This is a genomic window from Paenibacillus sp. 01T443 (assembly GCF_056398325.1).
The window spans coordinates 461371-519041 of record NZ_JBFTPE010000008.1; the positions used below are offsets into that span (position 1 = coordinate 461371).

The following is a 57671-nucleotide window of genomic DNA, read 5'->3' on the forward strand; positions in this document are numbered from 1 at the left end:
GAAGTAATATCTCTGTATAATAGATGTATCACTTTAATCTATTCTTAGGAGATATACAAATGGACTTCCGATTAGATCTCATTGAAAACAAAATCGAATTTTTCGAGGCTTATGATTTGAAAACATTGGAACTGAAAATCGATCAGCAAATTGAGAATAACAAAGGCTTGCTGTTAGAGGTATTCCATGTCAGCCATCATGCCGTATTCAATCCCAAAGTCGAAAAAATGCTTTATAGCGCGGTCATCCACTTTAAAGCAAAAAAATAATTCGCTTTGCGCAACAAAATCCTCCTGACGAACAACAGTCGGGAGGGTTTTTATTGTTAACTTATGAGTTAAGGCTCTGCTTTTCGCAAACCTCGTTTGATGCTCGTTGCTTGGCAAATAGAAGCAGTTAGATAAAGCTCTTTAAAGAAGGCGGCCGCCGTACCAGACTCGCCTGCTCATAGGAATAAGCTAGCTTAATGAGCATCGGCTCTTCGTAGGCTCTGGCAGCGAACGTAACGCCAAACGGCACTCCTTTGGCCGTGTAGCCTGCCGGAACAACAATAGAGGGATAACCAGCGCGCGAAGTAATTCTTGCGCCGAAATCCGCCGGAAACAACAACGCATCCAATTGATGCTCCTTCATTGTCGCATCCAGCCCCTCTTCCTTGCAGAACCTTAGATCTGCCGCACGGTCCCGAAGATATGGAACCTCGGTCTGCGTTCCTGAGGTTGTCGTTTCAGCGCGCAGCAATGTTACTTGCCCGTATTTCAACGTCTCGACCGGATGCTCGTTATTAAAAGCGATAATGTCCTTGAGCGTCCGTATTTTGAAGCCGGGCGGCAGTTTGGATAAGTACGCATTCAACGATGATTTAAATTCATTCAACACAACGGAGGAATACACAATTCGACGGGCGGTTCTCACGTCTGCCGGGTCAACGATCACAGCTCCCTGTTTTCTCATCAGCGCTACTGCGTCGTTAAATATACCAAGCTGCTCTTCCGTTAATTCCTCGAAGAAATAATCTCTCGGAATCCCGATTCGTGCGCCTTCAAGCCCTTTGGGATCAAGAAAAACATTGTAATCCTCCTGCTTTCGCCAATAGCCCGCTCCCATAGCAGCATCGCCTTCATCATGCGCGGTGATCGCATTCAATACAAGCACGGCATCCGTTACCGTTCTGGCCATTGGTCCTGCTGTATCCTGCGTGTTCGAAAGCGGCAAAATGCCCGAACGGCTTACAAGTCCCACGGTCGGCTTAATGCCCACCGTGGAGCTTAAATTCCCTGGGTTGAGTATTGATCCAGAGGTCTCTGTTCCGATGGAAGCCATACAGAAATTACAGGCTACAGCCACTCCCGAGCCTGCACTCGATCCGCCTGTCGGCGTCGATATGTTGTAGGGGTTAAGAACTTGTCCGCCGCGCGAACTATAGCCGGAAGGCATGCCTTCCGTCATAAAATTAGCAAACTCCGTCATATTCGCTTTACCCAAAATGACAGCGCCTGCTTCCCTAAGCCTCTTCACGATAAAAGCATCTTCTCCCGCGAAGGAACCCGCAAGCGCTAGGGATCCCGCACTCGTATGCATATTATCGCCTGTATTTATATTATCCTTTAGCAAAATCGGAATACCGTGCAGCGGGCCTCTCGGACCCTTCGCAGCGCGCTCACTGTCCAGCGCAGAGGCAATAAACAAAGCATCGGGATTAAGCTCAATCACGGAATTGATCGTTAGTCCTTCTTTGTCATGAGCTGCGATCCGGTCAAAATAACGCAGTACCAGTTCGCGTGACGTAATCTCGCCTGATGCCATTGCTGCTTGAATGGACGAAATGGTTGCCTCTACGATTTCCATGTCCCGATTGCCCCTTATATAATCCGAATAAAAGCAGTATGAGCCTAGTATATACTATTTTTTGGCAAAGAACATCTCTGCTTCTTTCCCCCGGGCAAGTTATTATTATTTTTATGGATTGAAAAACATTTCATCTCATACTTCCTTATATTTAAAACAAAAGGAGAGAAGGCTATTCTCAGCCTTCTCTCCCTATTCATCTGCAGTCATGCTGCCATCCCTTCGTCACCTGCCAGCTTCAGCTGCTTGCGGTAGACCATTTTGGAGATGGAAATACTGATTTCATAAAGTAAAAACAGCGGGACAATGACGATAATATCAGACAGAATATCAGGAGGAGTTATCGTGATCGCAACGAGCGCCAGAATGAAATAAGCAAGCTTTCTTGCCTTAGCGAGCCTATTTGGATTCAAAATGCCCAGCTTGGTCAGAAACATGACGATTGCCGGCATCTCGAACAGAAGACCAAAGGGCACGGTCATATGAATCATGAAAGTAAAATATTTCTGGGCCGTGTACATCGTTACAAACTCATTTGCTGCCATTTCATTCATGAAATGGAGTACCATCGGAAATAAGATGAAATAACCGAAACAAATGCCGACGATAAATAATATACTAATGCTTGGAATGAACACAAGAGCGGCGCGCTGTGCTTCCTTTGGCACCGCAGGCGTGACAAACTTCCAGATTTGATAAGCAGCTATAGGCAATGTAATCGCAATGGCGACTACACCGGCAATCATCATATATACCCATATGACATCCGAAGGCCCTAGCAGAACCAGCTTTTGATCCACATTTCTTACCAGCCACTGATAAATATCCTTCACATAGATAAAGGCCGCCGCCATGGCGACTAAGAACGCGACAAGCGTTCGAATCAGCCTTGAACGCATTTCTTCCAAATGTCCGATTAAGCTTTGATCATTCGGATTGCTCATCTTATTTCGCAGTCGACGCTGCTGCCTCCGGCGTCTCCTCAGGCTTGAGCTTCTCGTCGTCATCGCCGTTTACAAGCCCGCGGGTTGCCCCTTTAAATTCGCTTAACGTTCTGCCAAAAGCGCGTCCGAGCTCCGGCAGCTTCGAAGGACCAAATATGATAAGTGCGATAATAAGGATTAATACTAATCCTCCGATTCCAATATTGCCAAATGGCATATCCTCAGCCCCTTTTAAGTTAAAATGCAGCCGCAGACAACAAGTCCGCGGCTATTTGCAAAGCACCTTCATCCATTAGCCAAGCTTAAATCCGCTGATCGCAACAACCGCGCATCTTGCTTTGGTATCGCCTGCACGGTGCGGCCATGTACTTGTAGGCTTGCTTAAATCTGTTGTATTCTCGCCTGGATGCTGCACCGAAAGGAATAAGGTTTGCTCATCAGGCGTAAAGAACGGACCCGTAAGCTCGCTTTCGACTGGCGCCGAAGCAAATTGCAGTGCCATTGCCTGATCCGGTCCGCTCGTCGGAATGACGAATAATCCATTGTTCATAAACGATTTATGAACACCTTTATTTTGGCTGCTGCTCGAAATATCCGTCACGACCCAAAGATGGCCATTGGAATCAAACGCCAGGTTATCAGGCGAGCTGAATCCGGATTGGCGGCCGCCTGCGGCAAAAATCTCAAAGTCGAATTCCAAAGCGGCCAAATCATTGTTCGCTTCGAATATTCGAGTAATATGACCGTGAATATTTCCATGATTATCATTGTTTGTGTGGCAGATAAAGATCGTATTGTCAAACGGCGAAATTTCAATATCCTCCGGTCGATCGGTTGGCGTGCCTCCCACAAGCAGTGCAGCCTCCTGGCAGAAGGTAACGACATCGCCTTGCGTCTTGAATTTTTTCAGCGCGTCAGGCTTGTCCTTGGCAGCTTTGATAACCTCATCCAAAGTGACCGGCATCCACTTCCCGCTCTTCAAATTGGCAACATAGAGCGTGCCATCCTCCAGCAGAGCAGAATTCGCACGGCCTTTTAGCTTATCGAACTTCCCTTTGCTTACAAATTTGTAGACGCATGCGTCTTTTTTGTCATCGCCCATGTACACCACGACACGGCCGTCAGGCGCAAGCCCCATTGCTGTATTCTCATGGTTGAAGCGGCCTAGCGCAGTATGCTTCTTCAGGTACGACTTATCGAAGGGATCTACTTCAATTACCCAGCCGTAATGCGTTTCTGGAAGCTTGGACGCTGCTGCAGTTTCCGCGAAATTTTCTTCACAGGAAAGCACGGTATTCCAGAGGGTTACACCGCCCGAGCAATTCGCAAACGTACCGACAGCAGAGGTTGCGCCGCCTACGGCAGTGCTGCCTTTTGCAGGACCTGTAAGCTGAAACTTCGTATATCCATTGATTCGGCGGGCATGCGTCGAGGTTTTATCCATCTTCCATGTCCCTTTCTCATCACGGTACACTTCGATGACGGACATGCCTTGGTAATAAAGATTTTTATGCAATTGATCCGCTGTCATCTTGCCGTCCTTCACGGGACCAATCGAGAAAATCGTGCTGTATTCATGGTTGTTAACGAGAAGCCCTCTAACATTCGATCCCTTAATTGGAAAGAAAGCATTATAATCGCAGCCAGATCCGAATTTTTCTCCCGCTTCGTTTATTACATCATCAAAGGCAGCGATCACATCATATTTAAAGTTTTTTGGCAAAAGGAGCTGATCTTCCTTAGAAGGAGAAATCGGCTCAAAATAGCCGCTAACCCGGTTCGTGTTAAATCCAAACAAATGATCAGCTGTTGCAGACATAGCAGAGGCTTTGCCGTTTAAAACCCCTAAACCTGCCGATGCTGTTGCAAGTGCAGCTGCACCTGTACCCAAATACGAAAGAAAGGTTTTGCGATCCATCGATTTGTTCAACTTTTCCACTCCTCTTGTATGTGATCTACTCTTAGACAAGCATAATAAGGAACTGTTAAGCCAATGTCACCTTAACCTGGAAATATTGTAAATGGCGGAATGATTATCATTCCATGCCTGATGATCGGGGGCATGGCGGCAGTGAAGGAGATTATATCGGCTTTGGCTGGCCTGATCGCAAGGATTACCTACTTTGGATTCGAAAAATTATAGAAGCGGTTGGCGAATCTGCGCAAATCGTATTGCATGGCATTTCGATGGGCGGAGCTACCGTCATGATGATTAGCGGAGAGAAGCTTCCGGAACAGGTTAAAGTTATTGTCGAGGACTGCGGCTATACCTCCGTGTATGATCAGCTCCTTTATCAACTAAAGCGGATTTACAAGCTTCCGGCCTTTCCTATTTTGCCGGCGACGAGCTTATTGACTCGCATGAAAGCAGGCTACCATTTTAACGAAGCCTCGGCACTCAAGCAGCTCGACAAGAACAAGCTGCCGACGCTATTTATACACGGCTCGGAAGATACCTTTGTACCTACCGAAATGGTGTGGCGACTTTATGAGGCATGCAAGACAGAGAAAGAAATTTATATCGCTGAGGGTGCCGGCCACGGTATGGCTTATTCGACGGACAAAGCAGCTTACGAGCAGAAGGTCTCTGATTTTGTCGGACGTTACCTCGCATACAGCTAGAGCATTGCATGACAAATCCCTGCATTAGCCATACTGATAGGATGAACAGGCATAGCTGAGCAGGAGGATTTTCATGACAAAACGACATTGGCAGATTCCCGCAACAAAAGGTTTTAGCTTCCGAATGGAAACCGGGCAGGTCCTTCGGGTGACCGACATCGAGGGCGAGCAGGTTGCTGACCTTGTCGCTTATCGTTGCGATGATTTTAGCGAGAGGCTAGATCCCGGTGTAACCATGGATGCCTTGCACGCAATGAAAGTAAAGCCCGGAGACAAACTGTACTCCAATAAATACAGACCGATTCTCACGGTCTTATCCGATACCGTAGGACAGCATGATTTTATTAATCCAGCATGCCGTTCAGAAATGTACGAGCTGCTTTATGATAAGAAGGAACATGCTAGCTGCTACCATAATCTAAATCATGCGCTTGACGCTTTCGGCATTCCCTCGCCTGATCAGCATTACCCCTTCAACCTATTCATGAATACGGTCATAAAACCTTCAGGGCAAATCAGCGTTGAACGACCGCTTTCTAAGCCTGGAGACTATATTGAGCTCCGTGCGGAAATGGATTTAATCATCGCCATTTCTGCTTGTCCTTGCGCCGAGAGCGCATGCAACGGCTACAATTGCACAGCAATTGAGGCCGAAATCCTTTAGTTAGCTTCTTCTACCATGAAAGAACCTTGAATAGAATGACTTGTACATGTCCATTTCTAATCAAGGAGCGATGCTTATGAGTGCTTTTTTCGCTTATATGTTTTTAGGTTTATCTTTATCCGCGCCAATCGGACCGATCAATGCCGCTCAGTTGGATAAGGGCGCAAGATTCGGCTTTACTCATGCATGGTTGGTCGGGTTTGGAGCAATGTGCGCCGATTTGTTGTACATGCTGTGCATCTACTTTGGGCTGGCGCATTTTTTGAGCACCCCGTTTATGAAAACTTTTCTGTGGCTGTTTGGCTGCTTTGTCCTTCTTTATACCGGGATCGAAACCTTGAAGAATATGAAAAAAATGCCTGAAGCAGGCGTAATCGAAACAGCCACCCGATCAAGCTCCTTTCGTTCCGGATTTCTGATGGCGCTCACGAACCCACTCAACATTTTATTTTGGCTCGGTATTTATGGCTCCATTTTGGCAGAAAGTGTTCAGAACCACGGTGTCTCTCAAGTGCTGTGGCATAGCTTTGGTATTTTTGCCGGCATTTTGCTTTGGGATTTTGTCATGGCCATACTCGCAAGCTCCTTCCATAAGTTCGGAAATCGAATGACCTTGCAAATCATTTCCGCAGGAGCCGGACTCTCTCTGATCGGCTTCGGACTCTACTTCGGCTATCAAGCTTTTTTGCAGCTCACCCGTTAAATCAGGCATTCACCCATAAAACCTTCTCCGCATAGTATGCTTCGTCATACTTTCTGAAGGAGGTTATATTTTTTTATGGCTGAATTAACAAGTAAGGCATGGCTTGATGAGAACTTCATTCATATACCGGAATGGCAGCAGGATGCTTATCGCCAATTTGCAAGCATGATTGCAGATCCTGCCAACAGTTATCCCTGTATACCCGGCCGTTATGGCTTTCTAACGAATAATTTACGATTTGGTTTTGCTTCCGATCCTCGAGACGAGCAAGCCATTACCGAGGTGTCGCAGCTGCTGCGGCAGTATGGCGAAAGTGCTCGTGAAACGGGGAAATACGCTTCGCTCGTTATCTTTTTTAAGACGACGGAAGAGCTGCGCAGCAGCTATACGATAGAAGATTACGAGGAGCTGTTTTGGTCAGTATTAAGCCGTGTCAGCGCAAAGGATGAGACACCTTGGCCGGATGCCATATCAACAGACCCTTCCCATCACTCTTGGGAATTCTGCTATGATGGCCATCCTTATTTCGCCTTTTGCAGCACACCTGCCCACACCGTTCGCAAGAGCCGTTTATCGCCTTATTTTCTCATCGCCTTTCAGCCGCGTTTCGTTTTCGAGGAAATCAATGATTCCACCCCGTTTGGACGAAACATGAAAAAACTTATCCGTCAAAAACTAGTGGAATACGACGGCGTACCCGCCCACCACTCTCTTAAATGGTACGGCCAGGAAGATAATCATGAGTGGAAGCAATATTTTTTGCGGGATGATGAGAGCTCTCCGTCCAAATGTCCTTATACTTATATGAAAAACAAATTTAAAGGCATGAGCCTGCGCTTTCATAAATAACGGCAAAGAGGAAGCTAGGCTTGCGCTTTTTTTGCCCAGATCCGATTCATAACCATAGTAATAAGAAGCACGATAACGACGATCAGCAAGCTGCTCCAAAAACCGGCTCTCCCCGTCCGCTCCGCAAGGACACCGGAAACCGCGGCAGCAATCAATCCGATGGCAATCCATGTTTTCAACTGCCCGCCGGCTTTGGGCTTCATCAGCTTTAGATAGGTAACCAGCACAAACAGCCAAGTATATAGAAGCACCAAACCTCCGGCAGTCGTAATATGCTCGAATATTTTTTTCGGCATCAGTAATGCGAGGACAATGGAGACGCACAGCCCCGCCGTATTGACGCCTAACGCATACAGCGGGAGCTCTCGTTTCCCAATTTTCTTTGCCAGCCATTTTGGGGCATCCCCATCCTCGGATAAGGTCATCAGCATGGCGGAGACTCCGTATAAAGAGGCAACGAGAATCGAAAATCCGGCAATGATTAGAACGCCGTTCAATATATGGACCAGCACCGGCAGATTCATCGCAACCAAAGGAATAATGAGCGGACTTTCATCTGGCAGCCACTGCTCCTTTGTCATATAAAGAAGCGCGATGCCGATGGAGCAAATATACAACACCGTTACGATGGACAGCATAATCCATCCCGCTTTAGGAGCTTCCTTCGGATGACGCAAATTCATTGCCATAAACCCCATGACTTCAATGCCGCTGAAAGCATAAAACGCATAGAGCAATCCTTTCCAGGCACCTACCCATCCCGCGTCGCCCCATTCAGACAAGCTTTCTTTCATAGAATGAACATTGCCTATCCCTCTAACCATTGCGTATCCCGCAACGATAATAAACATAACGATTGCTGCCATTTTGACGAGAGCAAAAATATTTTCTGCCTTGTTAATCCCTTTGGAGCCCAAAATAACAACGAACAAAGCAAGAACCGAGTAGCCTGCGGCAAAAATCCAAAGCGGTATGCCCGGGAACCAATATTGTGAAAATAATCCTATCGCCGTTAATGAGCTTCCTAATATAAGCATCTCAGAGGACCAATAAACCCAGCCTAAACTAAAACCAGCCCACCTGCCGAACGCTAATTTGGCATAGGTTCTAAATGAGCCCTTCTCGGGATGCTCAGCTGTCATCTGCGCCAAAGCCTCATATACAAATAGAGTAGCGATCGCCGCCAGCAAAAAAATTAAGAGCACGAAGAAACCGCTTTTTTTTATCGCGATTCCCGAGCCTAGAAAAAATCCCGTTCCTATCGTGCAGCCTACGCCAAACAAAGCAAATTGCCACCAGGACAGTTTATCCTGAGATGTCCGCATCCCTGTCGCCTCCATTTCTTTTGTACTGTTCGCTTCACAGCTGGTTTTTATTCTCAGTTGAAGCTGCTCTGGATTCCGCCGATTCGAATACGAAGGATCGATTAAATACATAACCCGATGCCGGCATCGATATGATTAATCAATTACAATCTTTTGTATGAAAAGGAGATTGATCGAATGGAACCTTTTTCCCCTGAGCTGCTGAAAGGAAAGGTTATCCTCATTACAGGCGGTGCGACCGGTCTAGGCCGCGCCATGGGAGAGAAATTCATTGCGCTCGGCGCTCGCCTCGCGATAGCAAGCCGCCGGGAAGAAGTACTGAAACAAGCAGCTAAAGCAATGAGCCTGGAAGCAAGCCAAGTTTTCCACAAATGTTGTGATGTGCGTGATCCCGATCAGGTAAAAGACATGATTGATGCCGTTGAAAGCCATTTTGGCCATATCGATATTCTTATCAATAATGCGGCCGGTAATTTTATAAGCCCAACGGAAAGGCTCTCGACAAATGCCGTTGACACCGTCTTAAACATTGTTTTGCACGGTACCTTCTATACGACACTGGAGGTTGGGAAGAGATGGATTGCTGAGGGCAGAAGCGGTACGATGCTGAACATCGTCACAACCTATGCATCAACCGGATCAGGCTATGTAGTTCCTTCCGCTGCTGCAAAAGCGGGCGTATTAGCCTTAACCCGGTCGCTTGCCGTCGAATGGGCAAATTACGGCATTCGCCAGGTCGCCATTGCACCTGGTCCTTTTCCAACAGAGGGCGCTTGGTCACGTCTCTCCCCTACGCCAGAACTGGAAGAAAAAATGATTGGCCGCATTCCGCTGAAGCGGGTCGGCAACAAGGAAGAGCTGGCAAATCTGGCTGCTTTCCTTATATCCGACTATGCGGCCTATATGAACGGGGAAGTCGTAACGATTGACGGCGGAGAATGGCTGCAAGGCGCAGGCCAGTTCAATGGCTTGTCAGAAGTAACCGATGAGCAATGGGATGCTTTGGCTGCGCTGACGCGAAGAGGCAAATAAAATGCTCAATTGAAAAAACAGCTCATTTCTCCAGAGAGATATGAGCTGTTTTAGTAACATGCGTTACTTATTTTTACTCGCCTTTCGCTTGTTGGAGCGGGCCAGCAAGCGGCCCTTTTCCGCCTGAAGCGTTACCAGCAGAAGCATTGCCGCCGGATTTGTTTCCTCCTGAACGTTTGCCTCCAGATGCGTTGCCGCCGGATTTGTTTCCACCTAAACGTTTGCCTCCAGATGTGTTACCGCCGGATTGGTTTCCTCCTGAACGTTTGCCTCCAGATGCGTTACCGCCGGATTTGTTTCCGCCTGAACGTTTGCCTCCAGATGCGTTGCCGCCGGATTGGTTTGCTCCTTTACGTTTGCCTCCAGATGCGTTGCCGCCGGATTGGTTTGCTCCTTTACGTTTGCCTCCAGATGCGTTGCCGCCGGATTGGTTCACCAAAAGCCCCGTATTGTCCATTAGACACATACGGAGCTTTTTCGGCCATATGGAGAAATCAGAGCTTTAATTTAATCGCTTAGGTTTCGGGCTTGTCCTATACTGTTTGCCGTTATCTCATTCCCAATTACAAAAAACTGCTAGAAATGAACTAAAAATTAACTAAACTTTATAACTATCATTTTTCATTTTAAATTTAGAATAATGTTGAGCCTAATTTCATCTATTATAACCAAACATGCAAGAAAAACAGCTTGAACAATAGCTTTTTTAATGATGAAATCGTACTTTTTTAACTTTTTCTATAAAATCATCTTAACACATCCCTTTTTACACACTACTAAACTTTCAGTATTTTTATCATTTATTATACTAAACTTTAAATAAACTTATTGACCACTTTAAAAATAAGTGATAAATTTAGTCAAAAGAAGCACTTATTTTAAGTATACTGTGAAGTCGAATAATTAAAGTTTAGTTAAATATTTATTCTTGTTAATGTCCGTTAAGTATAAAACAAAGGGAGTGCACAAGCAGAATGAAGAAACTTAAATTGGGATATGCCCCAACTAGAAGGTTTACGTTCAGTGCGGAGGATGCTTTTAAGTACAAGGTATTAATTAGGGAGAAAATCAACAGCTTCGGTCTTGATATGGATATCGTCGATCTGGAGGGAATTAACCAAGAGGGTCTGCTTTACGACGATAATATTAACGCAGACCTTATTATCGATCGTTTTAAGCAGGAAAACGTAGATGCGGTTTTTTTCCCCCATTGCAATTTCGGTACGGAGGATACGGTCGCAAGAGTGGGCAAAGCGCTTGGCAAGCCCGTGCTTCTATGGGGGCCGAGGGACGAAGCGCCGCTTGAAGACGGCATGAGGCTTCGGGATACGCAGTGCGGCTTATTCGCGACAGGCAAAGTACTTCGCCGCTTTAACGTGCCCTTCACTTATGTCACGAACAGCCGAGTTGATGATCCGGTGTTCGAAAGAGGCTTCACGAACTTCGCGGCGGCAGCCAATGTCGTAAAGCATTTCCGCAGCCTGCGGATTTTGCAGATCGGACCGCGCCCCCCATCGTTTTGGACGATGATGTGCAATGAAGGCGAGCTTCTCGAACGCTTTGGAATCGAGATCCACCCGATCACATTAGTCGACATTCAAAGAGAAACAAAACGGATCGAGAGTGGAAACAGCTCGGAGCTGACTGCCGCGATTGATTATATAAAAGAAAAGCTGGACTGGTCCGAAGTTACGGAAGCAGACGTTAAGCGAATTGCCGCTCTTAAAGTAGCAATGAAGTCGTATGCGGTCAAAACGGGCAGTTCTGCCATCGCGATCCAGTGCTGGTCCTCCCTTCAGGATGCCATGGGCATCATGCCGTGTTTGGCGAATGCAATCTTAACCGACGAGCAAATTCCGGTGACCTGCGAAACGGATATTCACGGAGCTATCACTTCGGTTATGGTGCAGGCGGCAACGATGAACCAGCATCCTACCTTCTTTGCAGATCTGACCGTGCGGCATCCAGAAAACGCAAACGGCGAGCTTCTTTTCCATTGCGGAAATTTCCCGGTATCGTTGTCGGTTGAGAATAAGCCGAAGCTGCGCAAGCATTTCCTGTTTGACGATCATGCTCCCGGTACGCATGAGGGCGAAATCAAGGGCGGTGAAATGACATTGGCCCGGTTCGATGGCGATCATGGCGACTATCAGCTATTCCTAGGCAAAGCCCGCGGCATACAAGGACCGTATACACGCGGCTCCTATGTATGGGTCGAAGTAAATGATTGGCCGCTTTGGGAAGAAAAACTCGTAAAAGGCCCTTATGTGCATCATTCCGTAGGTATTCATGCGAATGCCATTCCAGCTTTATATGAGGCATGCAGCTACATTCCGGGACTTACGCCAGATCCGGTCGACCCTACCGAACAGCAAATTCAAGCTTGGCTTCGCGGAAGCGGCTTATAAACGAGGAGGAGTATTAGCATGGAGACAATCGCATTAAAGGCAAAGGCAGCAAACATCCGGATGGACCTACTTCGAATGATTCACAACGCTAAAACCGGACATACAGGCGGCTCTTTAAGCAATACGGACATTTTGACGGCCTTATATTATCGAATTATGAAGCTTGATCCTCAAAATCCGAAATGGGATATGCGAGACCGTTTCATAGCAAGCAAAGGGCATTCAGTTGAATCTTTGTGGTGCATCCTTGCTGATCTTGGTTTTTTTCCAAAGGAAGAGCTGCAGACCTTCAGCCAGTTTGGGTCACGGCTAATCGGCCATCCGAACAATAAGGTGAACGGCATTGAGATGAATACGGGGGCACTTGGCCACGGGCTTGCGATTTCCGTTGGCATGGCACTTGCCTCCAAGCGCGATAAAAGCGGCTACCGCGTTTTCTGTCTCATGGGCGACGGCGAACAAGCAGAAGGCTCCGTATGGGAAGCTGCCATGGCAGGCGCACATTTTAAGCTCGATAATTTAATTGGTATCATCGACCGCAACCGTTTGCAAATCAGCGGATCTACCGAGGATGTGATGGGGCTTGATCCGCTTGAAGACAAATGGGAAGCTTTTGGCTGGCATGTGGTATCAATCAACGGAAATGACATGGATGAGCTTGTTCATGCGCTAGAGGCTGCCCCCGCTGCAGGAAACAAGCCCACTCTTATCATGGCGAACACCGTGAAAGGTAAAGGCGTTTCCTTCGCAGAAAATTCGGCGAAGTGGCATCATCATGTCCCTAGCGACGAGCAGCTGGAGCTTGCAATTAACGAGCTGACGGCTTTACTTGAAACCTATCAGTTAGAAAGGAAGGTATAGGCGCCATGGCAAATAAAATTCCGAATCGGCAAATCATTTGCGACACACTTCTGAGATTGGCAGAGAATGACCCTGATATTATGGTGCTTGCGAGTGATTCCCGAGGCTCGGCTGCGATGGCGCCGTTCGCCGATACGTATCCAGAGCAATTCGTAGAGGTTGGCATCGCTGAGCAAAATATCGTTGGCATCGCGGCCGGTCTAGCGCACAGCGGCAAAAAACCTTATGTAACATCCCCTGCTTGCTTCCTAAGCATGCGGAGCATCGAGCAAATCAAAGTCGATGTCGCATACTCCGCCACGAACGTTAAACTGGTCGGCATTAGCGGCGGCGTCAGCTACGGCGCGCTCGGCATGTCTCATCATTCGGTGCAGGATCTTGCCGTCATGAGGGCGATCCCGGGCCTGGCTGTTGTTCTGCCCGCGGACCGGCATGAAACGAAAAAAATGACGGAAGCGCTCGTTTCCTACAAAGGCGGCGCCTATATGCGAATTGGCCGTAATCCGGTCGAAGACGTATATGAATCCGATGATTATGACTTCGTAATTGGTCAAGCAAGAACGATGCGCGAGGGAACGGATATTACGATCATTGCCGCTGGCGAGACGGTCAGAATCGCGCTGGACGCTTATGCCGAATTGCAGGAAGCTGGCGTTTCCGCGAGAATCCTTAACATGCATACCATTAAGCCGCTTGACGAAGCCGCGATTATTAGCGCCGCGCGCGAAACGGGACGCATCATTACGGTTGAAGAGCACAGCATTCACGGCGGGCTTGGCGCAGCGGTGGCTGAAGTCGTCGTACAGCATCATCCCGTTCCCGTCCGTATCCTAGGCATTCCTGATGAGCCGGCCATCGCCGGAAAAACCGCCGAGGTGTTCGAACATTACGGTATCAGCGCGAATAATATCAAGCAGATTGCTTTGGAGCTGCTGGGCAGATAAGGATGGCGGCCATGGGAAAATATATTTTAGCAATTGATCAAAGCACCTCCGGCACGAAAGCAATTCTTGTAGATGGCGACGGAGTAATCCTTGGCAAAAGCTCTGTGGAGCATAAACAATACTATCCGGAGCCTGGCTGGGTCGAGCATGACCCGATCGCAATCTATGAGAACGTGAAGGAATCCGTAGTCGACGTTCTTAAACAAACAGGTACGGACGTGAGCGAGCTCGCCGTGCTTACCATCACCAATCAACGAGAAACGGCCATCCTTTGGGACCGGATTACGGGTCAGCCCGTTTATAATGCCATAGTATGGCAATGCCAGCGGACATCAGAAGCATGTGCGGCCTACCGTTCCGATGGGCATGGGCCTGCCGTAATTGCCAAAACGGGACTGATGCTGGATCCTTATTTTTCTGCCTCCAAGTGGCGGTGGATTCTGGATCACGCAGAGGGCGCAAGCGTGAAGCTTGCGGAAGGAAGGCTTCTAGCCGGCAACATGGACAGCTGGTTGATCTGGAAGCTGACGGGAGGCAAGGTTCACGCAACGGATTACACGAACGCCAGCCGGACCTCGTTGTTTAACATCCATACGCTGGAGTGGGACGAGGAAATGTGCCGGATATTCGGGGTCCCCTCCTCCCTGCTGCCGGAAGTAAAATATTCTGACGAGAAATTCGGATTTACGGAGAAAGACAGCTGGCTCGGTGCAGCCATCCCAATCTCCGGAGTAATTGGAGATTCCCAGGCAGCGTTGTTCGGTAACCTATGTTTGGAAGAAGGCATGGCGAAGGCGACCTACGGTACGGGAACCTCCGTGCTGATGAATATTGGCTCGCAGCCTGCATCCTTCGGCAGCGGATTGGTTCAGACCATTGCTTGGGGCAGGGAGAATAGCGTGACTTACGCGCTCGAAGCGGTCATCCGTACGTCTGGCGACAGCTTGAAATGGCTTCGGGAAAACTTAGAGTTATTTGATTCCTTTGAAGAAATGGACCGTTTACTGGAGCAAGTGCCGAGCAACGAAGGTGTTTATCTTGTTCCCGCCTTTGTCGGACTCGGAGCTCCGTACTGGCAGCCGAACGCAAGGGCAGCGATATCTGGCATGAACCGGGGAACAGGAAAAGCGCATATCATTCGGGCTGCACTCGAGAGCATCGCCTACCAGGTTTTCGACGCAGTAGAGCTGCTTCAATCGGCTTCAGGCATTACGCTCGAGGAGCTTCGCGCCGATGGAGGCGCAGCGGAAAATACGTTGCTGATGCAATTTCAAACAGATATTTTAAGAAAAAAAATCGTTAGGACCGGAGTTGCCGAGCTTTCCGCTATGGGTTCTGTATTTTTAGGCGGGTTAGCTGTCGGGATTTGGCGCTCTACCGAGGATCTAAAAAAGAGAGTTCAGAGCTCACGAACGTACGTCCCACAAATGAAAGAGTCCGAAAGGGCCGCTTGTCTGGATGGTTGGCGAAAAGCAGTATCCGCTCTGCTCTTTAAAGATGAATGTTTATCATTATCAAAAGAATGAGCTTACCGCGTTGGTACTGGCTTCCCAGTCAATAAGCTGTATGCGCTTTTGGTGCTGGACAGCATGGCAAGGAATCGAAGCAAAAAATAGGGGCTGTCTCAAAAGCAGTAAGCTCGCTAAAGAGATAGCTCGCTCTGAACAAAAATGTTGGAAACCATGATAAAATGGCGGTACAGGGGGCTACTCCTGTACCGCCATTTTTCTATTCTGGTCTATGGCTGCTTGCTTAAGCTGATTATGGGCAAGCGAAAGCCACCCGACCTCCAGGCTTACCCTTGTTGATGATAAGCATACGTTTTTTCAGAGAGAGCTTCGCTAATTTCCCAACCTTCAAAACATTTCCTCCTCTCAATACCCTCTGTATATCCAACAAGTAATTAACAATTATCATCTATTATAACTTTACAAAAACCCGATCTATTGCGATCGGGTTTATAACATTTTATATGGAAGGGATGGGATTTGGCCCCTTACTTTAACTCGCTTCCATTTTGATTGTAATTGCTATAGACAACCGGATTGAGAGGACTTGCTGCTAAACCTCCGACTTGGCAGCCAGGCAGCCAGTTTTGCAAATCGCTTTTGCGAGAATTGCTGTCCGGCTCCGCAACCTTAGTTCCGTCAGCATAATAGATAATGGTGATTACTTCACGCATCTCGTCCGTGGGATTCCCTGGAGCCGAGTGAAGAGTCCAGCCTGCGTGGAAGGTGGCGTCGCCTGCAGCCATTGCCCCGTAATTCACTTGTTTCAAGCCTTTTCCTTCGATATAGGTCTTCAGCGTCCGATGCGATTCATCCGAAATGAGCTCCCTGCTTAAGAACCCATTCCGATGGGATTCAGAAGCAAAAGTCATAGACCCTACCTCCTCTGAGATAGGAACGAGCGGCATCCATAACGTAATTGTTTTGTCCGTATCGAACGGCCAATAGATTTGATCCTGATGCCAAGGCGTGTGTCCTCCACCCGGTTCTTTATATAAGGCTTGATCATGGTAGATCCGAACGCCGTCCACTCCCATGAGATCTGCGGCAATTTTGGCAAAGCGTTCAGCTAAAATGAATCGTGCTAGCTTTTCGTCCCTTTTCCATACGTTACCAATCTGAATAAATGCTTTGCCGTAAGTATCCCTTTCCTCCATTGGTTTATCGTGGTAGTTCAGCTTCCTCACCAATTCACCCATAATAGGTCTATAAGCCGCGATTTCATCTTCCGTTGCTACGTTCCGCAGCAGGATATGTCCGTTCTTTCCATAATCGGCTATTTGACTATTCGTCAGTTCAAAATTTTGATCGATTCGAGGCAGTTGTTCATCGTTAACGGTTTCCATGTGTAACATCTCCTGTCTACAATTTCACGTTCCTTGCTCGTTCTATTGTAGAGTCATACCGTCATTAAATTCTTTGTGGGAACTGACCGATTTATTGTCAAAAATGACTGTTTACTTTAGAATGGCTGTAGAGCAGTACAGAGGTTGGACGTCTTTCAAATGAAAGGGACATCATGCTAACATTAACCGAATTGCTGGATAGCTCACCTGTTCTTCCGTATATAAGGGAATGCGATTTCGCCGTGCGGTTGCCTTGGTTTACGCATGAAAGAAGACTGCTTGACTACTTGCTGATCTATATTCAGGAAGGTACGCTTAGAGTGACAGAAGAAGGCGTCGCAGCGGATTACCAAGCAGGTGATTTCTGCCTGCTGCAACCTGGTACGCTGCATACGCTCGAAGGGCTGACGCACACGATCACACCATTTGCCCATTTGGATATTTTCTATCATTCGCAGCGCAAGGAAAGCTTTCCAACCAAGGCAGGGCAAACGGATTTAACGGCTTATCTCCATTTGCTTCAGCCTCGCATAAACGACTTGGCAGGATTGCATATTCCTAGCCGATTCAAGCCTCACGACCCGTTTCGCTTCAAGGATACCATGCTTAGAATGGTTGAATGCTGGAACCGGCACGACCCCTTAAACCGTTTAGAAGCGCAAGGCTACGCAACCGAACTCATCATCATGCTGCTTCAGGATCATGCTGAACGAAGCTTGAATACAGCACCGTCTGACACTTCATTAAAGTGGATGACTTCATACCTTCATATGCATTTAGCCGAATCTATTACCATTGAAGAGATGGCGAGCCGAGCCAATCTTTCCCCATCAAGGTTCAGAACGGTATTCAAGCAGCAATTCGGTCAACCGCCGCATCAATATTTACTGCAGCTTAGGCTTCGCCATGCTTGCGAGCTGCTGCAGCAAACGAAATATCCGCTTCACACCATCGCCGAATATTGCGGATTTGCCGACCTGCATCATTTCTCAAAAATTTTTCGCAAGCATATCGGTGATGCCCCCGGCGCTTATCGCAAAGCACGTCAGCAGGCCAAAATGTTCCTCTAAGGCATTCACCGAAATTTATAAGCTGAAAATGGATCAGTAAATACAACAGGCGATCGGAAAGTTTTCCGGTCGCCTGCTTAATTATCACTTACACCGATCGGGATATTTTGCAAACCCATGTGCTAAAAGCTCTCCTTAAAGCGACTGTTGAATTATGGTTTTTCACTGTTATCCAACATAATTACTGCAAAATCCATCAATCAAAACTCGCATCAGACAAGGTTCGTTTCACAACGTTTGCAAAAAAACTTCATAAATCCCAAGTGAAAAAATCTTACGCCAGTGCAGCCCATACTAAAAACCAATATAAACGATGATCGTTTTGTTGAGTCCAAAGAAATATTGGCCGACATCAATTCAATCCCTAATCTGGCCGAAATGGATTGGATGATTCTGAGCACTTGGTGCGTGAACTGTTTGAATTGATGATTCAAGTTCGGGGAGCGCAATCTCAAGAAATCATTAGCAAAAAAAACCGCGATTAACGCGGCTTTTCATGAGATAATGTTCTTCATCCGACATCTCCGGACAAGAACAATATACTTACCTTCACTTCCTTCCCAATTCGGATTGTAACAAAGTCGAGCAATTATTACATTTGATCTTCTGTGTTAGGTATTTTAGCCAGATAATTAGTTAATGCTTTGATCTTCCACTCCTCTAAGACAGTATCATTCATTAAATCGGTAGCAGCTGTAAAATCCTCAAGTTGGAATGTTTTCAACTCATCGAGTGTATAAGTGAAATCATCCCTCTCCTGAGAAGCATGGCATGATATGCAACTTGCTACATCCCTTTTGGCATTTAATGATTGGTCTGCATTGTAAGCCTGGAATCGCCAATCTCCATTTTGCTCTTCGGTTGGTTGATCGCCCCAGTCTAAGCGTTTTTCCATGACAAAAATATCCGATAAAATTTTATCTCTGTAGATTTCAAGAGTTAATACAGTTCCTTGTGGAATTGGCTCTCCGCTTTGAACTGCTTTAATGGTTTCCGGACTTGCGTATAGCTTTTCATGTGCATTCCCACGATCAACAGTCGTATAAATGATTTGATCGGTATAATTATCTGGTAAATCAACAATTGCAGTACCATTTTCAACAGTTTGTTCTGGTTCTACTGGTTGTGTTGGTTGTTCTGTTTGCTCAGATTGTTCGCTAGTCATGTTATCAACTTGATTGTTACTTCCTTCCCCGCATCCAGACAAGATAACTGTAGTTAAGAAAGTCAATAATACAAATACTTTTTTCATTGGTAATTCCTCYTTGAATAATATATCCGTCACTATATACGTTGTTTTTGCTTTTGTATAAACTTCACAGCATAATGTGTTCCACAGATATAGATTCCCATAATCGAAAGGTAATCCATAATAAAGGTAATGGCGGATTCATCGAAACCCAAGAATCCGAATGGATCATATACAACGAGTTTTGTACCTAGGTTTCTTTCGAACGAAGTCTGAACTCCAAAAACCACAATAAATACTGCCAATATGCGTAATAAGAAAGTTCGGACTGTGCTTGAACCCGTTATTCCGGTCATTCTTCGCATGGCATTAATTATCGTCCCCCATGACATTCCAATATGAACAGCCATGATAATAAAACCCCAATAAGAAGTCATGACATGGATTTGCATGAAGATCATGTCATTTTTAATCGGAATCCAAGAAAGAACTTCACGGGAAATTGGTATTGAACTGATTAACACTGCAGCCATTGAAACAAGGAATAACAAATTAACCATAATGCTGAGTATACGTCGAAGATCGAACTTCCCCTTTAAAAGGGTCTTATACCACTTACGGTTTAAAATGTTATGGACAATAAATAAAACCAACAGGATGACACCAACAACTTCGTGGACTAGAATCCCAGTCATTTGGTAGGCCATAGCCACTAACATAAGAACAGTCATTGTCACGTCAATGAACAGTCTGATTATCATCTTAGGATTCAATCCAGTTTCCTCTTTCCCAATTCATCATTCATTTTTCATCCACTTGCTTTTCCTATGCTGTATTTGGCTCCTCGATTTTTCAGTAAAACTGAGTTCACATCCAAAACGTTAGGATGTCAAAGGAATACGCATGAGAGAAAGTGTTCTTTTAATTATGTCCGATGTCATGGTTGAATCGTTATCTCAATCGTCTCGAATGTTTGCCTAATCCTCTCGCAGTTACTTACGAATAAAGAATAAATGCGATATACTTTGAAAAAAATAAACTATCGTTTGAGGGGGAGCATATGACTGAAGTTACTGAGAGTAAACGTAGCGAGCTCGCAAGCCTGATTGAGCGTCACATCATTAATGACGGAGTCATCCAAACGACAATTCCATCGTTGTTTTTTATTCGATTCTCCTATTCAACGGAGAAGGGTTACAGAGTTTACAATCCTTCATATTGCTTTATAGCACAAGGATTGAAAGAAGTTTGGCTAGCCAAAGAGCGCTTTGAGTATGGTCCAGCGGATTTTCTTGTTTCATCAATGAATCTGCCTGTAATTGGACAAATAATAAAAGCATATAATGCTGTACCTTATCTAAGTTTAAAACTTGAATTCACACAGAATCAGATTTTAGAAGTTTTAAATGAATCAGAATTTCAATTGACAGCGTCGGGGGACGTAAGAAGAGCTCTGTTCGTAGGAGAGATTGAGCTCTCATTGTTAGATGCAACTCTCCGTTTAGTTCGATTATTAGACAACCCCAAGGACATACCCTATTTGGCTCCGATCTATCTAAAAGAGGTGCTGTATAGACTTCTCCAAAGTCAGTATGGTTCCACTCTTGYCCAAATCGCTTTGGAAGGAAGCAGCTCGTTTCGTATTCAGGAAAGCATTGAAGAAATTATTAATAATTTTGAAAAGCCTCTACGAGTTGAAGAGCTTGCAGATGCAGCTAAAATGGGTATATCAACATTCCATCGTGTGTTCAAGGATGTTACTGCAATGAGTCCGATTCAATTTCAGAAACAAATTCGATTGCAAGAAGCTCGACGATTATTATTATCAGAATCAGCGGATGCCGCTGATGCAGCATTTCGCGTCGGTTATGAGAGTGCTTCACAATTTAGTCGTGAATATGCCCGTATGTTTGGTTCTCCTCCAAAAACAGACATCAAACAATTAAGGGACAAATATGAGGATAAAACGCAGTCAACTGAACCAGTTCGTACATAATGTTACGATGAACCATGGTATGAACTTTGGGATCACCTTCACAAATGAAGAAAGGCAGCGGACTTAGGTCGGCTGCCTTTCCTATTTCATCTGTCCTAACTTTTATTAATTGAGCTCCAGGGACCTCATCATAAATTCCAAGAACGGTGGCAGCGATTACTCTTTTCACTCCTGAGTTTTCGTTGATTGCTCAACAATAGGTCCGATTATAGTCCATTTTCGTATGTTACTTTAGGGATAGCGAGAGGATTAGGCAAACATCTGAGAGGAATGGGATTACGTTTGCTTTGAGAATTTACATCCTAACCCTTATCAGTAATTTAGTCGTTACTTGTCACAAAGATGTACGCGAATCACGATATCCTGATCATGATTGCCGAATCCGGAACCATAAAGCGTTAATCCCCCTATGTTAACGGCATCCTCGTCAACAGTGAAACGAAGCGTCCAGAACGGTTCTCGTAGCTTGATCTCCGATACGGTCACGTCTGACATACGCTCTCCATCTATAAACGTTCCTATGGCGTCAATACGGATTGTCTTTAAAAGTCCGTATTGGTTCACATTTCGATGCCACCACTCCGGCGTATATCTTCCACGCGCAGCTCTTCCGAAGTCAGCCGGGCTTGTCCAGGTACCAAGGGAAACGCCGTTAAACGCGAACCGGATATCCGATGGCCAATGATCCCTCAAGCCTGGTGCTTCAGAAGCTATTTCCATAGAAATTTCGATGGCGTCAGCGGTTTGATCGGAACGCAAATAGTTAGGTGTCTTGTACTCCACGTAACCTTTCCCGAACCAAAGGATGGCGGCATGAACCCGCTCGGGATCGAGAAAGTAGCGCGGGTCGTCCCAAATTCCAATTTCTTTCTCGCACGTTCCAAGTCCGCAGGTAGGATGGATTTCAAAAGCGGTATAATGCCCAACCGATATCTTCTGCTCTCTGATCCTTGCGGTCCGGCTGGCGGTTGGCAACTCGATCTCGATGTTTTTTTCTTTGAGGAAACACAATTTATGTGTCCCTCCATTTAGGCGAATTCTACGGCTTCCGATCAATTCAGCCTGCTCGAGTTTTCGTATGTGCATGGTGACAATGGAGGGACTAAGTTCTAACGCAGCCGCAATGTCCTTGACATTCATTTCCCTATCGGCAATCAAGTCCATAATTCTCCATCTGACCTCGCTTGCAAGCGCTTCGTATAAAAGCATGAATTGGAATTCCCCGTTCGCTTTGATCATAATCACATTCYCCTGTCCACGAATGTTAAAATCACATATATATTAATTTAATGAATTTAACCTATTCATACAACCCTACTCCATTGCAAGTTTTTGTACGATAGTGTTAAATTTCCTTATTAGCTCATCATTTTGAATTCTTATATTTATGAATTTTAGAATTAGAGGTGGATCAATGAAATACAATAATCCGATCATCAAAGGATTCTATCCGGATCCAAGCATCTGCAAGGCGAATGGCACCTATTATTTGGTTTGCAGTTCCTTTCAGTATTTCCCGGGCGTCCCGATTTTTGAAAGCAAAGATTTGATTAATTGGACTCAAATCGGCCATTGCCTAACCCGTAAAAGCCAGATTCAGTTGGATACCGTGAATAGCTCCGGCGGCGTGTTTGCTCCTACTATTCGGTACTACAACAGGCGGTTCTATATGACCACGACCAACGACACCACTCGTCAGAATTTCTATTTGTGGACCGACGATATTTACGGGGAATGGTCTGATCCAGTCTATGTAGATCAAGGGGGAATCGATCCGGATTTGTATTTTGAGGACGGGAAGACTTTCTTTATGAGCAACGGAACAGACGATAACGGTTTTCGCGGAATCGTTCAGTGTGAAATTGACATAGAGACAGGTCGCAAACTGACACCGAGCCGTTCGATATGGCAAGGAACAGGCGGACGTTATTTGGAAAGCCCTCATCTGTATAAAATAAATGGACGTTATTACTTGTTGGCAGCTGAAGGGGGAACCGAATATGGCCATATGGTTACTTATGCCCGGGGCGATTCCCCTTCTGGCCCGTTCGAAGCCTATACGCAGAATCCTGTACTGACAAATCGAAATTTGGGCGGGTACGAGCTGCAGGGGGTTGGTCATGGCGACCTAATTCAGGATCACGAAGGAAATTGGTGGCTCTTTCATTTGGGATTTCGTCAGATTGGACAATGGCTTACCTATCATCACCTTGGTCGTGAAGTATTCCTTACGCCGATTACCTTTAGCGAGGATGGTTGGTTTACGGCAGGACATAATGGCACTACGTTAACGAGTTTCGAGACCGATCGCATCTCCGACATGGTAACTCAGCAGGAGAAGAAAACTTATACATTCGAGAACACGGATTGGAACCTAGACTGGTGTTATCTTCGTCATCCTGCTGAGGAAAATTATAGGTTAGAACAAGGCAAGGCAACGCTGAAAGGGACCGAGGTGACACTCGATGTTCCGGCTTCACCGACCTTTATCGGCATTCGCCAAATTGACTTTGACGCTACGATCGCTTGCGATGTAAACCTTACGAGCGGAGAGGCTGGCATCACGCTCTATATGGATGAACATCACCATTATGATTTGGCTATCCGCAAAGAGGAGAACGGGTATAAAGTTATCGAGCGCCTTGCTATTGGAGATATCCGATCTATCGAAAATATAGTAGATCTGGAAAGCGCTAACCATGCCACGCTGGTTATTAGAGCTAGCCATGAACGATACAGCTTCCATACTTATGTAGATGGCAAGGATATCCTCTTGGGCTCGGCACAAACGAAATACCTCTCTTCGGAAGTTGCCGGGGGCTTTACAGGCGTAATCATTGGTTTATATGCCTATGGTGATGACTCTTTGGCTGAGTTTTCTAATTTTAAGTGCGAGTATGTTTGAAAGCTAAAGCATCAGATTTCGTGAAATAAGTATTAGATTCGCCCCAACAATAATGTGAGCGGTAGCCTTGGACAAGGAAATAGTCCTAGACTGCCGCTGTTTTATTGCTAACGTTCCCCGTAACGTGGTTCGGTAAAGCATACCAAGAATTAGCAGGCTCGGCTGCCTGCCCTTATAACATGTTATCTTTATTGAAGTTCTTTGAATACGCCTTATGCCTGACCCGTTTATTTTTATCATCACATTGCATAATGGGCTTATTCTTACGGATTCTGGAACAAACAGTCTAAAGAAATCTGGAACTACTCTAGGGAATTATGGAATTTCACACACAATACAAAATGTTTATTAAAATTAGTTGGCCTAACATTTACTATATCCGCAATTCGCACACTGCTTGCAGCCCTCAATATTGATCAGCGATGCAGAACCGCAGGAAGGGCATAAATCTCTGGAAGAGCCTTCGACTGCCTGATAGTTCTTACTCTCAGTCTTCAAGGGAATAACATGCTCAGCAGCAGCAGATTGCTCCTCCCCGCTCTCCATATGGATCTCCAGCGATTTGGCTACGGCATCGGCAATGGACTCTACCCGATTAGCGCCAAACCCGATCGCTCCTGAGCCGCCTATCCCTTTCAAGTGTTTAATTAGCAGTTTAACTTTGTTTCCGTGATCGCCATAACGCAGAAACAAAGAACAAACGCGACCCAATGCTTCAGCCATCGCAAATACATCAGAGCCAGCTTTCCCTACGTTCAAAAAGATTTCGCCAGGCGTGCCATTCAGATCGTTAATCGTAATATAAGCCATGCCAAATGGCGTGTTCACCTTATAGGTTGCACCTCTCAGCACCTGCGGTCTTCGTTTATATTGCTTATCGAGTACCCGCTCCGATTGAATCGCCGGGACTGCCGTTTCTACCAAATCAGCGTCAAAATAATTCTCGCTTTCCACATCCGGCGACGATAAAGCTGCAGATTGTTGTTCACTCGCCGTTACTCCCGCTTTATTCTCAGGTCCCTCATCCTTCGTCGTTGAAAGCACCTGCACATCTCGGCTGCCATCCCGGTAAATGGTCACGCCTTTGCATCCCAGCTCAAATGCCAGCTCATACAGCCGCCCTGTTTCTTCTATTGTAAAGTCCGCAGGACAATTCGCCGTTTTTGAGATTGAGCTGTCTACCCAGCGCTGAATCGTCGCCTGCACTCGGATATGATCCTCGGCGGACAAGCTCATCGATGTTACAAAATATTCGGGCAGCTCCTCGCCTGGATGCGATTCCTTCCATTCCGCCGCAATAGGAACATCCTGCTTGTCGTAGCCAAGACGGCTCTGACGGTAATATTCGAATGCAAAATAAGGCTCAATGCCAGTCGAGGTTCCGACCATGGTCCCCGTGCTTCCGGTAGGCGCCTGCGTAATAACGGTCACATTGCGCATTCCCTTATCGGCAACAGCCTCTCCGATCTCCGGGAATTGTTCAATCATATGCTTCATAAAACCGCTTTTTACATATTTGTCTGCATCAAAGGCTTGGAATGATCCTTTCTCTGCGGCAATTTCTGTGGATGCCAAATACGATTCTCTAGCCATAAAAGCGTACAGCTTATCCAAAAAGTCCAAGGATTCCGCACTGCCATAACGAATGCGCAGCTTAATCATAAGCTCTGCCAGCCCCATCGTACCGAGACCAATGCGTCGCTCCAGCTTTTGGTTGCGTTCATTTTCTTCAAAATGATAAGGGGTCTTGTCGATAACATTATCCAGAAACCGTACCGACCACCTTGTCACTTTGCCTAGCTCCTCCCAAGCGACGTCATGCCTCTCCTCATCGTAAAACTTAGATAGGTTCACCGCCGATAAGTTGCATACTCCCCACCCCGGCAAGCCTTGTTCCCCGCATGGATTTGTACTAATAATCGGATTAAAATACCAGCTGTTCGACATTTGATTATAATATTCCATGAAAACAACGCCAGGCTCGGCAGATTTCCAAGCCGATTCGATTATGGCTTGCCAAATCTCGCGGGCGCGCACCGTTTTGTAAGAAATAATTTTTCGGCCAAGACGTTTCCATTCCTCTAGATCGCCATTCCACAGCTCGTCATATCCTGCTTCCTTCGTATCCGGGAAAACAAGCTCCCAATCCAGATCTTCCTTCACCGCCTGCATGAAAGCGTTGCTTACGCAAACCGATAAATTAGCATTCGTGACTTGGCCCATCGTTTGCTTGACCGTGATGAATTCCAATATATCCGGATGCCAATCATTCAACATAAGCATCAAGGCGCCTCTGCGGCTGCCGCCCTGTTCGATTAACCCCGTTGTATAGCTAAATAATCCTCCCCATGAAACCGCGCCGCTAGATGAACCATTAACCCCGGCCACAATTGCTCGGCGCGGTCGCAGCGAAGATAGATTCATCCCTACCCCACCGCCGCGTGCCATGATTTCAGTCATTTCCGATAGGGTAGTCATAATCCCTCCGCGGCTGTCCTTCGGTGATGGGATGACGTAACAATTAAATAAAGTCAGCTCCTCGCTTGCGCCTGCGCCCGCAGCAATTCGTCCGCCGGGAACGAGCTTCCAATCATCCAAAATATATCTAAATCGCTCCTGCCATTCCTTCTTCTTCTCCGGTTCACTCTCAACCGAGGCCATGGCGCCGGCTAGTCGATCCCACATTTCCTCTGGCGTCTTCTCGATCGTCAGCGTTAGCTTCTCGATGCTAGACTTCACTTGCTCTCCGCTTCTAAGCCTTACCGTCACCACGCTGCCTTCGCGCACGATCACTTCTCCGACTTCCTTCACCGGGAACTTCGGATCGTCTTTCGTCAGGACGAGCACGATATCCCCTACCTTTGTATTGCTTGTATCGGCATTTTTCCAAGCGTAGCGGTCCAAAAATATTTTTTCGCTTAGCCCCTCAAGTCGTTTTACGTTAGACGTCTCCATCGTAGATGATTCCTCCTTCGAACTACCGCGCTGCAAGCATATGTATAGCTATGATATGCATATAGCACAATATATTGTGTGATAAAACGATTATACTATACTACATATTGATTTTCATGCTTGTATATGGCTGAAAATAACAATCCCAGCCGCTTACATGCCCTTTCTCATTCTTTTTCTTGTCCATACTCTTTTTTAAGCATCATCTTATTATTATTGGATGAAAGGGTAATACTGATTACAACTTATCCCTTTTACTGCGGAAGGAGCTGGACCAGATGACATTCCATACAACGCCGCAGGCTGCCTCGGCCGAAGCGGGACACACTATCGCAACCCGTAAGCTTCATCCACTTGTCGATCTGCAATGTGACCGCTCATGGTTTGATGAGCTGCAAAACCGTTTGACGCGGGGCGGTCCATGGGATGATTGGACGTTATATCAGCTCGCGATGGAGGCTGAGCAGGCGAAACGAATCGAAAGCTTCGAGCAGCTGCTGTGCCTGCGATCGCTGCCATCCTTCGAGCCGATGCCGCATCAAATCAGCACGGCGCGCAAGGTTGTTCACGAAATGGGCGGACGCGCGATTCTTGCTGATGAGGTTGGTCTCGGCAAAACGATAGAAGCGGGGCTCGTTCTCAAAGAATATATCGTACGCGGATTAGCAAAACGCGTGTTAATTCTCGTACCAGCCTCACTTGTCCTGCAATGGGTGCGAGAGCTTAATCAAAAGTTTGGTATTTCTGCCGTAGCCCAGAAAAAAGCGCATACCTGGGGCTATGATGTTGTGGTTGCATCCATCGATACCGCAAAGAGGGAACCGCACCGCGAGCTTGTTCTCGGAACGGACTACGACCTCATCATTATTGACGAGGCACATAAACTGAAAAACAAGAAAACGACGAACTATCAGTTTGCTAATCTTTTACGCAAAAAATATTGCCTGCTGCTGACTGCCACGCCGATTCAAAACGATATGGATGAGCTGTTCAATCTCATCACGCTGCTCAAGCCGGGTCAGCTTGGCGGTTTAAGCGACTTTGCCGCTAATTTTGTCGTCGATAAACGTGTGCCAAAAAATGAAGATCAGCTGCAGGAAGCGCTCTCCGGCGTGATGATCCGCAACCGCCGAGGTGACGGCGGCATTCATTTCACGAAACGTTTTGTCAAAAACATCCCGCTCACCTTATCCGAGGATGAGAAGGCTCTCTATGATGCGGTAACCGGATTTGTAAAGGAGAGATACGAAGAAAGCGGCGGCGATTTGTCCAGCATGCTCTCTCTCGTTACGCTGCAGCGCGAGGTGTGCAGCAGCCGGGACGCCGTTTTTTTAACACTCGTTAATCTATTCAAGAAAACAGCCGAGGACTCCCCTATGCGTCCAAAAATTTGGGAGCTTGTGGAGAAAATCCGCAGTATTAAAGCAAATACGAAAGCAGAAAAAGCGATGGAGCTTGTCAAAGAAATGAATGACAAGGTTATTATCTTTACCGAGTACCGGGCTACCCAAGAATATTTACTGCAGTTTTTCCGCGCGCAGAACATGATCGCCGTTCCTTACCGAGGCGGCATGAACCGGGGTAAAAAGGATTGGATGATGGATTTGTTCCGCGGCCGCGCACAAATCCTGATCGCTACGGAAGCTGGCGGCGAAGGCATCAATCTTCAATTTTGCCACCATATGATTAACTTTGATCTACCATGGAATCCCATGAGAGTTGAGCAGCGTATTGGCCGCGTGCATCGCCTAGGCCAAACAGAAGACGTGAAAATATACAATCTGTGCACCATCGGCACCATCGAAGAGCATATCGTAAATTTATTGCATGAAAAGATCAATCTGTTCGAGCTAGTGATTGGTGAGCTTGACCATATTCTAGAGCGCTTCGAGAAGGGCGATGGCTCATTGGAGCAGCGCCTTGCCAAAATGCTGCTTGAATCCGGCAATGAGACCGATTTGAAACAGAAAATCAATCATTTGGGCTCCTCGCTCAGCCGAATCCGGGAAGAGGTACTGATTGGCGAAAACCCGCTGCCCGGCCCCGATCTGCTTGTTAATTTGGATACGCTTGGACAAACCGTGGAGGTGCAGCCTTGAACGAGAAGCAGGTGCACAAATTTGTAAATCGATATTTAGAGGCGACAGAGTGTTCCATTTTAGAGAAATCACCCAGCCACTTTACGGTCAAGCTCTCTCCTCTCGCAGATCGCGAGCTGACAAACCGTCCGTATTATTGGAGCTTCGTGGACAGGGTCAACGCTGAACCAGAGACGATGACCTTCCTGTTCGTTACAGACAAAAACAAATATGACGCAGCCGAGGAAGCCAAAAAAGAAGAAACAGCAGCCATCCAGCTGAATGCCGCAGAAAACGCTCAAAATGAGGCTGCGAATGCCGCTCTTGGACGCTCGCTCGGCTTCATTCATGGCAATCTCGCCGCTCCTGCCCGGGTGCCGCGCGAGGACTTGTTTTTTGGCGCACGTAAGCTTGATATGCTCTTTGACGCTGCGAAAGCGAAGGGCAGCTTCGTTTATTTGTTTCAAGAGCCCGATAAGCGGAGCAGCAATCCTTTTTCATCCACGCCGTATACCGCGTGGCTCGGCGTCAATATGCGCGTTGAATTTGCATGCGACCGCAAACGCGAGGAAATCCATTGCTTCGGCGTATCGCTTGCGACTGGACAGATCGTGGAGCAGTTTTATGACCGGTTGCTCACCCATAAGCTTACACCCCGTCTGCCTGCGAATATTCATATTACCAAAAACGGTCTCTCCTTCAACAAAGCGCTTGGCATTGTGGAGCAAGCGCTTGAACGAAAGCTTCGCGCGTATGACTACAGCTGGGCAGAGAGCGCCTCTGCAAGACTTGAAGAGGAACTTGAGCGAATAAGCGGTTATTATGAACCGCTTGTTAAGAATGCGCTTGAAGAAAATAAGCCGGCGATCGAGGAGCAATTCGCGCAGCGGCAATCGGAAATAAAATGGCAGTACGAGCCTCGGGTGACTGCATCCGCCATTAACTGCGGCATCTTTCATCTTGAAGGCATCGACTGACATGGATTAGACGATATCCGCAGCGATACGTCAAAAAAAGGCGGTCGAAAGACCGCCATCACGTGACAGGTTATAACAGCCTTCTTAGGGCATGTCCGATACAATAGCAACGAGGTGATAAAATATGCGAAAAAAATTTATTAAGCTGACAGCGGCATGCGTATTAACCGCTCTTGTCCTTTATTCCGGCGGTTTACAATCGCAGCCTGCGGTAGCGCTTTCAAATCCGACAACCATCTATGAGCCTGTACAGCAGCAAGCCGAGCAATGGGTAGCGGAACTGGCGTCCCAACCTTCATTTCAAGCTTGGAAGCAAGCATCGCTTGTCGTTTCCCCGATTGGGCCAGGTACGCACAGCTGGTTAGTGCTTGTTAAGCAAAATAAACTTACGGTCGGTTACCTCATTGTCCACGCAGTAGAGTCGGGCGGTTACCAGCTCGGTGAGTATGGGACAAGCAGCAGACCTCCATTTGATGAAGGCACGCTTTCTAAATCCGTTCTGCAGCTTGAGCTGCTGCAACCCGCCTCCACAATTGAAGCTTTATATGTTAACCCCCTGCTCGCAGCCTGGAAGGTGGCATCTGAGCAGGATACCTATTATACCGATGGTGCCAGCGGCGAAAGCCTTCCTATTCAGGAAAACGACTGGCTGGCTGCCGAATCAATAATGCCGACTAATCTAGAGCATATGCAAATCGGTGCAAAAGCAACGCTTTTAAAACATGTATCATTGCCCTCATTCAATGCTTATGACAAGCTTCCGTGGTTAACAAATCTACCGATAGCACTCAGTGCATCTGCATATTCATCCTTATTCACAAAAATCAACAAAAAAGAACAGCTCCGTTATACTGCTGAGCTGTTCGAAGGTCAAATGCTGTATGTTTGGTCCGTTGTTGGTTATAACAAATGGAACAGCGGCCAGATTTATGTCGCTCTTGAAGCAGGCGAGGATGGATCAGACCGGCGTTATATTCCGGTCCCGCTGCTAATTGAACTTGGCCACTTTTACCGTTGACGCTCTGCGCGTCCCCGCCACCAAAGCATAATACTCATAGGTCCCCAACCGAACCAACGCGTCAGCCAAGGCTCTCTTCGCGCTTTGGCTGATGTTCTTGATTGCCTCCGCTCTTCCCTCGGTGTCTCTATATATGCCACAAATTTCTCCGTCATAAATTTCACGTACTCATCGCCTTTTGCCATTTGCTGCTCCCCCTTTAGCTCCGTATGAAATGATAAGATCAGTTTGCCCTGCAGCAATCGAATGTAAACATGCATGAGTTATCCATCAAAAAGACAATCTAACCGTATGTCAAAGTGATCTGGAGGAATGACTCGCATGTTTCGTAAAATGGCAATGAGCTTACTCGCGATATGGCTTGCTGCGCTCAGCAGCTCGATCAGCGCTTTTGCGTGGCCGCTAATTCCGGTAGGCACTAAGCAGGATTGGGCACTGCCGTCTACCGCCATCATAATTGATGCAGGTCATGGAGGCATTGACGGTGGAGCCTCCGCAGCTGATATTTTGGAGAAAGACATTAATTTAGCAGTAGCTCGAAAGCTTTATTTTATTTTACGAAGCCAAAATATACCCGCAGTACTTAATCGCACAGGTGATCACGCGTTGAGCGATGATAATCGTTGGCATGTCACTCGCTCGAGACATCGCAAGGATTTGTCTCAGCGGCGGCAGCTTACCGAAGAAATTGACAACGAGCTGCTCATAAGCTTGCATGTGAATTGGTCGAAAAAGAGTTCGGAGAAAGGACCACTTGTGCTGCATCAGAACAGCGGAGAAAGCTCGTTGCTTGCATTTTGCATACAGGATGCGCTTAACCGACAGCAAAATACGGCCTTCCTCCCGCGGGAAGGAAAGCCGTTTTATTTGCTCAAACGCGTCCATAATCCAGCTGTCATCGTCGAAATGGGCTTTATTAGCAGCGAACATGATCGCAGCATGCTGACTGACCCCAAGCGACAATTAGAGGTCGCTGAAGCGATTGCGTCAGGAATTAGGCAGTATAAGTGGATCGTTCACTGAGCCACCGCTAATTAGCGCTGTAAGCTTAACAAATTGTACGTTTGGCTGCATAACGGGTATGGACTGCTGGAGAACCGATGCCGTGAATTTCCCTGGCGGTCCCACATGACCTATCGTTATGCAGCTAACATGCGACTCTAGATGCTTGCGAAGTACGCTAATTTGTTTTGAAATATGCTGGACCGTATACACATCATCGAGAAACACATCATTGGAAACAATCGGAACACCGAGTTCCGCTGCGATTTTTGGCACTACGGTTTTATAGGTTGTCCGGCTATCTAGAAAAAAGAGACCCCGTTCCTTACACACGCCAAGTACAATGCGCATCATCCTCTCGTCCGCCGTCACCTTTGAGCCCATATGATTATTCATGCCGATCGCGTACGGCACATCATCAATCGCATTCTCAACACGTCTCCGCACATCTTCATCGCTAAGATCCGTCGTTAAAGCGCCTGGTCCCAGCCACTTTCTAAGACCCTTGTTCGGTTCCATCGGCATATGAACAATTACGTCATGACCATGTTTATGCGCTTCCTCCGCGTCCTGCTTCGTTGTGGGCATAAATGGCATGATTGCAGCCGTAATTTTGATCGGAAGCTTCATCATCTCAGCCGTTCCATTCATTCCGTTTCCGAAATCATCTATGACTACCGCGACCGTACGCACTTCTTCCTCTCCAGCAGTTTGTGCGTGTGTTATTGCGCGACTCGCGGAAATCTCAAAGCTGTTCGGGCTTCCGGCAGCCATTATAACGCCAAAAAGAACAATCGCCGCAGTTGTCCTCACGGGGAACCGCTTCTTCAATTGATGTATCGCCAGCTTTGTTTTTCCAACCACACTGTCCTGCTGCATTCTCATTGCTGCACACGCCTCTCATCTTTTAATATCATTGTTTGTGAATAGGCTGGAAAATATGCTAAAACTTGCAGAGAATACAAAAAAGAGGCCTTTGCTTGGCCTCTCCATCTATTTCTTCTTATTCGTCCGTCTTACTCATGACATCTTGTGTAATTTGCTCCAGCGTAATACTCGCCAGCTTGTTCTCCATCGCCTTCTGCGCTTCATTAAAGGCCGTTTCAAGTGAAGACTGAATGTGGCGGCCTACCGTGCATGCCGGATTCGGCTTCTCGTGAATGGCGAACAGCTCATCTTGCCCGTTATTATGGACAGCGTTGTAGATATCGTAAAGCGTAATCTCATTTGCCGGCCTTGTAATGACAGCACCTGCAATGCCTGCGCTTGTCGCGACAAGACCCGCTTTATTCAGTAAGCCCATAATTCTTCGGATTACGACAGGGTTGGTATTCACGCTGCCAGCGATAATGTCTGATGTCAGTCTTGCTGCCTTACTCGTCTCGAGTAACGTCATAATATGAACCGCTACTGCAAACCTATTGCTAGTCAACGCTATCACCGCCTGTCTTTAATTAACTTATCCTAAACGATCATCATGTAAGCATTATAGTTACATGCCGCTTGCATTGTCAATCAACTGTGCTGTCTACTGCTGCTAAATCTGGTGCAAAGGTTACTTTCCCGCCCGATAGAGACGATATTCTTGCCAAGGAATGTACAAGATAGCCAAGCTCGATCAGCTTATTTCGCCCTGGCTGGAAGGCCTTCTCGATTACGATGCCGATACCTGCAACGGAAGCTCCCGCTTGTTCTACGATTCGAGCTAACCCAAGCGCCGCATCGCCATTTGCAAGAAAATCATCGATAATCAGCACGCGGTCCTTTGCTTCCAAAAACTTGCGTGATACCGTAACCTCACTCTCCTCCTGCTTCGTGAAAGAGAATATTTTTTCCGTATACAGATCATCTTTAAGGGTGAGCGACTTACGCTTACGCGCGAAGATCAGAGGCACATTCATTTGCAGCGCAGCCATGACTGCCGGAGCAATACCTGACGATTCCAGCGTAATCACCTTCGTAATCTCTTTCCCTGCAAAAAGTTCGGCAAAGGTTTGGCCGATGCTGAACATCAGCTGCGGGTCTACCTGATGATTTAGGAAGGAATCTACCTTCAGTACATTATCGTTTAAAACTATCCCTTCCTCCAAAATCTTTTGCTCTAATTGTTTCACAGCGGCTTCCTCCATTTTTATAAGATAATGTTGACAATTCCATCATATTCATGATAAGATGTCTACTGTTGAAACAAGTTATGCGGTCGTGGCGGAATTGGCAGACGCGCTAGATTCAGGTTCTAGTGGTGTAACAGCCGTGGAGGTTCGAGTCCTCTCGACCGCATCCTTATTAGCATTTATGACTATTCTAGACGATATTTAATCTAGTGGTCAATATTAGAAATCAACTTATAAATTCAAACCACTTATTGTCATGATATTAAATTCATGATAGGAAGTGGTTTTTTTGATGCTTATTGCAGCTTTTTCCTCCTATACCATTCGCATTGTAATCTCCAGGATCATCACTTATTCCATCCGCTGGTACGTATTCTCCGTCAGAATTATAATCTTCAATATTCGTTGACGGCGCTCTCGGATCTGACTTTAATTCTTCCTCCGAGTAAGGCAATTCTTCGTTTGAGCTGCTTGAGCCTGATGGAGTTTCGATAAACAGCGAGGAATCCTCAGATGACTTTTCTGTATCTGTTTCCTCTACGATTGGTGAATTTGTTGGCGCTTCATTCGCGCTATTGGTAACGCCAGAGTTGCAGCCAGATAATAAGACTGTGATTGCAATAATTCCAAAAATAACATGCAGCTTCTTCATTCTTTATCCCCTATCCTATAATTACCACAATTATATCTTCTGTGGGTATATAGGTCTAGGAAAAAACTCCCATTGCATTCACTCATCTCAATCTATCATTACAATGTTGTTATATAATAAACACTGATTATCAGGTAATTCAATATTTTTGTGAAAATGACCAAAAAACCACTTCTTATATGCTAATTTGAATTTTATTTCAGTGAAATACATGTGCATTTGATCCGCCTCAACGTGATTCAAACCATAACATAGCGAAAGTGTTTGTAACGCGTCATATGAGCATGTATGTGTCAGTACATAGTCTACTTTCCAGTCATTTTTATCAAGGCACTGCAATCCTACTTCATACTCTTCTACGGACGGCATTTCCCTGGTCCACCAAGATTTATCGAGTTTACGATAATCCTTATCATGTGAAGCAGCTCCGCCGAAAGTAAAAAATTTCTTACCGTCCATTTCAAATACCTGTCCTCGCATCAAATGAAAAATGCTGGGTGTGATTTTATGGACGTTACCACCGTTCCATGATTCAATCGGAAATGACTCCAATAAATTGAAATTCTCATGATTCCCATCTATAAATAATGTCGTCCAAGGTTTACCACTTAACCACTTGAGCCAATATTTATCTTCATTATCATCTGCCCAAATCAACCCAAAATCACCAACTATGATTACATAATCAGTCTTTGTCAGTATTTTACCTAAAGGAAAATTTTTTGTGTTAAAACGTTGTCCCACGCTGACAGAACCGTGAATGTCTCCAGTTATATAGATAGCAATAAAGAAACCACTCCTTCAATTCTTTTTCAACTAATTCGGCTGATAGGATAGGCGTTAGCTTCGATTCTTTTTAACATATCCATAGTACCATATACTGGAATTTCAGCATAAGAATTAATGCAACTTATTGCCTCTTTTTATCGTCTGTCTCAACAGGATAAAGGAGGAGCTCATTGTGAAATATGTTTGGATAGCATGTACGCTGCTGCTAGCGTTAACGGGATGTTTAAATGCAGGCACGGAACATGAAACGGAGCAGCCCTTCAGCAATAAAAGCAATACAGAAGGCAAAGAATCTGCAGTAAAGCTGGAATTGGAGGATTTTAAAGGTGTATTGCAATCGGAAGGACTTGAATTAATGCCTTATGAGGAAAAAAACGATTGGATTTTGAACAATGTTAAACCGAATCGGTTTACCGTTGGCAGACCCAACGAAAATACTGACCCTGCAAAATTAGAGAAGGTTTCTGTCTACATATTTAATTCAGAGAAAGCAAGAATGAACGGATTGGAGGATTTCAATAAACAAAAAGAACAATATGACATGATGATACCCCATATTTATTCATCAACAAATATACTTGTTTTCTATTGGGCCGAGGCACAAATGGATAAGCCTGCAAAATACGAGGAGCAATTCCAAAACGCTATCCAGCAGCTGGACAAAATCGAAGTTGAATTCATCGTCAACGGAACTTAAAAGTTCAACAAAAAAGGAAAGAGCCTCTGTCACCTATCGGCCAGAGGCTCTTTCCTTTTAACTCCGACTAATCGATCATCGTGGAATGTGATGCATCTCTCTTATAAAATAGCATATACGGCTCGAACGGAAGCTTTGACCGTTAAAGCCCCCGGCTCGATCGGCGTAACCGCACTGTCAGCGAATGCTGCTGCTTTAAACATCGGGATGGGCCCTCCAGATAGCGGCAGCTGCTGCACTTCGAGCGGCACATTAGCTAAAACAACACCGAGTGTATTAGCAATCGTCAGCGCCCTTTGCGCAGCGTCACGCACAGCAAGCGATAAGGCTTGATGCTCGTAAATATCAGGCCTAGCAGTCGTAAGCCTGATGCTGGATACATGGTTGGCGCCGCTGCTAACGGCCGTATCCACAACAGTCCCCGTTTGATCAACTTGATCTACCGTCACCTGAAGCAGGTTGGTTACTTGATAACCTCGGAATATTTGTTTTCCATCCACAAAATCGTACATGGTGTCAACGCGATACTCCTGAGTCTGCAGCTTGTCGCGCGGTATGCCCAGTCTCAGCAATGATCCAATGACTGCTGCGATAATATTGGCATTTTCAGCTTGAATTGAACGCAAATCCGCGCCCTCCGTCACAGCCCCGAGTACGACGATCGCTCGATCGGCGGGTGCTGCTGCCGTCCCTTCCCCAATTACCTCAATGGTAGCGTTCCTTGACGAGTGACTATTCCCAACTTGTTTCATAGGGTATCCGTTCATGGCACGACTCCTTATTAGTTTTATTAGCCCCTAGGCACATACCGAGCGCATCTCCTGTAGGCACGAATAAAGTAATACATTCTTACAAGAAGAGGTGAGATATTGACTACGATCACGATTGGAGCTGTCGGGGATTTACTCATGAAAAATAAGATTATCGACTCCGCAAGAATATCCAAAAAAAATCAATATTCTTTCGGTTCGATATTTGCAGGAGTTGCACCCCATCTAAAAAATAACGATTTATTGATCGGTAATTTGGAGACGACCTTCTCCGGGACGCCTTGGTTCGGCGGCAATCCGAGTCGACTCGGGCGATACGAACGACGCAGCAAGCGCACCGGCTATCCGATGTTCAATTGCCCAGACGAGCTTGCTTCGACACTTAAGCATACCGGCTTCGATGTCATGACGACAGCCAATAATCATTGTGCCGACGGGGGCGAATACGGCATCAAGCGCACGTTGAACGTCCTTGACCGTCACGGCCTTAAGCATACAGGCACCGCACGCTCGCAAAAGGAGGCTAGACGCTTATTAATTATGCGCGTCAAAGGCATCGATATCGGTATTCTATCCTATACGTACGGAACGAATAGAATGCCTGTTGCCAAATCCTATCTGGTTAACCGGATTCAGTCCAAAAAAATAGCATCCGATATTAACCGTATCAAAAAGAAATGCGATTTTGTCATCGTCTGTCTCCATTTTGGACGGGAGTTCAAACTCAAACAGAACAAAGCGCAAATGCGATTGGTTGACCATTGCTTCAAACACGGGGCTAACGCCATTCTAGGCGCTCACCCTCATGTCTTACAGCCCGTCGTTAAAAGAAAGGTGAAGGACAAGTATGGCGTAACCAAAACGAGAGTTGCGGCTTATTCGCTAGGCAATTTCCTATCTTCAAAGATTTTCAATAATAAGCATACCACTCGCGCCATGATACTGAAGCTGACGATAACGAAAAACAGCAAAGGAGCAACCGACATCACGCGTGTCGGCCGCATCCGTACAATTACCAAGCATTCAAAACCCGGAGGAAAACCAACCTATAGGCTCGTTCCCGTCTCTAGCTACCGCTAGCGGTCAGCTGCTTCCGCATGCCAAGCTGCGTTAGCTCGGTTACTGAACTTAAACATTTAACTTCAACGATACAGCAAAGAGCCTCCGTCACCGATTGACCAGAGGCTCTCTTGCTACTTGCTGCACCAAAATCTAACTATCGAGGCTCCTTATGTAGCATCTTCAAAAGGATTTGTACGCTCCTCCGATACCGGTCCGTAGCTGTATGAGCGGCTGAGCTTTACTACACGGCGGCTAGGACGACGAATAACAACAGAGGAATCATCCCAAGCAACGACAATGCCGTGAACATCGTTTGCTTCCATAGCGTCTCTTACTACCCTTATGGTTTCGCCGCTTACACGAAATTTGTCCAATTGCTCTTCGCTTACCATATTCATTTCCTCCTGTTTCTAAGTTAAAGCTCCGATTGTATGGAAAAACCTCAATGGATGCTCGCGCATAACATTGAGGCTGGTTTGAAAATATAAATAAGAATTAATGAACCTAGCAAACGTTCAGCTAACCTGCATGCTCTTTTGCATCATTGGTTTCATACCATTCATCCAAAACTCGCGATGACATCACGCGTTTGCCGATATATTCGCTCTGACGGTCAGTGAACTGATCCCGCCATTCAATGGACAATTCGTCGCACAGCTTTACAATCGTCAACAGCTCCGACCATGCCACATAACGTTTGTACCAAAAAAACTGTGGATGCTCAATCATATAAGGATACAAATCATCAAATTCCGTATGTTTACAATCTAGTGCACGCTCAAAGTGGACCTTGGCAGCGCTTAGCTTCGTATACATAAACTCTGCAGACATTTCCCCCATAACCTGTGCCTCCCCTCGATCACTACTGTATCATTATAAGCGATATTGCCGGATGGGAAAAGAGCATTTGTACTGGAACATTCTACTCAAACTTTATTTCACCGTTATCTAGTGATGAAATTCGAACGAGCGGTTCCACACGAATCCCTTGCTCCCGCAATGTTCTTCCACCGGCTTGGAATGACTTCTCGACGACGACGCCAAGCCCAATTAAAGTTGCGCCCGAACGCTCTATGATCTTGATTAGTCCGCGTGCGGCATCGCCATTCGCGATAATGTCGTCAATAAATAGTACCCTGTCCTCAGCCGTTAGAAACTGTTTGGAAACCATAATATCCGTTACCATTCCTTTGGTAAAGGAAGGCACGCGTTCAATATAGGCATCCGGATCAGCGATCAGCGTCTTCTTTCGACGCGCAAATACAAGCGGTACACCCAGCGTATAAGCAGTTGCATAAGCAGCTGGAATTCCAGAAGATTCCACTGTGATCACCTTTGTAATATGCTCCTCTGCGAAGCGTCTAGCGAATTCTTGTCCCATTTCCATTGTCAATTCAGGGTCGACCTGGTGGTTGATCAAAGCATCCATCCGCAGCACGTTACTCGACAGTACGGACGATTCTGCTAAAATGCGTTTTTTTAAATTTTCCATCTTTCATTACCTCCACCAAAATCCTTTTTGTTAACGTACCATAGGTCAGGCAAAAAGTGCAACCCTATGGAAGGGTTCAATCTGAAACCAAAAATAAACGGAGTATTTTTAAGGTAGATTTTCAAATCATCGGAAAAAAAGAGCAACTTTTTCCACAAAGCAGCGTCTAATAGTTTAGTATCTTTTCATGCCTACAGCCTATTCGCTGCATTTGTAATTTATAATTAAATGCTTCAATTCCGATGTAATATATAGTAAGAAAGGAGTGCAAAATATGATCCCTTATCGCACAGAGCAGACAAAAACCGTCATGCTTGCGGCTGCCTCCGCGCTTGTCATTTTACTCGCCGGCTGCCAAAGCGCTTCTCCCGAAGAACCATCTTATACGGTTATTACAACCACTCCTCAGACCGACCCTGACACCCCTCAGAAAACATATTCTGAGCAGGCAGACAACGAGCTTCAGACGAATGAGCCGCATATAAACCGTGTAGATACGACTAGCGGCACAAGCGCTGAAACCTCGACGGTTCGCGATGAGAAAGATTCGAAGGCTCCAGTAAAAACACAAAGCGAAGATGCGGAATGGGCGGCCGACAATCCCTTGCTTCACGGCATTGCGATCGGAAACCATGATTCCGTAGTGTCCAAGCTTCACGGCAAGCCAATAGACAGCTACAAGCTGGAGGAAGATACCGAACCGATTACTGTGCTTGAGTACGATGGTTTTGCAGTTGGTATCAACGCCTACAAGAACGTGCAGTATATCGAGGTCTACGGCAAAGCTATTTCAGCAGGACTAAGCGGTCTCCGAATCGGCGACAATCCCGAAGAAGCACTGCATGCGCTTGGCAAGCCTGAGAAGCAAACCGCTTATTTGCTCACTTACAAAGCTAAAGATTCCCTGCTCAAGCTTGATCTAGATCCTGTCCACAATCAAATCGTATCCATTAAGCTGCTCGCGCTAAGCTAGCTGATATGGTTATGACCAATCCAGCAGCCATAAACCAAACAATGCKAGYAGTAAAATCGGGAAGGTTAGCAGCAGGCCGTATTTGGTATATTCACGCCAGCTGACTGTTATTCCTCCCTGCCGTACGAGCTGCATCCATAACAAAGTTGCCAGCGAGCCAATGGGTGTAAGCTTTGCTCCGACCGAAGTCCCCAGCAAACTTGCAAACGGCAAGTAGTCAGGTCCGTTTACCTGCTCGATTGCCAGTGAAGAAATAAGAACGGCAGGCAAATTGTTAATTGCGGCTGCAAGCAAGGAAAACAATAACCCGGATCCAAAAATGCCGATCAGTTCATTTTTCTCCGCAGCAGGCGCTATGACCTCCGGAAACCACGCTGTCGCTCCATGCACATGCAAGCTGTATACGATTAAATTCATTGATAAAGCAAATACAATAATGAGCCATGGCGCTCGCATAACCGTTTCCTTCAACGGCGCACGCCCGGCCGCTGCCGAAGCCGCCCACTGAATCGCAGCGCAGCCAACCGCTACCGCCGCAACAGGAACTCCAACCCTCTCCGAGCCTAAATACCCAATCATCATTAATAAAATGTTGAACCAAGATAAATAAAATAATCGTTTATCAGAAATAGCCGATGCTGGAACCGGGAAGAGGTTCGGCGCTAGCGCTCTTGCCTCTTCCCTCTTAATCGGCTGCCAGAAGAAAGCTACCGTCACGGCAATGGTGGCACCGATTGCGATTAACCCTGGCAAGAGCATCCGCGAAGCGTATTCACCAAACGAGATATCGAAAAAATCCGCTGTTAATATATTGGTCAAATTACTCATCATTAACGGGGCACTCGCAGTATCTGCCATAAAGCCTATCCCCAGCAGAAATAGAAGTCTTCCGCTTCGGGAAAGTTTCAGCAGCGCTGTTACTTCAAGTACGATGGGAACCATGATTAGGATAGTGCCGTCATTATTAAAAAAAACGGTAATAAGCGCAGCCATCAGGGACAAACCTATGAACAACAACAGCTGCCGATGGTGGAAACGATGAACGATATGCAGGGCAGCCCAGCGAAAAAAACCATTATAGTCAAGCAACGATGTAAATAACATAATTCCAATTAGCGAAAACGTCGCATTCCAGACAAAACCCCATATGTACGCCGCATCCTCCGGTTTTAAAAGCTGGGCAGCAAATAGGATAACCGCTCCTGCCAATGCAATGAAAGCTTCATTTATCCCCTTAGGCTTTATCAAAATAAACGTTAATGCGACAGCAAAAACAATAATGGCAATAAACATGGTTCTAATCGAACTCCTGACTTCAAGGCTCAAGCAGCGTAAAATTTTGAAAAATGTCATGCCTGTCCCGTCTTGGACATACCTTCTTAATAAGAGGTCAGCGAACGGAGGACGGTAGACGATGTGGAAACGTATTGGAAAGGTGCTGCAAATTGCTTCGACCTACATGGGTACGATCGTAGGAGCAGGCTTTGCCACTGGTCAAGAAATATTACAATTTTTCACCCGTTTCGGGTATTGGGGTACAATTACGATTGCTTTATCTACGGTTTTATTCATTTGGCTGGGAACAAAAATGATGCTTATTGCCAGCCAAATTAGGGCAAAATCTTATGAAGACTTAAATAAAGCGTTGTTTGGTGACAAATATGGACGGCTCATCAGCCATTTCATGCTCGTCGTGCTTCTAGGCGTTACGGCCGTTATGCTCGCCGGCGCCGGCACGATTTTTTATGAGCATTGGAACATTTCGTATCAATCCGGATTGTTGATTACGATTGCCGCCTGTTACTTTTTACTGCGGAAAGGGATGAATGCGATCCTTACCGTGAATGCGATTGTCGTGCCAATTATGCTGCTATTTACGGTCCTCATCATGATCGACACCTTCCGAACGCCGGGTGCAGATAAATTCATTACCTTGGTTAGCGATCATTCCATTTGGGCCGCCTGGGCCTCGCCGTTTCTGTATACGGCCTTTAATCTCTCCATGTCTCAAGCTGTGCTGGTTCCACTTGGCGCGGAAATAAACGACCGAAAAGTCATCATCGCCGGATCATGGGTCGGGGGCATCGGGATCGGTTTCATGCTGCTGGCTGGACATATTGCATTATCCGTACATATGCCGGGTATTCAGCAATTTGCGATCCCAATGGGCGGCATTGCCAGGCAGCTTGGACCCAGTGTGCAGTTTATTTATGTTTTCATTATTTTTGCAGAAATTTTCACGACGCTCATCGCAGATATATACGGGCTGACCCTCCAGCTCCACGAGCGTTTGAAATGGGCGCGCAGCTTGATTGTCCTGCTAATTCTCGCCATTTGTTACGTAGCCAGCCAAATCGGCTTCGGCACGCTGCTCTCAACGCTGTATCCGTTGTTTGGTCTTATCAGCTTTGGCTGGCTTATTTTGATTATCCGCAAGCGAGTGTCCGCTAATTAACCAAATCAGATCTGCGCCAGTAAAGCGCCGTTGCAATTTTCCAGCATCGCGTCCCGGACATGCTCATGACAGGTCATCACAATAATTTGCCGGTCACAGCTCAGCTCAGCAAGCAAGCTTGTGACCGCTTGGAGCCGTCCCCGGTCGAAATTAACGAATACATCATCCAGCATAAGAGGAAGCTTAGCCCCTCTCGAGGCTTCCTCCGCGAGCGCCAGCCGCATGGCCAAATAAACCTGCTCCGCCGTTCCCCTGCTCAACATTCCGCTGTCCACAAGACGCCTTTCCGAGGATTCAAGCCTGATACCCGGCTCGCCGGGCGTTGTCAGCACTCGAATGTATTTGCCATCCGTCAGCTTCGCGATAAATTGGGAAGCCTTGCGGAGTACGACAGGCTGACGCTCTTCCTCGTAAATCCGTTTCGTCCGACTGATCAACGCAGCGCTTATCGAAAGAACGGCATAACGCTCCGCATCCTTCTCCAGCCCCGCAACCGTCATCTCTCTTTCGGAGAGCAGTCTCTGGTGCTCGTCTTCCTTAAGCAGCAAATCCAGCGATTGCCGCAGCCTCCCCCTCTGTTCCAACAGCTCACGCTTCTTCTGTTCCAGAGCATTTAACTCCGTTTTCGAATCGGATAAGAGCGACTGAAGCTCTTCTTCGTTGCATGTCCCGAACATCGTCTCGAGCTCATTCACTTTCTGTGCAGACATGCCAGCGGTGAGCTCCAGCGTCAGCTTCGTCAGCTCAAGCTCAAGTTCCTGCAAACAGCGGCGGTGCTCAAGAGCGAGCTCATACTGCATTTCATTTGCGAGTCCAGCTTCTTCCAGCTGCGATTCGATTTGCTTTGCCAGCTCTTGTAATTGCGTCTCCGCAGCTTGTTTGGCCAAGAGCAGCTCATCGCGGCGAGTGAGAATGCCGCGTGCCTCCTGCTTGGCGGCTGCATGGCGCCGTATTTCGGCATGAAGCAGTCGCAACGCGACAGCCGGGTCAGCAGCCAGCTGGGCTTCCGCTTCCTCGAAATACGAACATAATGCTGCTGCTTGCTGTGCGAAAGCAGCCAGCTGCTTGTTTGAGGCGGCTTGCTTCGCCGATAAACGGTCATAGTGCTGAAGCCGCTGCAAGGCTTGCTCGGCAAGCTCGAACGCTTCTAGCGCAGCTGTCGGCGACATACCCGCCGGCAGCGAGCGTGCTTCAAGCCAGCCGGCCCACTGCCGGGCGACGGCTTGTCTTGCTTGCGCAGCGGCGGCGGCAGCCTCGCGGCGGCTTGCAGCGTGCGCGCGCAGGCGCTCCAAGCGGCGGGCGAGCTCGATGCGGCTCCCTTCGAGGCGCTCGCTGTTTTGCAGCGCCTCGAGACGGTCTTCAACCGCGGCGCGCAGCTGCATGCGCGCCTGCTCGGCTGCCAGCTGATGCTCAGGCGAGCTGTAATGTTTAGCTGCAAACAAAGCAGCAGCAGCCTCTTGTGGCTTTTTCACGAGTGCCTCCAGCGTTTGATGCACTCGTTTTTCGCGGTTACTGATAGCCAGTTGGTCCGCTTCGATTGTCGTCGGTGAGACTCCGCCCGTCCTTGCCCTCCCCCTGCCGCGCAGTGGAATGCCCTTCTCCTTGGCAGCATATCGAGCTGCGCTGCGGCTTCGCAGAAGCGCAGCGATGACAAGCACAAGCGCGGCTGCAGCCAGCGCCAGCGCAGCTACCCCCGCTTCGCCGCCAGCACCGGCCAGCGCGGCAGCCCCAAGCGCCAGCGCGGCTCCGCCCGCTCCTGCCGCCGCAGCCCACAGCAGGCCGGCTCCGCCAAGGCCTGCTGCTGCCGGAACGCTGCCACCCGCCCCGCTATCGCTCGCGTCTGCAGCAGCTCCGGCAGAGCGCACCCGCTCGAGCTCCCACTCGCGGAGTGCGCTGTCCAGGGCGTTCCACGCCACCTTCAGCGCATCACGCGCATGCGGCAGCACCTCAAATCCGGTGCCGCTCCTATCCTGCTCGCGCCGCTGCGCTTCAGCAAGAGCGGCTGACCTCGCTTCCTCATAGGCCGCAGACGCTTCTTGTTCTTGCTGCTTCAGCGTTTCAAGCTCAGCTGCGAACCTTTCTTCCGTCCGCGTATAGTCAAGCTCCTGCTGCTTAGCAGTCCTAACGTAATCGCGGTCGGCTACCGTAACATGAAGCTCCCTGAGCTGCCGCTCCGTCCATTCAGGCGCAATGCTGCTGACGAGTCTCGCAATCATCTCGTCATGCTCGCGAAGCTCTGTCTCGAGCGTGAAGCCGTCCTGTTTCAGCTGACGCATGCTCTCCGATGCTTGAAGGAGAGCCTCGGTCTCCTCGCCTATGCGGATTAGCCGCTCGTCATAGCTGATCGAATCCAGCTGGAGCTCAAGCAGAATCGCTTTCTGCCTGAGCTTCTCGCATTCCTCCCGCTCCGCCGTCCTTTGTCTAAGCAGCTCCTCCCAGCTCTTCTCCGCATGAGCCGGGAGAGAAGCCGCGTAAACGAAGTTTTCCCGTTCGATGATCAGCTGCTGCTTGCGAATCCATAGAGGTCTAGACGAAACGGCTTTGTTCAGCAGCAGATGAACCGCTTCTTTGGCCGGCAGCTCCAGCTCCAGAAGGCGAAGCGATTCATCCAAGCTTTCCGTTTGCTGCGTCAACGCATTGTAAGAAAGTATCGCATCCTGACGCTTTCGCAGCTCACCATCAAGCAGCTCGAGCGTTTTGAGCTGCTGATTCATTTGTTGATTAGCTCCCCGCGGCTTAAACAGCTGTTCCATTTCCTGCATTAACCGCTTTTCCGCCGCTGCAATCGTTTTTCCGTTATCCCAGCCTGCTTGGTACAAATAACGTCCCAGCTCATCCCCGGACAATGCGCCAATCTCCTGCAGCTCCGTTAGCGAAATCGCGAACAGCTGGCGATACAGCTTCTCGCTGACGCCTCCCAGATAGGCTCGCTCCCATTCTGTCTGAGTGAGTACGGCACCTTCTTGCAGCAGTCCGTCTATGTCTGATGAAGCATTTAAACCGCGCAGCTTTACTTTCCCTGTTCCGTCAGCAGCGTAACGTTCAACGATGTATGACTCATCCGCTGCATTGCGGAAAATCAATCGTCCTCCATGCTTGCCTCCGTTTACAGGCTCCTGCCTTTCTTGCGGCTGCCCGCGTTTAGCAAAGCCGAACAGCATTGAACGTATAAAGCCAAACATCGTGCTTTTTCCCGCTTCGTTCGGTCCATACACTATAATGACCGACGCATCAAGCGGGATATGTCTGCCGTAAAGCTGTCCGAATCCGTCAACTTCAGCCTTCAAAAGCTTCATGGTTCATGTCATCTCCCAAAGGTTTTGATAGAAACCGGCACGCAAGATTATTCATCTCCGCCTTGTCCATGGATCATGCCAAGCGTAAGCTCGCGAGCTTGCTCCAGCCACTTTTCCGGCAGCTCATCCCACCGGCTCCGCAGAAGCCTTCCGAGCTTCGCATGCCCGGCAATCGGTCCGACCGCGGTTTTCGCGAAATCCCGCCATTGCCGCTCGTCTTGTGCAAGTTCCGTACTGACCCGGTAAAGCTCCCCTGCAAAGCTGTCCTCTTCCGCCAGCTCCTGCCAGCTCAGCTCAGCTCCGGTACTCGCTTCCAGCCCAAACACATAGATCCAAACATTGTCCTCCGTTAAGCTTCTTCCTTCCTGCAGCTGCTCAAGCAGCGTCCGAATGACCGCAGGGTCTGAGAGCTTTTGATGCAGCGGCCCACGGCCATTCAAGATAAAGCGCAGCATAACCATCCGCCCGTCCGAATCCGCCATAACGCGGTCCAGCTCAGCATCCAGCTGCTGCAGCAGCTCTTGCTCGGAGCTGATCCCGGCTATCGAGAATCCATTCTCGTACCAGCGGACCTTATCCAGCGGCAAAAAAGTCAGTTCGATCGCTTTCGCAGCCGTCACTTCAACCAAGTAACAGCCCTTTGCTCCTGTTTCACGCGGATTTCTTCCCTGCGCGTTGCCGGCATATACCACATGTGGATACTCATGCAGCACCCTGCGATGATGGATGTGGCCAAGTGCCCAATAATCAAAGCCTTTGCCGCCGATTAGCTCGTCCAGCGCACACGGTGCGTATGGATCATGCGTGCCGTCGCCGTCAACATTGCCATGAAGCAGCGCGATATGAAACGGTGCTTCAGCTCCGATCTGATACGCTGCAGCCATATTCTCGGAAACGATACGGGTTCCGTAGGACCTTCCGTAAACAAAGGCAGCCAGCTCACCGCTTTTGCGGTAAGCCGGCCGATATTCCATCTGGTCCGCTCCAAAAACATAAACATTTGACGGAAGCGCTAATTTTGCCCGCGCCCCGTTCAGCGGGTCATGATTGCCATGTATCACATAAACCGCAATGCCGTGCTCCGCCAGCTTCTCCCACTCCCGTACGAGCATAAGCTGCGCCCTAAGCGAGCGATCCGCCTCATCGAACAAATCGCCGGCTAATACGATAAAATCCACTTGCTCGCTAATCGCAGCTTGCGTCAGCTGTCTCAGCGCATCGAAGGTAGATTCGGTTAAAGCCTCCCGAACGCGGCGAGGTGCTTTTGCAAGCCCGCGAAAAGGACTATCCAGATGCAAATCTGCGGCATGAATGAATCGAAACGGTACTGACATCCCCTAACCACCTATTCCGATAGAATGAGCCTTATTCCGGCTTCATGCTGATATAAACTTTTTTCAGCTGCGCGATAACTCGTTGAAGGGAATACACCTTTTTCGCTTTATCCGAGCCGGCTCTCGCCAAATGGTAGCGATAAGAAGGATCGGTAACGACCTTCTCCAGCGCTTCAGCCAGCGCTTCCGGATCCTCCGGCGGTACAAGCAATCCGTTGACGCCGTCCTCAATTTGCTCGGCTATACCACCGACATTGGTGCCTACCAGGGCAAGCCAGCAAAGAGCTGCTTCCGCGAATACGGAACCAAACGCCTCCGCTCGCGACGGCAGGACGAACACGTCAAAAAACGGCATAAATTCTTCGGGATGCAGCATGTAGCCGTAAAAGATAATGTCGTCATATAAGTCTAGCTCCACCGCTAACGCTTCAAGCTCCTCGCGAATGGGTCCGTCCCCGATGATATGGAGAACGAAAGGATGCCCTTTCTGCTTCAAAGCCGCGCATGCATGCAGCAGCACATCGAGCCCCTTCGCAGGAACGAGCCTGCACACCGTAATCAGCTGCGTTACCGCGTTCTCATGGGAGATCGGCTTAAATCTCTTCTCGTCAAAGCCGTTCGGGATAACCTTAATTTGTTCGGGCTTCTTGATATGAGGAGCAATGTAAGTACGAAACGATTCGGATACCGTCAGCAAATGATCCGCTTTTGCCTCCAGTTCGCCGTAAAGGCTCATCAGAAACTGATGCTCCGGCCCGCCTTCTTTGATTTTCCCGTTCAAAATGAGCTCTCGCTCATAACTGGAATGAATGGTTACAACCAGCGGCGTGTCCGGGAACAGCTGCTTCATGACGAGGGCTGCGATCGGATGATGGGCATGTATGATATCGTACGGCTTTTTAATGCGCATTTTCGTCCACCATACGTAATCTTTATAGGTTTGTATATATTTATCTACCATTGCATTTCCGCTGTAAACGGTATGATCGAAGGTCTCGAATTTGACCTCCTCTTGACCTTTGCTTCTCACCCGCTTAGGAAGGGAAAACAACTCCATTTGCCAGCCAAGCTTAATAAATCTATCTTGAATATACGGGATCATGGAAGAAACTCCGCCCGGCTGCTCCGGCGGGAAAAATAAGGCTTGTAAAATATTCATGTGTCCCATCCTTTCGAGGTGTAACTTGTTACAGGTATGCCAACTATTCGTTCACCGTAAAACATGATATATTAGAACATATGTTTCTGTAAAGCTATTGCAATCAATCCTAGATAATGGTGGTTAACTCATGTCAATTACACAATGGCTTTCAGGTCCAAACGGACTCCTGCTCTCATCTTCGGCTGTTATCGTTATCCTTATCCTAATGCTCTTCATGTCAGTTAGGCTATATGTAAGCTATCGCAACAAACGAATTTATCGTTTGCTGATTACAGCCATCCCTCTGATCATCGTTAAGCAATGCCTGCTTGTCGTTCTCGCTTATCCTGGCTGGTCGTTGTCACCCTATCTTTATTTAAGCTTTACGGTGCTGCAAATCATTTCTTTTATTATTATAAACTTTGTTTTCATGAAATTATATACTCATAGGTCTGCTCAGCTTAAAGTCATCCCCTTTATCATTATGAGTATGATGGCGCTCGTTGTTGCAGGCATACAATTTGCGATTACTCCCATTACGGCAGAGACGGTTGTCCATGCGCAGACGTTTACCTTTCCTGCGCTCGACTTTTATGGGTTAATTGTCATCTTCATGATTATGCTCGATACGAGAAGCGCAGATATGAGCTCCAAATATTATGCCAGCTTAATTGTTTTCTTCGCAAGCGAGCTTGCGAGACTGGCGGATGCTTATGTTTTTCACGGATCTTTAATATGGCTGGCCTCGGTTAGCCAGCTGCTTCCGATTATTTATTATACGCTGTTGTTTATTCTGCTCTTTGAATGGGTGATCGAGCGGCTCATGCATACCTATCAATCCTCGATCATGGACGGCTTGACCGGATTGTATAATCGGCGCCATTTTTATTCCAAGGCGGAGCTGCTGCTTCAAGGCAGCAAATCTATGGCGATTATTTTTTGCGATATTGATAATTTCAAGAAGCTGAACGATACACATGGCCATCATAAGGCTGACGGCGTGCTGAAACAGGTTGCTGAAATTATCAAAGAGGAGTCCAGCGGAATTGGTTCTGCGGGGCGTTATGGCGGAGAAGAACTGCTCAGCTGCATGAGCTCCGATCGGGTAAAGCCCGAGATCGTAGCCGAATCCATTCGGCGCAGAGTCGAACAGGAGACCATGGTTACGCTTAGTATAGGGTTTAGTACTTCTAAGGAGAGCAAATCCATTCAAGAAATGATTAAGCAAGCTGACGAAGCCATGTATCACTCGAAATCAACGGGAAAAAACAAAGTCACTCCGTTTAAATCCACTGCCGCGCATAGAAAGACGCTTGCTTAACCCCATTCGTTCTGTCCATCACGACATTATTTTCCCGCGTACTCGGATGGACAGAATTTAAGTTTCTGATACGAATAGAAGTCAACTTAGCCCTCTTGTATCGGCATGATCTTTTTGAGGAAATTGTCCATGAGCAAAGGAAGAGAAATCAAAATCGGGGGGTCATCCGCGCGTGGCGAATGAAGGGTAACCTTCTGGTACGGGACGGAGAAATGCGGCGTAACGACAATAGGCTCCTTCGATCTTGTGCGCAAAGTAGCATGCGGAAGCAGCATGTCTTTGGCCTGCATGCCCCAAGAGACTGATGTCGCCATCAAATAATAAGTGCCAGGCTTAACATCGGTTAAACAAAATTCTCCCAATGACGAAAGAAGCGTTCCATAAAGAGGCAGCCCCTCCGGAATGGGTTTGGCGAATAAGCCGATTAGAACGATACCCTCGAAATCCGCTTCCGCATCAACGCTTCCCACTACCCGGTCATGCTGCTTATCCGGTAAATGAAGTGACTGCCATCCCTTTAGCTTCTTTAATGAAAGCAGCTGTTGATCTGCTTGCAAAGCAGAGTTCCGAAATTCGGCAGGCGTCACGCCTACTTTTTCGGTAAATCTAGAGGTGAAGGTACCTAGACTCTGTTGTCCGATCTCCAAGCTGATATCTCGGATGCTTAGGTTTGTTCGCAGCAATAAATCCTTTGCCTTCTGCAACCGATGCGAGGATGCGTAGTATAACGGAGATAGACCTGTTCTTTCTTTAAAAATTCGCGTGAAATGAAAGTTGCTGTAGCCTGCATATCCCGCTAACCTTGATAACGGAAGCGGTTCAAAAATATTTTCATGGATATATGCGATTACTTCGTCTATCTCTGAGTATCGATCGGTTACCATAGCTGCATCTTCCTCTCGCCTTTGGATCAGCGCCTTCACGCAAAATAGAACTAGTGTTCGCATTTATAATAACATAATTCTTAGGATTATGCTACTGCATATTTGTTAAATAATAGAAAAAACGGCAGCGCCGATGACCCGGGGCTGCCGTGTTTCTTTTGTTCAAACAACATCCTTAAGCTTCACCGCCCGGATATAACGTAGAGCTGTAGAGCCGTTTTGGCTGCGGGATCTGCTTCCCGCTTGCAGGGTACGCTTTTAGATCAATAAAACGGCTTGAGTAAATTGCTGCGGTAAAATCGTCATAAATGATAACCTGCTCTATTCCTGTCCCAAGCATGTCCGCATGCACGGCATACCCGTTCGATGGGAATCGTACCACTTCATTCATGTGTCCGTCATATAATGCCGGATAAACACCGCCGCCTCTGCGGTAGGCGAGAATATAATCCGGGGCACCCGGCTCCCAGCCACGCAGGGTTTCGATAATCGTAAGCCAGCCTGCCGTCTTGCGGTCTTCCTTCCACAGCTCTCGTCCTTCCGAATCGAGGAGAAACAAAGCATCCTTCCCCCGCAGACCCAGCCCGTTGTCCTCACGGACAAGGCGATCTAGACCGGCGATTTGCATGCCCGGCAGTTCAGGGCGGAAACGTCCTAATGCAATATGCTGGGATTCGACTGACCCGGCATGACGCCACAGCTCCTTGCCCTCCCGGTCATACATGACCGTAACGCTTCCGCCGATAACGAGCTCTGGCATACCGTCGCCATTCACGTCACCGACCCAAATGCAATCGGCATGATCGTCCAGCTCCTTGCAGCTCCATAACAATCTACCTTGGGAGTCAAGTAAATCATAACCTGCCATCACCTCATCCTTGCCGTCCCCGTTCACATCATGAACCCATGGAAAATGGCCCGGATTTCCTTCATAGGTCCATAGCGGCTGAAAATTTCGATTCATTGCCCACAGCTTATGGTATCGATCCTTCAGGATGATGTCTGTCGGCCGATCGCCGCCGGACAAATTCGCAATGATAATACAATCATGGGCATGGGGATCCGGAAGGGAATAACTCTCCTTCTTCTTTCCTGTGGAGCCGTCCAAGATATAGAACATCTCATCCATGACGCATAGAATCTCCAGCCTGCCGTCACCGTCTATATCATAGATTTGTGCGGGGTAGTCTGATCCTTGGCTGCCTGCTTCCGTACTCGGTTCACCTGTTTGCCATAATAATTGCCCATCAAGACCGTATGCGGTCAGACACTGCACCTGATGGGGAATATATCGTACATCCCGCCGATTATCCGGCTGTACAAGCAGCAGCTCCATTCGTCCGTCCCCGTTTAAATCGCCAAGCAGCATCTTGCATCGCGGCCCTGCTGCGCTTATATCGATCTGACCCAGCTTGACCGCATCTACCGTTTCTCGTTTCATCGTTCTCCTCCTAATCATGAAGGTGATTTATTGGTCAAGTGCATATACCCTCAGGTTAGCGTACTCGGCTATAAATGGCGACATTTGGCGAAAGCCGATTTTCCCCGCTCCGAGCGGAGGACCATACGCTGCATCATCCTCCCAAGACAATATGGGCAGCTCATTGATCGAGAAATCAATGCGCGAACCGTGCATCTGAAGACGCATTCGATAAAAACCGCTGCATTCCGCGACCGAGGGCAGCGGGTCAGCCCCTTGTGAGACCAAATGAAAGCCGTAGCTTTTGCGCAAATTACAGGTTTGGAAGGACCGTTCATCGGGCCACCGCCTGCGATAATAGGAGAGATGATAAGCATCAAGTTCACCGTGATGATACTGCTCGTAATCGCCGGTACGCGTCGAAAATGACGAGTCAAACAAATCAAGCCCTTTTGCTCCCCTTGCCGCGAAAAAAAGAATAGCCAGACCTGGCTCCCGAATCGGCCTAAACTCCCATTCCACAGCCATATCGCTTGGAAAGCTTTCCGGACACCACAATACGAAGTTAGATTGCTGACCATCTTCTGGCTCCATCACGCTTTCCATACGAAGCTGTCCCTTCGGAAATGTCATGGCCGCCTCGCCTTCCAGCCGAAAGCCCGTTAGATCCTCCGCTGTCTTCAGCGGATTGCTATATAGCAGCTTCCACTCATGCGCAGCCATCATTTAACCTCGGCTGTTGCTTTTGTTTCTGTCACTGCCGCTGGCAGCCACTCGTCGATTAATGCCAGACTGATGATTGTATTTAATGACCACTGCGCCGCTTCATTCGTATTCATCCAATCTATTTCGTTCAATTCTCCAACATAAGTAACCGTTTCCGATGCCTGCTGAAGCTGGACCTTAGCGAACGGGTTCTCAAGCAATATGCCCCAAACCTGTTTGGCAACCGCTGCATCCTGTTTATAATAAGCGCCGAACGCTGCGATCGCAGCGCTGAGAACGGGATGCCCGAAGTTACTGTGGCTGATCTCGCCGCCGGTAATCCGGTCCTTCTCTTCTTGCGGCAGGTTATAAAAAACGCCGAAATCCGCCATCATCGCTTCCCACTCCGGATCCTTCAGCATGGCGGCCAGCTCGAACCAGACCTGAGGCGCACCCATGCATATGGCCAAATGCCGACCCCAATTATCGTCGCCAAGCGAAGACAATATACCGGTCTCCGGATCATAGCCGTAGGTAGGACCGGAAATAAGTCCGTATTTTGCCTGCTTAACGCAATCAATGCCTACTAGGATTTTGTCTCGGTACGATTCATCCTCGAAGCGCTCCCATCTAGTCATCCAATTTGAGCTGAAGGCCGCCCAGTCCGGTCCGATCCGGATGTGGGTCTTATGCTTGTCCTTCGGAAAATACGCACGCATCGGATCGAGGCTCACGGTCGAGAAATCTGCGTCTCTCACCTCATCCATAAGATCTCCGATGCGATCATCCGCGGTCAAATAATAATAATAGCGATGCAGCCCCGCCATGGCGATCCTCGCTTCCTTGCAGCCGCAGCCCCAATGAACGACGTTATGTCTCGATCCAAGCCCCGCATATTCGCCAAAATGATAGACATCCACTTCACTCGTATGCCTGGTCATAGCTTCCGCAAGCCGGAAAATATCCTCCCTGCCGGAACGGAGAAACATGACCCACAGCCACATGTTTGGCGCGAGCTCGGTATTTTGCCAAGCGCAGCCGCCCAAATCGTAATTCCACACATGTCTAACCGGATCATAGCTGTGCATGAAATCGCCGTAATCCCAGAAGCCGTACCATTTCCTCTGCTCGACCTCGGCCTGATAGAAAGTAATGATTCCGTCCAGCTGATCCTCCAAATGCGCCTTTGACAGCGTGCTGCGGTCAGGCAGGCTCCATAGGCCGAACGCGCGTGTCTCATGCAGGTAATCTGATTCACAGATAAGCATCGCAGGCGCGGCAGTCTGCTCCTGCATGGCTTGCAATTGCTCAGGCTGCGGCGTTTCCGAGGTACACCAAAGCGTCAGCTCGCTCGTATTGGCGATGCCGTACGGCGTTGCTCTCAGTTCCTCTGCCCCTTCATAGGAAGACTCCACATGCGTCTCCGTATCGTAATGCCGAAGGTCCATCACGTCACCGTCCGGCGACCAGAACCAAACGGTAAGCTTTGCCTCTTGACCTGCGGTACCTCCAATCTCCAGTCCGGATGGATGCTTCTCCCAAAAGCTTCGCAAACCTGCTGCTAAGCCCCCGCCTTCGCTGCCGACATAACCGAGGCCGCCCGCCCTTCTCCCCTCTGCCGCCTTGATCCAGCAGCACTCGGCTTTCGTCCGCTTCCATACCCCATAATGGTCAGCGGATCGCTGTACGAGTTTGAAATCATCCCATAAGGCCGAATCATCCAGCAAACTTAGAAAATACTGATCATCCTCGGCATCAAAAGCTACTTGCTCGCCTTTTGTTTGTTTCTCGAAAAGCTCCCTGTACTTTCCCTTCGTGCGCCTGGTATGCAAGGTTTTGGGTGATTCGCTAAAAAAGCCGCTGTCGCCCGCAAGCCTAACATGGCGGTTATATAAGGGTCCTCTCATCGGAACGGTAAATGCGATTCCTAAAGCTTTTATAAAGTCCGAGTGCGGATTACCGTCATAATGGAAGCTGTGAACGATTCGGATCGTTTCAAGTCCTGCGTATACATATAAGCGAAGTGAAATCGGGAGCCATTCCCTCGTTCCGGAATCCGAGCGATGTCTTCCATCCAGCTTAACGACGGCTCTCACCGGACCGCTTTGCTCGACGGTCACTTTATGAAAGCTGCAGGTGAAGCTTTCCTCCCGGGTCGTCTTGACGCCGGCAACGGCGCTGCGGCTTTCTTTGATTGAAACGAGCTTGCCGCCGCTGCTTAACAAAACCCCGTTTCGGCGGATTCGGTCTACTACCTTATCGCCTTGCTTAGGCACGACAACCTCTATAACACCGGTATTCAGCACGATAGATTCATCGGTTTCCCGCACGGTAACGGAACAGCCTGCTTCAGTCTCGTTTCCTTTAATGACCTCTAGGCCGCCGAGGCCGGATGCCATGGAGACAGCGGCATGCGCAGACCATTTGACGCTGCCGTCAGGCCAATAGGCGGCAGGCCAGCTTTGCATCGCGACCTTTTCATTGGTCTCTTCCTGCCGAAGGACAAGCGTTTCCTCCCGTTTCAAATCCCCTTCCTTCCATGGAATGCCAAAGGTTACGCCTACCGGGGCCGACACCTTATTTTTTAACCAACGCAGCTTAACGGATACGTGTAATGACATCGTAAAAAGCCTCCTTAGAATAGCTGGGTTTGCTTGAAGCGTACCACCTATCCTACAGAGGCTATCGTTTGCTAACAATGAGACATTTTTGCTTGCCGTTATCGTCAGGCTTGCACATTTTTTATCGTTTTGCACTTTATTGCAAGCCCTTATTTCGCTTGGCTCAGCTCACGGTATCTGGAAGGTGTCATCCCCTCGAGCTTTTTGAATATCCGGTTAAAGTAACTATGCTGATAGCCGACCTGCTCGGCGACGTCATTTATTTTGAGCCCGGATTCTCGCAGCAGCTCCTTTGCCTTGTCCATGCGAAGACCGGTTAAATAATCAATGAAATTTTTCCCCGTCACCAGCTTAAACGATTTGCTTAAGAAAAACGGATTGGCGCCGATATGGTCCGCGCAATTGTCGAGTGAAATATCCTTCATGAAATTTTGCTGCAAATAAATCATGGCATGTTCGATCAGTCTCTTCACCTGAGCATCCGAACGCCCTCCCAGCTCTTTCATAAACGGTGTGCACACCCGTTCTTGGAACCATGCCAAAATAAGCTGCGGCTCGCGTATTTGCGAAAGCTGCTCATACAAATTCACGCATTTGAACAGCCTTGTCGGCTGTATGCCGGAAACCATGATGGCATGCTGGACGCTGCCGAGCAGATGGAGCATGCCCTGCTGCACATCAACGGCCTTCGCGCCTTTGCAGGACAATGCTTCAAGAAACGCACGCAGCAGCTCATCCGCTTCCGATTCCTGTCCCGTTCTCAGCGCCTGAATGAATTCCCTCTCCAAAGTAAATGGATACTGCGGCTCGTCACTGCCAGTTCCTTGCGCGTGAAGCTTGCCGATATCGATTAACTGGTTCTCGTTCTCGACGTTTCGCTGGCTCGCCGCATGTTTTACCTCTTCGAAGGATAATGGGATGTCAGCGATGGTATCCGTCGGTTCGCTGACGGCAATCGTAAGACGCATGTTCAATATATGATTGACCGCATGCGTGAGCTCCGCGCCAAACGCTTGCAGCGCCTCGGCGTAGGAGCTCTCCTTCGGCACAATCAACAGCAGACCCGCTGCAAGATCATGGAAATTTATCGTTTTGCTTTGTTCGAAATGCTGCGAAGCGAACTCCTCGATCATATTAACCGCCGCGAACGTGACAAGACCTTCGTCACCGTATTTGAACTTCCCTTCCAGGCTGGCCATACCTGTTAGCTGCATATAGACGACGATAAAACGATGATGATCCACCTGCCATTTATAACGTTCCATTCTACCGAGCAAATCCTCTTCCGAATACGCGAACAAGTAGCCCTGCAGCAGCTGATGCAGAAAGCTTTCCTTCACATAGGGGAGCTGCTCCGAAAGCTTCGAATGAAGTTCCGTGCTTTCCCTGCTGAGATGCTGCCATTGCCGCTCGATCAGCGAGAATTCATCGCCCTGCTCCTGCGGCAGCGCTTTGCCGGCGGTAAGCAGGTTCAACAGCCGGTTGACAGGAGAATAAATGGTACGCGAAGCAAACCATGCCAGCAGCGCAGCAAGCAGCAAGGCGCTAAGGCTGACCGTGAAAATGATTTTTGATATAAATACGACTGGCTCCGTGATGCTTGTGATCGGAGATGCGGAGATGTAAGTCCAGCTGTCTGCAATTCTAGAAAATTTGCCATAGGTTACAGTAAAGGTAGCCCCCTCCCAATCAAGAAAAAAG

53 protein-coding genes and 1 tRNA gene (2 of these 54 only partly in view) are annotated in these 57671 nt (G+C 47.8%); 24 read left to right on the forward strand and 30 right to left on the reverse strand.

Annotation, left to right across the window (positions count from 1 at the left end):
• Positions 1-7, forward strand: partial view of a sugar porter family MFS transporter gene (locus tag AC1DLI_RS15995; RefSeq protein WP_477604172.1) — the 3' portion only. The gene continues 1367 nt to the left of window position 1, outside the view; only the last 7 of its 1374 coding nucleotides appear in the window; its start codon lies beyond the left edge, outside the window; its stop codon occupies positions 5-7.
• A 52-nt stretch (positions 8-59) separates the two neighbouring features.
• On the forward strand, positions 60-269 hold the full coding sequence (locus AC1DLI_RS16000; protein WP_477604174.1) for a YrzA family protein: 210 nt from the start codon (positions 60-62) through the stop codon (positions 267-269).
• A gap of 127 nt (positions 270-396) precedes the next feature.
• On the opposite strand, the gene AC1DLI_RS16005 is transcribed toward AC1DLI_RS16000, so the two are convergent.
• From AC1DLI_RS16005 to AC1DLI_RS16020, 4 genes are all read right to left on the reverse strand, one after another.
• The gene (locus AC1DLI_RS16005; protein WP_477604176.1) at positions 397-1848 is read right to left on the reverse strand and encodes an amidase family protein; all 1452 of its coding nucleotides are present in this window, start codon (positions 1846-1848) and stop codon (positions 397-399) included.
• Positions 1849-2054: 206 nt separating this feature from the next.
• The gene (gene tatC / locus AC1DLI_RS16010; RefSeq protein WP_477604178.1) at positions 2055-2792 is read right to left on the reverse strand and encodes a twin-arginine translocase subunit TatC; all 738 of its coding nucleotides are present in this window, start codon (positions 2790-2792) and stop codon (positions 2055-2057) included.
• Position 2793: 1 nt separating this feature from the next.
• Complete coding sequence (locus AC1DLI_RS16015; RefSeq protein WP_477604180.1) at positions 2794-3009, reverse strand: twin-arginine translocase TatA/TatE family subunit; 216 nt, start codon at positions 3007-3009, stop codon at positions 2794-2796.
• A gap of 75 nt (positions 3010-3084) precedes the next feature.
• On the reverse strand, positions 3085-4710 hold the full coding sequence (locus AC1DLI_RS16020; RefSeq protein ID WP_477605030.1) for a PhoX family protein: 1626 nt from the start codon (positions 4708-4710) through the stop codon (positions 3085-3087).
• 125 nt (positions 4711-4835) lie between these two features.
• On the opposite strand from AC1DLI_RS16020, the gene AC1DLI_RS16025 reads away from it, so the two are divergent.
• The 4 genes from AC1DLI_RS16025 (at position 4836) to AC1DLI_RS16040 (ending at position 7630) form a co-directional block, all read left to right on the forward strand.
• Complete coding sequence (locus tag AC1DLI_RS16025) at positions 4836-5414, forward strand: alpha/beta hydrolase (RefSeq protein ID WP_477604182.1); 579 nt, start codon at positions 4836-4838, stop codon at positions 5412-5414.
• A gap of 73 nt (positions 5415-5487) precedes the next feature.
• Positions 5488-6078 carry a DUF1989 domain-containing protein gene (locus AC1DLI_RS16030; protein WP_477604184.1) on the forward strand — a complete coding sequence of 197 codons (591 nt, stop codon included), beginning with the start codon at positions 5488-5490 and terminating at the stop codon, positions 6076-6078.
• Positions 6079-6154: 76 nt separating this feature from the next.
• Positions 6155-6781 carry a LysE family translocator gene (locus AC1DLI_RS16035; protein WP_477604186.1) on the forward strand — a complete coding sequence of 209 codons (627 nt, stop codon included), beginning with the start codon at positions 6155-6157 and terminating at the stop codon, positions 6779-6781.
• A gap of 75 nt (positions 6782-6856) precedes the next feature.
• On the forward strand, positions 6857-7630 hold the full coding sequence (locus tag AC1DLI_RS16040) for a YqcI/YcgG family protein (protein WP_477604188.1): 774 nt from the start codon (positions 6857-6859) through the stop codon (positions 7628-7630).
• A gap of 14 nt (positions 7631-7644) precedes the next feature.
• Here the strand turns inward: AC1DLI_RS16040 and AC1DLI_RS16045 are convergent, their stop codons facing one another.
• Positions 7645-8955, reverse strand: a complete 1311-nt coding sequence (locus tag AC1DLI_RS16045; protein ID WP_477604190.1) for an amino acid permease — start codon at positions 8953-8955, stop codon at positions 7645-7647.
• Between the two features lie 177 nt (positions 8956-9132).
• Here AC1DLI_RS16045 and AC1DLI_RS16050 point away from each other — a divergent pair, with 177 nt between their 5' ends.
• Complete coding sequence (locus AC1DLI_RS16050) at positions 9133-9987, forward strand: SDR family oxidoreductase (protein WP_477604192.1); 855 nt, start codon at positions 9133-9135, stop codon at positions 9985-9987.
• A 73-nt stretch (positions 9988-10060) separates the two neighbouring features.
• On the opposite strand, the gene AC1DLI_RS16055 is transcribed toward AC1DLI_RS16050, so the two are convergent.
• Positions 10061-10423, reverse strand: coding sequence for a hypothetical protein (locus tag AC1DLI_RS16055; protein ID WP_477604194.1), 363 nt, complete (start codon positions 10421-10423; stop codon positions 10061-10063).
• A 538-nt stretch (positions 10424-10961) separates the two neighbouring features.
• Between AC1DLI_RS16055 and AC1DLI_RS16060 the strand changes: the two genes are divergently transcribed.
• Genes AC1DLI_RS16060 through glpK form a run of 4 tightly spaced genes read left to right on the forward strand, consistent with a single transcriptional unit; the run spans position 10962 to position 15726 of the window.
• Positions 10962-12395: an L-fucose/L-arabinose isomerase family protein gene (locus AC1DLI_RS16060; RefSeq protein WP_477604196.1), complete on the forward strand. Its 1434-nt coding sequence runs from the start codon at positions 10962-10964 to the stop codon at positions 12393-12395.
• 18 nt (positions 12396-12413) lie between these two features.
• Positions 12414-13256 (forward strand): transketolase, encoded by an 843-nt coding sequence (locus AC1DLI_RS16065; protein ID WP_477604198.1) that lies wholly within the window; start codon positions 12414-12416, stop codon positions 13254-13256.
• A gap of 5 nt (positions 13257-13261) precedes the next feature.
• Positions 13262-14200 (forward strand): transketolase family protein, encoded by a 939-nt coding sequence (locus AC1DLI_RS16070; protein WP_477604200.1) that lies wholly within the window; start codon positions 13262-13264, stop codon positions 14198-14200.
• Between the two features lie 2 nt (positions 14201-14202).
• Entirely contained in the window at positions 14203-15726 is a 1524-nt protein-coding gene (glpK, locus tag AC1DLI_RS16075; RefSeq protein WP_477604202.1) for a glycerol kinase GlpK, read from the forward strand.
• A gap of 470 nt (positions 15727-16196) precedes the next feature.
• Here glpK and AC1DLI_RS16080 read toward each other — a convergent pair whose 3' ends face one another.
• Positions 16197-17054 carry a phytanoyl-CoA dioxygenase family protein gene (locus tag AC1DLI_RS16080; protein ID WP_477604204.1) on the reverse strand — a complete coding sequence of 286 codons (858 nt, stop codon included), beginning with the start codon at positions 17052-17054 and terminating at the stop codon, positions 16197-16199.
• A gap of 173 nt (positions 17055-17227) precedes the next feature.
• Between AC1DLI_RS16080 and AC1DLI_RS16085 the strand changes: the two genes are divergently transcribed.
• Positions 17228-18124, forward strand: a complete 897-nt coding sequence (locus AC1DLI_RS16085; protein ID WP_477604206.1) for a helix-turn-helix domain-containing protein — start codon at positions 17228-17230, stop codon at positions 18122-18124.
• Between the two features lie 592 nt (positions 18125-18716).
• Here the strand turns inward: AC1DLI_RS16085 and AC1DLI_RS16090 are convergent.
• Both AC1DLI_RS16090 and AC1DLI_RS16095 read right to left on the reverse strand, forming a co-directional pair.
• Entirely contained in the window at positions 18717-19376 is a 660-nt protein-coding gene (locus AC1DLI_RS16090; protein ID WP_477604208.1) for a cytochrome P460 family protein, read from the reverse strand.
• A gap of 32 nt (positions 19377-19408) precedes the next feature.
• On the reverse strand, positions 19409-20086 hold the full coding sequence (locus AC1DLI_RS16095; protein ID WP_477604210.1) for a DUF4405 domain-containing protein: 678 nt from the start codon (positions 20084-20086) through the stop codon (positions 19409-19411).
• Between the two features lie 287 nt (positions 20087-20373).
• Here AC1DLI_RS16095 and AC1DLI_RS16100 point away from each other — a divergent pair, with 287 nt between their 5' ends.
• On the forward strand, positions 20374-21309 hold the full coding sequence (locus AC1DLI_RS16100; protein WP_477604212.1) for an AraC family transcriptional regulator: 936 nt from the start codon (positions 20374-20376) through the stop codon (positions 21307-21309).
• Between the two features lie 327 nt (positions 21310-21636).
• Here AC1DLI_RS16100 and AC1DLI_RS16105 read toward each other — a convergent pair whose 3' ends face one another.
• Positions 21637-22548, reverse strand: a complete 912-nt coding sequence (locus tag AC1DLI_RS16105; RefSeq protein WP_477604214.1) for an ArsR/SmtB family transcription factor — start codon at positions 22546-22548, stop codon at positions 21637-21639.
• 175 nt (positions 22549-22723) lie between these two features.
• Here AC1DLI_RS16105 and AC1DLI_RS16110 point away from each other — a divergent pair, with 175 nt between their 5' ends.
• On the forward strand, positions 22724-24214 hold the full coding sequence (locus tag AC1DLI_RS16110) for a glycoside hydrolase family 43 protein (RefSeq protein ID WP_477604216.1): 1491 nt from the start codon (positions 22724-22726) through the stop codon (positions 24212-24214).
• A gap of 363 nt (positions 24215-24577) precedes the next feature.
• Here AC1DLI_RS16110 and AC1DLI_RS16115 read toward each other — a convergent pair whose 3' ends face one another.
• Complete coding sequence (locus tag AC1DLI_RS16115; RefSeq protein ID WP_477604218.1) at positions 24578-27169, reverse strand: adenosylcobalamin-dependent ribonucleoside-diphosphate reductase; 2592 nt, start codon at positions 27167-27169, stop codon at positions 24578-24580.
• A gap of 278 nt (positions 27170-27447) precedes the next feature.
• Between AC1DLI_RS16115 and AC1DLI_RS16120 the strand changes: the two genes are divergently transcribed.
• The 3 genes from AC1DLI_RS16120 (at position 27448) to AC1DLI_RS16130 (ending at position 31242) form a co-directional block, all read left to right on the forward strand.
• The gene (locus AC1DLI_RS16120; RefSeq protein WP_477604220.1) at positions 27448-29268 is read left to right on the forward strand and encodes a DEAD/DEAH box helicase; all 1821 of its coding nucleotides are present in this window, start codon (positions 27448-27450) and stop codon (positions 29266-29268) included.
• Positions 29265-30224: a YqhG family protein gene (locus AC1DLI_RS16125; RefSeq protein ID WP_477604222.1), complete on the forward strand. Its 960-nt coding sequence runs from the start codon at positions 29265-29267 to the stop codon at positions 30222-30224. The genes AC1DLI_RS16120 and AC1DLI_RS16125 overlap by 4 nt, the downstream gene beginning before the upstream one ends.
• Before the next feature lie 124 nt (positions 30225-30348).
• Positions 30349-31242, forward strand: a complete 894-nt coding sequence (locus AC1DLI_RS16130) for a hypothetical protein (protein ID WP_477604224.1) — start codon at positions 30349-30351, stop codon at positions 31240-31242.
• Here the strand turns inward: AC1DLI_RS16130 and AC1DLI_RS16135 are convergent.
• The gene (locus AC1DLI_RS16135; protein WP_477604226.1) at positions 31233-31427 is read right to left on the reverse strand and encodes a YqzE family protein; all 195 of its coding nucleotides are present in this window, start codon (positions 31425-31427) and stop codon (positions 31233-31235) included. The two genes, AC1DLI_RS16130 and AC1DLI_RS16135, sit on opposite strands and share 10 nt — an antisense overlap.
• A gap of 136 nt (positions 31428-31563) precedes the next feature.
• On the opposite strand from AC1DLI_RS16135, the gene AC1DLI_RS16140 reads away from it, so the two are divergent.
• Positions 31564-32265, forward strand: a complete 702-nt coding sequence (locus AC1DLI_RS16140; protein ID WP_477604228.1) for an N-acetylmuramoyl-L-alanine amidase family protein — start codon at positions 31564-31566, stop codon at positions 32263-32265.
• Here AC1DLI_RS16140 and AC1DLI_RS16145 read toward each other — a convergent pair.
• The 3 genes from AC1DLI_RS16145 to AC1DLI_RS16155 all read right to left on the reverse strand — a co-directional run bounded on the left by AC1DLI_RS16145 (position 32230) and on the right by AC1DLI_RS16155 (position 34358).
• Positions 32230-33129 (reverse strand): divergent polysaccharide deacetylase family protein, encoded by a 900-nt coding sequence (locus tag AC1DLI_RS16145; RefSeq protein ID WP_477604230.1) that lies wholly within the window; start codon positions 33127-33129, stop codon positions 32230-32232. The genes AC1DLI_RS16140 and AC1DLI_RS16145 overlap by 36 nt on opposite strands.
• 118 nt (positions 33130-33247) lie before the next feature.
• Positions 33248-33676, reverse strand: coding sequence for an Rrf2 family transcriptional regulator (locus AC1DLI_RS16150; protein WP_477604232.1), 429 nt, complete (start codon positions 33674-33676; stop codon positions 33248-33250).
• 79 nt (positions 33677-33755) lie between these two features.
• The gene (locus AC1DLI_RS16155; protein WP_477604234.1) at positions 33756-34358 is read right to left on the reverse strand and encodes a xanthine phosphoribosyltransferase; all 603 of its coding nucleotides are present in this window, start codon (positions 34356-34358) and stop codon (positions 33756-33758) included.
• 82 nt (positions 34359-34440) lie between these two features.
• Between AC1DLI_RS16155 and AC1DLI_RS16160 the strand changes: the two genes are divergently transcribed.
• Positions 34441-34524, forward strand: a tRNA-Leu gene (locus AC1DLI_RS16160).
• 102 nt (positions 34525-34626) lie between these two features.
• Here the strand turns inward: AC1DLI_RS16160 and AC1DLI_RS16165 are convergent.
• Both AC1DLI_RS16165 and AC1DLI_RS16170 read right to left on the reverse strand, forming a co-directional pair.
• Entirely contained in the window at positions 34627-35010 is a 384-nt protein-coding gene (locus AC1DLI_RS16165; protein ID WP_477604236.1) for a hypothetical protein, read from the reverse strand.
• Positions 35011-35097: 87 nt separating this feature from the next.
• Positions 35098-35754, reverse strand: coding sequence for a metallophosphatase (locus AC1DLI_RS16170; RefSeq protein ID WP_477604238.1), 657 nt, complete (start codon positions 35752-35754; stop codon positions 35098-35100).
• A gap of 217 nt (positions 35755-35971) precedes the next feature.
• On the opposite strand from AC1DLI_RS16170, the gene AC1DLI_RS16175 reads away from it, so the two are divergent.
• Positions 35972-36496: a hypothetical protein gene (locus tag AC1DLI_RS16175; RefSeq protein ID WP_477604240.1), complete on the forward strand. Its 525-nt coding sequence runs from the start codon at positions 35972-35974 to the stop codon at positions 36494-36496.
• A 101-nt stretch (positions 36497-36597) separates the two neighbouring features.
• Here the strand turns inward: AC1DLI_RS16175 and AC1DLI_RS16180 are convergent, their stop codons facing one another.
• A complete protein-coding gene (locus tag AC1DLI_RS16180; RefSeq protein WP_477604242.1) occupies positions 36598-37263 on the reverse strand; it encodes an SIMPL domain-containing protein in 666 nt (221 codons plus the stop codon).
• Between the two features lie 102 nt (positions 37264-37365).
• Here AC1DLI_RS16180 and AC1DLI_RS16185 point away from each other — a divergent pair, with 102 nt between their 5' ends.
• Positions 37366-38346: a CapA family protein gene (locus AC1DLI_RS16185; protein ID WP_477604244.1), complete on the forward strand. Its 981-nt coding sequence runs from the start codon at positions 37366-37368 to the stop codon at positions 38344-38346.
• A 149-nt stretch (positions 38347-38495) separates the two neighbouring features.
• Here AC1DLI_RS16185 and AC1DLI_RS16190 read toward each other — a convergent pair whose 3' ends face one another.
• The 3 genes from AC1DLI_RS16190 to AC1DLI_RS16200 form a co-directional block, all read right to left on the reverse strand.
• Positions 38496-38720: a hypothetical protein gene (locus tag AC1DLI_RS16190; protein WP_477604246.1), complete on the reverse strand. Its 225-nt coding sequence runs from the start codon at positions 38718-38720 to the stop codon at positions 38496-38498.
• A gap of 127 nt (positions 38721-38847) precedes the next feature.
• Positions 38848-39168, reverse strand: coding sequence for a hypothetical protein (locus AC1DLI_RS16195; RefSeq protein ID WP_308999742.1), 321 nt, complete (start codon positions 39166-39168; stop codon positions 38848-38850).
• Positions 39169-39250: 82 nt separating this feature from the next.
• Positions 39251-39820: a xanthine phosphoribosyltransferase gene (locus AC1DLI_RS16200; RefSeq protein WP_477604249.1), complete on the reverse strand. Its 570-nt coding sequence runs from the start codon at positions 39818-39820 to the stop codon at positions 39251-39253.
• 274 nt (positions 39821-40094) lie between these two features.
• Between AC1DLI_RS16200 and AC1DLI_RS16205 the strand changes: the two genes are divergently transcribed.
• Positions 40095-40793 carry a hypothetical protein gene (locus tag AC1DLI_RS16205; protein WP_477604251.1) on the forward strand — a complete coding sequence of 233 codons (699 nt, stop codon included), beginning with the start codon at positions 40095-40097 and terminating at the stop codon, positions 40791-40793.
• Between the two features lie 9 nt (positions 40794-40802).
• Here the strand turns inward: AC1DLI_RS16205 and AC1DLI_RS16210 are convergent, their stop codons facing one another.
• A complete protein-coding gene (locus tag AC1DLI_RS16210) occupies positions 40803-42086 on the reverse strand; it encodes an ArsB/NhaD family transporter (protein ID WP_477604253.1) in 1284 nt (427 codons plus the stop codon).
• A gap of 121 nt (positions 42087-42207) precedes the next feature.
• Here AC1DLI_RS16210 and AC1DLI_RS16215 point away from each other — a divergent pair, with 121 nt between their 5' ends.
• Entirely contained in the window at positions 42208-43248 is a 1041-nt protein-coding gene (locus tag AC1DLI_RS16215; RefSeq protein WP_308999737.1) for a YkvI family membrane protein, read from the forward strand.
• Between the two features lie 5 nt (positions 43249-43253).
• Here AC1DLI_RS16215 and AC1DLI_RS16220 read toward each other — a convergent pair whose 3' ends face one another.
• From AC1DLI_RS16220 to AC1DLI_RS16230, 3 genes are read right to left on the reverse strand one after another with little or no spacing between them, the layout of a single operon-like run.
• A complete protein-coding gene (locus AC1DLI_RS16220; RefSeq protein WP_477604255.1) occupies positions 43254-46544 on the reverse strand; it encodes an AAA family ATPase in 3291 nt (1096 codons plus the stop codon).
• Positions 46545-46591: 47 nt separating this feature from the next.
• A complete protein-coding gene (locus tag AC1DLI_RS16225) occupies positions 46592-47878 on the reverse strand; it encodes a metallophosphoesterase family protein (protein ID WP_477604257.1) in 1287 nt (428 codons plus the stop codon).
• 31 nt (positions 47879-47909) lie between these two features.
• Positions 47910-49037 carry a glycosyltransferase family 4 protein gene (locus AC1DLI_RS16230; protein WP_477604259.1) on the reverse strand — a complete coding sequence of 376 codons (1128 nt, stop codon included), beginning with the start codon at positions 49035-49037 and terminating at the stop codon, positions 47910-47912.
• Between the two features lie 130 nt (positions 49038-49167).
• Between AC1DLI_RS16230 and AC1DLI_RS16235 the strand changes: the two genes are divergently transcribed.
• Complete coding sequence (locus AC1DLI_RS16235) at positions 49168-50340, forward strand: GGDEF domain-containing protein (RefSeq protein ID WP_477604261.1); 1173 nt, start codon at positions 49168-49170, stop codon at positions 50338-50340.
• A gap of 86 nt (positions 50341-50426) precedes the next feature.
• On the opposite strand, the gene AC1DLI_RS16240 is transcribed toward AC1DLI_RS16235, so the two are convergent.
• The 5 genes from AC1DLI_RS16240 to AC1DLI_RS16260 form a co-directional block, all read right to left on the reverse strand.
• The gene (locus AC1DLI_RS16240; RefSeq protein WP_477604263.1) at positions 50427-51224 is read right to left on the reverse strand and encodes a helix-turn-helix transcriptional regulator; all 798 of its coding nucleotides are present in this window, start codon (positions 51222-51224) and stop codon (positions 50427-50429) included.
• 175 nt (positions 51225-51399) lie between these two features.
• Entirely contained in the window at positions 51400-52665 is a 1266-nt protein-coding gene (locus AC1DLI_RS16245; protein ID WP_477604265.1) for an FG-GAP-like repeat-containing protein, read from the reverse strand.
• Between the two features lie 27 nt (positions 52666-52692).
• Positions 52693-53367 carry a DUF1961 family protein gene (locus AC1DLI_RS16250; RefSeq protein ID WP_477604267.1) on the reverse strand — a complete coding sequence of 225 codons (675 nt, stop codon included), beginning with the start codon at positions 53365-53367 and terminating at the stop codon, positions 52693-52695.
• Positions 53367-55970, reverse strand: coding sequence for an exo-rhamnogalacturonan lyase family protein (locus tag AC1DLI_RS16255; protein WP_477604269.1), 2604 nt, complete (start codon positions 55968-55970; stop codon positions 53367-53369). Before AC1DLI_RS16255 ends, AC1DLI_RS16250 begins: the two co-directional genes overlap by 1 nt.
• A 149-nt stretch (positions 55971-56119) precedes the next feature.
• A protein-coding gene (locus tag AC1DLI_RS16260) for a helix-turn-helix domain-containing protein (RefSeq protein WP_477604271.1) crosses the window boundary here: on the reverse strand, positions 56120-57671 show its 3' portion. The gene runs 794 nt beyond the window's last position; only the last 1552 of its 2346 coding nucleotides appear in the window; the start codon falls outside the window, past its right edge; it ends in the stop codon at positions 56120-56122.

Coding starts and splice junctions, on each gene's coding strand:
- AC1DLI_RS16000 (WP_477604174.1), top strand. CDS start 60: ATGGACTTCCGATTAGATCTCATTGAAAACAAAATCGAATTTTTCGAG.
- AC1DLI_RS16005 (WP_477604176.1), bottom strand. CDS start 1,848: ATGGAAATCGTAGAGGCAACCATTTCGTCCATTCAAGCAGCAATGGCA.
- tatC (WP_477604178.1), bottom strand. CDS start 2,792: ATGAGCAATCCGAATGATCAAAGCTTAATCGGACATTTGGAAGAAATG.
- AC1DLI_RS16015 (WP_477604180.1), bottom strand. CDS start 3,009: ATGCCATTTGGCAATATTGGAATCGGAGGATTAGTATTAATCCTTATT.
- AC1DLI_RS16020 (WP_477605030.1), bottom strand. CDS start 4,710: ATGGATCGCAAAACCTTTCTTTCGTATTTGGGTACAGGTGCAGCTGCA.
- AC1DLI_RS16025 (WP_477604182.1), top strand. CDS start 4,836: ATGCCTGATGATCGGGGGCATGGCGGCAGTGAAGGAGATTATATCGGC.
- AC1DLI_RS16030 (WP_477604184.1), top strand. CDS start 5,488: ATGACAAAACGACATTGGCAGATTCCCGCAACAAAAGGTTTTAGCTTC.
- AC1DLI_RS16035 (WP_477604186.1), top strand. CDS start 6,155: ATGAGTGCTTTTTTCGCTTATATGTTTTTAGGTTTATCTTTATCCGCG.
- AC1DLI_RS16040 (WP_477604188.1), top strand. CDS start 6,857: ATGGCTGAATTAACAAGTAAGGCATGGCTTGATGAGAACTTCATTCAT.
- AC1DLI_RS16045 (WP_477604190.1), bottom strand. CDS start 8,955: ATGCGGACATCTCAGGATAAACTGTCCTGGTGGCAATTTGCTTTGTTT.
- AC1DLI_RS16050 (WP_477604192.1), top strand. CDS start 9,133: ATGGAACCTTTTTCCCCTGAGCTGCTGAAAGGAAAGGTTATCCTCATT.
- AC1DLI_RS16060 (WP_477604196.1), top strand. CDS start 10,962: ATGAAGAAACTTAAATTGGGATATGCCCCAACTAGAAGGTTTACGTTC.
- AC1DLI_RS16065 (WP_477604198.1), top strand. CDS start 12,414: ATGGAGACAATCGCATTAAAGGCAAAGGCAGCAAACATCCGGATGGAC.
- AC1DLI_RS16070 (WP_477604200.1), top strand. CDS start 13,262: ATGGCAAATAAAATTCCGAATCGGCAAATCATTTGCGACACACTTCTG.
- glpK (WP_477604202.1), top strand. CDS start 14,203: ATGGCGGCCATGGGAAAATATATTTTAGCAATTGATCAAAGCACCTCC.
- AC1DLI_RS16080 (WP_477604204.1), bottom strand. CDS start 17,054: ATGGAAACCGTTAACGATGAACAACTGCCTCGAATCGATCAAAATTTT.
- AC1DLI_RS16085 (WP_477604206.1), top strand. CDS start 17,228: ATGCTAACATTAACCGAATTGCTGGATAGCTCACCTGTTCTTCCGTAT.
- AC1DLI_RS16090 (WP_477604208.1), bottom strand. CDS start 19,376: ATGAAAAAAGTATTTGTATTATTGACTTTCTTAACTACAGTTATCTTG.
- AC1DLI_RS16105 (WP_477604214.1), bottom strand. CDS start 22,548: ATGATCAAAGCGAACGGGGAATTCCAATTCATGCTTTTATACGAAGCG.
- AC1DLI_RS16110 (WP_477604216.1), top strand. CDS start 22,724: ATGAAATACAATAATCCGATCATCAAAGGATTCTATCCGGATCCAAGC.
- AC1DLI_RS16115 (WP_477604218.1), bottom strand. CDS start 27,169: ATGGAGACGTCTAACGTAAAACGACTTGAGGGGCTAAGCGAAAAAATA.
- AC1DLI_RS16120 (WP_477604220.1), top strand. CDS start 27,448: ATGACATTCCATACAACGCCGCAGGCTGCCTCGGCCGAAGCGGGACAC.
- AC1DLI_RS16130 (WP_477604224.1), top strand. CDS start 30,349: ATGCGAAAAAAATTTATTAAGCTGACAGCGGCATGCGTATTAACCGCT.
- AC1DLI_RS16135 (WP_477604226.1), bottom strand. CDS start 31,427: ATGGCAAAAGGCGATGAGTACGTGAAATTTATGACGGAGAAATTTGTG.
- AC1DLI_RS16140 (WP_477604228.1), top strand. CDS start 31,564: ATGTTTCGTAAAATGGCAATGAGCTTACTCGCGATATGGCTTGCTGCG.
- AC1DLI_RS16145 (WP_477604230.1), bottom strand. CDS start 33,129: ATGAGAATGCAGCAGGACAGTGTGGTTGGAAAAACAAAGCTGGCGATA.
- AC1DLI_RS16165 (WP_477604236.1), bottom strand. CDS start 35,010: ATGAAGAAGCTGCATGTTATTTTTGGAATTATTGCAATCACAGTCTTA.
- AC1DLI_RS16180 (WP_477604242.1), bottom strand. CDS start 37,263: ATGAACGGATACCCTATGAAACAAGTTGGGAATAGTCACTCGTCAAGG.
- AC1DLI_RS16190 (WP_477604246.1), bottom strand. CDS start 38,720: ATGGTAAGCGAAGAGCAATTGGACAAATTTCGTGTAAGCGGCGAAACC.
- AC1DLI_RS16195 (WP_308999742.1), bottom strand. CDS start 39,168: ATGGGGGAAATGTCTGCAGAGTTTATGTATACGAAGCTAAGCGCTGCC.
- AC1DLI_RS16200 (WP_477604249.1), bottom strand. CDS start 39,820: ATGGAAAATTTAAAAAAACGCATTTTAGCAGAATCGTCCGTACTGTCG.
- AC1DLI_RS16205 (WP_477604251.1), top strand. CDS start 40,095: ATGATCCCTTATCGCACAGAGCAGACAAAAACCGTCATGCTTGCGGCT.
- AC1DLI_RS16215 (WP_308999737.1), top strand. CDS start 42,208: ATGTGGAAACGTATTGGAAAGGTGCTGCAAATTGCTTCGACCTACATG.
- AC1DLI_RS16220 (WP_477604255.1), bottom strand. CDS start 46,544: ATGAAGCTTTTGAAGGCTGAAGTTGACGGATTCGGACAGCTTTACGGC.
- AC1DLI_RS16225 (WP_477604257.1), bottom strand. CDS start 47,878: ATGTCAGTACCGTTTCGATTCATTCATGCCGCAGATTTGCATCTGGAT.
- AC1DLI_RS16230 (WP_477604259.1), bottom strand. CDS start 49,037: ATGAATATTTTACAAGCCTTATTTTTCCCGCCGGAGCAGCCGGGCGGA.
- AC1DLI_RS16235 (WP_477604261.1), top strand. CDS start 49,168: ATGTCAATTACACAATGGCTTTCAGGTCCAAACGGACTCCTGCTCTCA.
- AC1DLI_RS16240 (WP_477604263.1), bottom strand. CDS start 51,224: ATGGTAACCGATCGATACTCAGAGATAGACGAAGTAATCGCATATATC.
- AC1DLI_RS16245 (WP_477604265.1), bottom strand. CDS start 52,665: ATGAAACGAGAAACGGTAGATGCGGTCAAGCTGGGTCAGATCGATATA.
- AC1DLI_RS16250 (WP_477604267.1), bottom strand. CDS start 53,367: ATGGCTGCGCATGAGTGGAAGCTGCTATATAGCAATCCGCTGAAGACA.
- AC1DLI_RS16255 (WP_477604269.1), bottom strand. CDS start 55,970: ATGTCATTACACGTATCCGTTAAGCTGCGTTGGTTAAAAAATAAGGTG.